Origin of the sequence: Streptomyces sp. DSM 110735, from assembly GCF_016482685.1 — a bacterium.
GTDB lineage: Bacteria > Actinomycetota > Actinomycetes > Streptomycetales > Streptomycetaceae > Streptomyces.
On sequence record NZ_JACYHF010000007.1, the window covers coordinates 1 to 57,362 of the forward strand.

General features: G+C 71.4%; 50 protein-coding genes. 27 read left to right on the forward strand and 23 right to left on the reverse strand.

The features are described from left to right. The first annotated feature begins 505 nt into the window (after nt 1-505). From IF655_RS13240 to IF655_RS13255, 4 genes are all read left to right on the forward strand, one after another. Nucleotides 506-1,174, forward strand: coding sequence for a TetR/AcrR family transcriptional regulator (locus IF655_RS13240; RefSeq protein ID WP_199584922.1), 669 nt, complete (start codon nt 506-508; stop codon nt 1,172-1,174). Next, the gene (locus IF655_RS13245; protein WP_199584923.1) at nt 1,171-1,506 is read left to right on the forward strand and encodes a hypothetical protein; all 336 of its coding nucleotides are present in this window, start codon (nt 1,171-1,173) and stop codon (nt 1,504-1,506) included. Before IF655_RS13240 ends, IF655_RS13245 begins: the two co-directional genes overlap by 4 nt. Nucleotides 1,507-1,617: 111 nt before the next feature. After that, on the forward strand, nt 1,618-2,661 hold the full coding sequence (locus tag IF655_RS13250) for a C40 family peptidase (protein WP_199584924.1): 1,044 nt from the start codon (nt 1,618-1,620) through the stop codon (nt 2,659-2,661). Between the two features lie 276 nt (nt 2,662-2,937). Then, complete coding sequence (locus IF655_RS13255) at nt 2,938-3,180, forward strand: hypothetical protein (RefSeq protein ID WP_199584925.1); 243 nt, start codon at nt 2,938-2,940, stop codon at nt 3,178-3,180. Nucleotides 3,181-3,259: 79 nt separating this feature from the next. Here the strand turns inward: IF655_RS13255 and IF655_RS13260 are convergent, their stop codons facing one another. Genes IF655_RS13260 through IF655_RS13280 form a run of 5 tightly spaced genes read right to left on the reverse strand, consistent with a single transcriptional unit; the run spans nt 3,260 to nt 9,814 of the window. After that, nucleotides 3,260-4,513: a styrene monooxygenase/indole monooxygenase family protein gene (locus tag IF655_RS13260; protein ID WP_199584926.1), complete on the reverse strand. Its 1,254-nt coding sequence runs from the start codon at nt 4,511-4,513 to the stop codon at nt 3,260-3,262. Nucleotides 4,514-4,541: 28 nt separating this feature from the next. After that, nucleotides 4,542-5,207, reverse strand: coding sequence for an ATP/GTP-binding protein (locus tag IF655_RS13265; protein WP_199584927.1), 666 nt, complete (start codon nt 5,205-5,207; stop codon nt 4,542-4,544). Next, entirely contained in the window at nt 5,188-5,628 is a 441-nt protein-coding gene (locus IF655_RS13270) for a DUF742 domain-containing protein (protein ID WP_199584928.1), read from the reverse strand. The genes IF655_RS13265 and IF655_RS13270 overlap by 20 nt, the downstream gene beginning before the upstream one ends. Then, complete coding sequence (locus IF655_RS13275; protein WP_199584929.1) at nt 5,625-6,122, reverse strand: roadblock/LC7 domain-containing protein; 498 nt, start codon at nt 6,120-6,122, stop codon at nt 5,625-5,627. Before IF655_RS13275 ends, IF655_RS13270 begins: the two co-directional genes overlap by 4 nt. Continuing rightward, nucleotides 6,119-9,814, reverse strand: a complete 3,696-nt coding sequence (locus IF655_RS13280; RefSeq protein WP_199584930.1) for a nitrate- and nitrite sensing domain-containing protein — start codon at nt 9,812-9,814, stop codon at nt 6,119-6,121. The genes IF655_RS13275 and IF655_RS13280 overlap by 4 nt, the downstream gene beginning before the upstream one ends. A 384-nt stretch (nt 9,815-10,198) precedes the next feature. Between IF655_RS13280 and IF655_RS13285 the strand changes: the two genes are divergently transcribed. Beyond that, the gene (locus tag IF655_RS13285; RefSeq protein WP_199584931.1) at nt 10,199-10,987 is read left to right on the forward strand and encodes a protein phosphatase 2C domain-containing protein; all 789 of its coding nucleotides are present in this window, start codon (nt 10,199-10,201) and stop codon (nt 10,985-10,987) included. Between the two features lie 6 nt (nt 10,988-10,993). Here IF655_RS13285 and IF655_RS13290 read toward each other — a convergent pair whose 3' ends face one another. Next, complete coding sequence (locus IF655_RS13290) at nt 10,994-11,485, reverse strand: MarR family transcriptional regulator (protein WP_199584932.1); 492 nt, start codon at nt 11,483-11,485, stop codon at nt 10,994-10,996. A gap of 236 nt (nt 11,486-11,721) precedes the next feature. On the opposite strand from IF655_RS13290, the gene IF655_RS13295 reads away from it, so the two are divergent. After that, nucleotides 11,722-12,567 (forward strand): lysozyme, encoded by an 846-nt coding sequence (locus IF655_RS13295; RefSeq protein WP_199584933.1) that lies wholly within the window; start codon nt 11,722-11,724, stop codon nt 12,565-12,567. Between the two features lie 121 nt (nt 12,568-12,688). Here IF655_RS13295 and lon read toward each other — a convergent pair whose 3' ends face one another. Further along, nucleotides 12,689-15,112 (reverse strand): endopeptidase La, encoded by a 2,424-nt coding sequence (lon, locus tag IF655_RS13300; protein ID WP_199584934.1) that lies wholly within the window; start codon nt 15,110-15,112, stop codon nt 12,689-12,691. 196 nt (nt 15,113-15,308) lie between these two features. Here lon and IF655_RS13305 point away from each other — a divergent pair, with 196 nt between their 5' ends. The 7 genes from IF655_RS13305 to IF655_RS13335 all read left to right on the forward strand — a co-directional run bounded on the left by IF655_RS13305 (nt 15,309) and on the right by IF655_RS13335 (nt 25,672). Next, complete coding sequence (locus IF655_RS13305; RefSeq protein WP_199584935.1) at nt 15,309-15,986, forward strand: spermidine synthase; 678 nt, start codon at nt 15,309-15,311, stop codon at nt 15,984-15,986. A 108-nt stretch (nt 15,987-16,094) separates the two neighbouring features. Further along, nucleotides 16,095-16,835 (forward strand): response regulator transcription factor, encoded by a 741-nt coding sequence (locus tag IF655_RS13310; RefSeq protein WP_199584936.1) that lies wholly within the window; start codon nt 16,095-16,097, stop codon nt 16,833-16,835. Beyond that, nucleotides 16,832-17,938, forward strand: a complete 1,107-nt coding sequence (locus IF655_RS13315; RefSeq protein WP_199584937.1) for a cell wall metabolism sensor histidine kinase WalK — start codon at nt 16,832-16,834, stop codon at nt 17,936-17,938. Before IF655_RS13310 ends, IF655_RS13315 begins: the two co-directional genes overlap by 4 nt. Nucleotides 17,939-18,250: 312 nt before the next feature. Beyond that, on the forward strand, nt 18,251-22,030 hold the full coding sequence (locus IF655_RS13320; protein ID WP_199584938.1) for a multifunctional oxoglutarate decarboxylase/oxoglutarate dehydrogenase thiamine pyrophosphate-binding subunit/dihydrolipoyllysine-residue succinyltransferase subunit: 3,780 nt from the start codon (nt 18,251-18,253) through the stop codon (nt 22,028-22,030). Between the two features lie 1,308 nt (nt 22,031-23,338). Continuing rightward, on the forward strand, nt 23,339-23,518 hold the full coding sequence (locus IF655_RS13325; protein WP_018544467.1) for a DUF6104 family protein: 180 nt from the start codon (nt 23,339-23,341) through the stop codon (nt 23,516-23,518). 209 nt (nt 23,519-23,727) lie between these two features. Continuing rightward, nucleotides 23,728-24,609: a DUF4097 family beta strand repeat-containing protein gene (locus tag IF655_RS13330; protein WP_199584939.1), complete on the forward strand. Its 882-nt coding sequence runs from the start codon at nt 23,728-23,730 to the stop codon at nt 24,607-24,609. A 1-nt stretch (nt 24,610) separates the two neighbouring features. Beyond that, nucleotides 24,611-25,672, forward strand: coding sequence for a PadR family transcriptional regulator (locus IF655_RS13335; RefSeq protein ID WP_199584940.1), 1,062 nt, complete (start codon nt 24,611-24,613; stop codon nt 25,670-25,672). Nucleotides 25,673-25,696: 24 nt separating this feature from the next. Here IF655_RS13335 and IF655_RS13340 read toward each other — a convergent pair whose 3' ends face one another. Together IF655_RS13340 and IF655_RS13345 are read right to left on the reverse strand one after the other, a co-directional pair. Then, nucleotides 25,697-26,659 carry a zinc-binding dehydrogenase gene (locus IF655_RS13340; protein ID WP_199584941.1) on the reverse strand — a complete coding sequence of 321 codons (963 nt, stop codon included), beginning with the start codon at nt 26,657-26,659 and terminating at the stop codon, nt 25,697-25,699. 214 nt (nt 26,660-26,873) lie between these two features. Next, nucleotides 26,874-28,097, reverse strand: a complete 1,224-nt coding sequence (locus IF655_RS13345; protein ID WP_199584942.1) for an NADP-dependent malic enzyme — start codon at nt 28,095-28,097, stop codon at nt 26,874-26,876. Between the two features lie 668 nt (nt 28,098-28,765). On the opposite strand from IF655_RS13345, the gene IF655_RS13350 reads away from it, so the two are divergent. The 3 genes from IF655_RS13350 to IF655_RS13360 are packed head-to-tail and all read left to right on the forward strand — an operon-like array spanning nt 28,766 to nt 31,477. Beyond that, nucleotides 28,766-29,722 (forward strand): ABC transporter substrate-binding protein, encoded by a 957-nt coding sequence (locus IF655_RS13350; RefSeq protein ID WP_199584943.1) that lies wholly within the window; start codon nt 28,766-28,768, stop codon nt 29,720-29,722. 28 nt (nt 29,723-29,750) lie between these two features. After that, entirely contained in the window at nt 29,751-30,680 is a 930-nt protein-coding gene (locus tag IF655_RS13355; protein WP_199584944.1) for an amino acid ABC transporter permease, read from the forward strand. Further along, the gene (locus tag IF655_RS13360) at nt 30,677-31,477 is read left to right on the forward strand and encodes an amino acid ABC transporter ATP-binding protein (protein WP_277952679.1); all 801 of its coding nucleotides are present in this window, start codon (nt 30,677-30,679) and stop codon (nt 31,475-31,477) included. The genes IF655_RS13355 and IF655_RS13360 overlap by 4 nt, the downstream gene beginning before the upstream one ends. A gap of 146 nt (nt 31,478-31,623) precedes the next feature. On the opposite strand, the gene IF655_RS13365 is transcribed toward IF655_RS13360, so the two are convergent. After that, complete coding sequence (locus IF655_RS13365; protein WP_199584945.1) at nt 31,624-32,385, reverse strand: trans-aconitate 2-methyltransferase; 762 nt, start codon at nt 32,383-32,385, stop codon at nt 31,624-31,626. A 101-nt stretch (nt 32,386-32,486) separates the two neighbouring features. Between IF655_RS13365 and IF655_RS13370 the strand changes: the two genes are divergently transcribed. Continuing rightward, entirely contained in the window at nt 32,487-33,116 is a 630-nt protein-coding gene (locus tag IF655_RS13370) for an ABATE domain-containing protein (RefSeq protein ID WP_199584946.1), read from the forward strand. Here the strand turns inward: IF655_RS13370 and sodX are convergent. Both sodX and IF655_RS13380 read right to left on the reverse strand, forming a co-directional pair. Continuing rightward, nucleotides 33,020-33,451, reverse strand: coding sequence for a nickel-type superoxide dismutase maturation protease (gene sodX, locus IF655_RS13375; RefSeq protein WP_199585199.1), 432 nt, complete (start codon nt 33,449-33,451; stop codon nt 33,020-33,022). The genes IF655_RS13370 and sodX overlap by 97 nt on opposite strands. A 34-nt stretch (nt 33,452-33,485) precedes the next feature. Further along, nucleotides 33,486-35,129: a transposase gene (locus IF655_RS13380; protein ID WP_199584947.1), complete on the reverse strand. Its 1,644-nt coding sequence runs from the start codon at nt 35,127-35,129 to the stop codon at nt 33,486-33,488. A 275-nt stretch (nt 35,130-35,404) separates the two neighbouring features. On the opposite strand from IF655_RS13380, the gene sodN reads away from it, so the two are divergent. After that, a complete protein-coding gene (gene sodN, locus IF655_RS13385; protein ID WP_199584948.1) occupies nt 35,405-35,800 on the forward strand; it encodes a superoxide dismutase, Ni in 396 nt (131 codons plus the stop codon). Between the two features lie 128 nt (nt 35,801-35,928). Here sodN and IF655_RS13390 read toward each other — a convergent pair whose 3' ends face one another. Together IF655_RS13390 and IF655_RS13395 are read right to left on the reverse strand one after the other, a co-directional pair. Next, a complete protein-coding gene (locus tag IF655_RS13390) occupies nt 35,929-36,462 on the reverse strand; it encodes an SMI1/KNR4 family protein (RefSeq protein ID WP_374100277.1) in 534 nt (177 codons plus the stop codon). A 25-nt stretch (nt 36,463-36,487) separates the two neighbouring features. Continuing rightward, nucleotides 36,488-37,099, reverse strand: a complete 612-nt coding sequence (locus tag IF655_RS13395) for a TetR/AcrR family transcriptional regulator (RefSeq protein ID WP_199584949.1) — start codon at nt 37,097-37,099, stop codon at nt 36,488-36,490. 94 nt (nt 37,100-37,193) lie between these two features. On the opposite strand from IF655_RS13395, the gene IF655_RS13400 reads away from it, so the two are divergent. Then, nucleotides 37,194-38,153, forward strand: a complete 960-nt coding sequence (locus tag IF655_RS13400; RefSeq protein WP_199584950.1) for a beta-ketoacyl-ACP synthase III — start codon at nt 37,194-37,196, stop codon at nt 38,151-38,153. 126 nt (nt 38,154-38,279) lie between these two features. Here IF655_RS13400 and IF655_RS13405 read toward each other — a convergent pair whose 3' ends face one another. Together IF655_RS13405 and IF655_RS13410 are read right to left on the reverse strand one after the other, a co-directional pair. Continuing rightward, entirely contained in the window at nt 38,280-39,524 is a 1,245-nt protein-coding gene (locus IF655_RS13405; RefSeq protein WP_199584951.1) for a family 2 encapsulin nanocompartment cargo protein polyprenyl transferase, read from the reverse strand. 118 nt (nt 39,525-39,642) lie between these two features. Then, nucleotides 39,643-41,049, reverse strand: coding sequence for a family 2B encapsulin nanocompartment shell protein (locus IF655_RS13410; protein WP_199584952.1), 1,407 nt, complete (start codon nt 41,047-41,049; stop codon nt 39,643-39,645). A gap of 328 nt (nt 41,050-41,377) precedes the next feature. On the opposite strand from IF655_RS13410, the gene IF655_RS13415 reads away from it, so the two are divergent. Further along, complete coding sequence (locus tag IF655_RS13415) at nt 41,378-41,971, forward strand: N-acetylmuramoyl-L-alanine amidase (RefSeq protein WP_199584953.1); 594 nt, start codon at nt 41,378-41,380, stop codon at nt 41,969-41,971. Between the two features lie 36 nt (nt 41,972-42,007). Next, a complete protein-coding gene (locus tag IF655_RS13420; protein WP_199584954.1) occupies nt 42,008-42,892 on the forward strand; it encodes a 1-aminocyclopropane-1-carboxylate deaminase/D-cysteine desulfhydrase in 885 nt (294 codons plus the stop codon). Between the two features lie 5 nt (nt 42,893-42,897). Here IF655_RS13420 and IF655_RS13425 read toward each other — a convergent pair whose 3' ends face one another. Next, on the reverse strand, nt 42,898-44,493 hold the full coding sequence (locus tag IF655_RS13425; RefSeq protein ID WP_199584955.1) for a Na+/H+ antiporter: 1,596 nt from the start codon (nt 44,491-44,493) through the stop codon (nt 42,898-42,900). 62 nt (nt 44,494-44,555) lie between these two features. On the opposite strand from IF655_RS13425, the gene IF655_RS13430 reads away from it, so the two are divergent. The 3 genes from IF655_RS13430 to IF655_RS13440 all read left to right on the forward strand — a co-directional run bounded on the left by IF655_RS13430 (nt 44,556) and on the right by IF655_RS13440 (nt 46,745). Beyond that, nucleotides 44,556-44,816, forward strand: a complete 261-nt coding sequence (locus tag IF655_RS13430; RefSeq protein ID WP_161178067.1) for a UBP-type zinc finger domain-containing protein — start codon at nt 44,556-44,558, stop codon at nt 44,814-44,816. A 385-nt stretch (nt 44,817-45,201) separates the two neighbouring features. After that, entirely contained in the window at nt 45,202-45,618 is a 417-nt protein-coding gene (locus IF655_RS13435) for an anti-sigma regulatory factor (protein WP_018544439.1), read from the forward strand. Beyond that, nucleotides 45,615-46,745, forward strand: a complete 1,131-nt coding sequence (locus tag IF655_RS13440; RefSeq protein WP_199584956.1) for an RNA polymerase sigma factor SigF — start codon at nt 45,615-45,617, stop codon at nt 46,743-46,745. The genes IF655_RS13435 and IF655_RS13440 overlap by 4 nt, the downstream gene beginning before the upstream one ends. Nucleotides 46,746-46,817: 72 nt before the next feature. On the opposite strand, the gene IF655_RS13445 is transcribed toward IF655_RS13440, so the two are convergent. After that, a complete protein-coding gene (locus tag IF655_RS13445) occupies nt 46,818-47,270 on the reverse strand; it encodes a hypothetical protein (protein WP_199584957.1) in 453 nt (150 codons plus the stop codon). A 125-nt stretch (nt 47,271-47,395) separates the two neighbouring features. Between IF655_RS13445 and IF655_RS13450 the strand changes: the two genes are divergently transcribed. Together IF655_RS13450 and IF655_RS13455 are read left to right on the forward strand one after the other, a co-directional pair. Continuing rightward, complete coding sequence (locus IF655_RS13450; RefSeq protein WP_199584958.1) at nt 47,396-48,364, forward strand: diacylglycerol kinase family protein; 969 nt, start codon at nt 47,396-47,398, stop codon at nt 48,362-48,364. A gap of 327 nt (nt 48,365-48,691) precedes the next feature. Then, nucleotides 48,692-48,949: a WhiB family transcriptional regulator gene (locus tag IF655_RS13455; protein WP_016639615.1), complete on the forward strand. Its 258-nt coding sequence runs from the start codon at nt 48,692-48,694 to the stop codon at nt 48,947-48,949. A gap of 272 nt (nt 48,950-49,221) precedes the next feature. Here IF655_RS13455 and IF655_RS13460 read toward each other — a convergent pair whose 3' ends face one another. After that, a complete protein-coding gene (locus tag IF655_RS13460; protein ID WP_199584959.1) occupies nt 49,222-50,697 on the reverse strand; it encodes a sensor histidine kinase in 1,476 nt (491 codons plus the stop codon). A 635-nt stretch (nt 50,698-51,332) separates the two neighbouring features. Here IF655_RS13460 and nagB point away from each other — a divergent pair. Further along, the gene (nagB, locus tag IF655_RS13465) at nt 51,333-52,118 is read left to right on the forward strand and encodes a glucosamine-6-phosphate deaminase (RefSeq protein WP_199585201.1); all 786 of its coding nucleotides are present in this window, start codon (nt 51,333-51,335) and stop codon (nt 52,116-52,118) included. A gap of 117 nt (nt 52,119-52,235) precedes the next feature. On the opposite strand, the gene IF655_RS13470 is transcribed toward nagB, so the two are convergent. From IF655_RS13470 to IF655_RS13485, 4 genes are all read right to left on the reverse strand, one after another. Next, a complete protein-coding gene (locus IF655_RS13470; protein WP_199584960.1) occupies nt 52,236-53,720 on the reverse strand; it encodes a glycoside hydrolase family 3 protein in 1,485 nt (494 codons plus the stop codon). A gap of 8 nt (nt 53,721-53,728) precedes the next feature. Further along, entirely contained in the window at nt 53,729-54,577 is an 849-nt protein-coding gene (locus IF655_RS13475; protein ID WP_199584961.1) for a carbohydrate ABC transporter permease, read from the reverse strand. Then, nucleotides 54,574-55,560, reverse strand: coding sequence for a carbohydrate ABC transporter permease (locus IF655_RS13480; RefSeq protein ID WP_199584962.1), 987 nt, complete (start codon nt 55,558-55,560; stop codon nt 54,574-54,576). The genes IF655_RS13475 and IF655_RS13480 overlap by 4 nt, the downstream gene beginning before the upstream one ends. 175 nt (nt 55,561-55,735) lie before the next feature. Continuing rightward, nucleotides 55,736-57,010, reverse strand: coding sequence for an extracellular solute-binding protein (locus tag IF655_RS13485; protein ID WP_199584963.1), 1,275 nt, complete (start codon nt 57,008-57,010; stop codon nt 55,736-55,738). Nucleotides 57,011-57,362 lie beyond the last annotated feature (352 nt).

Below are 57,362 nucleotides of genomic sequence, written 5' to 3' on the forward strand. Positions count from 1 at the left end.
CGGGCACCGGGCACCGGGCACCGGGCACCGGGCACCGGGCACCGGGCACCGGGCACCGGGCACCGGGCACCGGGCACCGGGCACACCATGCCCGAGCGCCCGAGCACGCCGGGCCACCGCGCCCGGGCACGCCCGGAGCGCCGTGACCGGGTCGGCCGGGGTCGCCGCAGCCGTCGTCACCGGACATCACCGGGCACGCCGAGCCACCGCGACAGGGCGCGCCCGGGACGCCTCAGCCGGGCGCACCAGAGCCGCCGCACCCACCGCCACCGGACATCACCCGACACACCGAGCCACCGCGACAGGGCGCGCCAGGGGCGCCTCAGCCGGGCGCACCAAGGCCGCCGCAGCCGTCGTCACCGGGCACGCCAGGGACGCCTCAGCCGGGCGCACCAGAGCCGCCGAGCCGGGCTCGCCGGACTCGGCGGGGGCGGTCGGGGCCGCCCGGCACCGGAACGACCGGGTCCGCCCGGTGGCCGTGAGCGGAGCGATTACGCTGCCGGGCATGAGCCCGCAGGCCCCCTCTCCCGCCTATCGACGCCTGAGCGTGGAGCAGCGTCGCAGTCAGCTTCTCGACGCGGCGCTGTCCCTCTTCGCGCACCGGGCGCCGGAGGACGTCTCGCTGGACGACGTGGCGGAGGCGGCCGGGGTCTCGCGACCGCTGGTGTACCGCTACTTCCCCGGTGGCAAGCAGCAGCTCTACGAGGCCGCGCTCACCTCGGCGGCGGACGCGCTGCGCCAGTGCTTCGACGAGCCGCGCGAGGGTCCGCTGGTACCCCGGCTGGCCCGCGCCCTGGACCGGTACCTCGCCTTCGTGGACCAGCACGACACCGGGTTCAGCGCGCTGCTCCAGGGCGGCAGCGTGGTGGAGACCTCCCGGACGACCGCCATCGTGGACGGGGTGCGCCGGGCCGCCGCCGAGCACGTCTTCCGCCACCTCGGCGTGACCGAGCCGGGTCCCCGGCTGCGGATGACCGTGCGGATGTGGATCGCGGCGGTCGAGGCGTCCTCGCTGATGTGGCTGGACGACGGCAAGCGTCCCCCGACGGACGAGCTGCGCGACTGGCTGGTGGAGCAGTTCACCGCCGTCCTCGCGGTGACCGCGCACCGCGACCCGCAGACGGCGGCGCTCCTCGGTGACCTGGCCGGGGATGACCGAGACTTGGGCGCGTGAAGAGTCAGGACACCCCCTTCGAGGGCGGCCCCATGGACGGCCGGGTGCTGCCCGTGCTGCTCGGTCCCACCGGGCACCCCCCGAAGACGTACCGCATCCCCGTCCCCGACGCGGCCGGCGGACCGCCCACGGTGCTCCACTACCGCCGCGAACCGCTGGGTCACACCAAGCGGCTGGGGCTGGTGCGCGGCTGGAAGTACGTCTACGACCCCGCGGGCGAGCGGAGCGGGGACCGCCCGCGCTGGCCGTGGTCCAAGCCCCTCCCGCGCCCCGCCGACGACACGGCGCCGGGCAACACGCCGGACGGCAAGCCGGACGACCCGACCGGGTGACAAGGTTGCGCCGGACCGCGCACGTCCGGCGCGCGCGTCCCGCGACAGGCACCCGATGCTCGCGGTACGGAGGAGGCGGAAGGTCCGCGGCTCCGCACCGGAGGTGATGGCGTGTCAGGAACGCTTCTGCGTCTGGCCTGTACGGCCGCGGTGGCCGCCCAGGCGGCTCTCGCGCCCGTGCCCGCGGCGGCCGAACCGGCGCCGCCGCGCTCGGCGTCCCAGTTGCTGACGGACCTTCAGCGGCTGTACCGGCAGACCGAGCAGGCCACCGAGACCTACAACGGCACCTCGGAGAAGCTGACCCGGCAGCGCGCCGAGGTACGCCGCCTCGACGACGAACTGGCCCGCGCGCGGCTGGCGTTGAACGGCAGCCGGGGCGACGTCGGGCGGCTGGCCCGCGAGCAGTACCAGAACAGCTCGGGCTTCTCCCCCTACGTCCGGCTGCTCCTCGCCCGCGATCCGCAGCAGGCGCTGGACGAGGGGCACGTCATCGGACGGCTGGCCAGCGCCCGCGCCCGGACCCTGGACCGGCTGACCGGCGCCGAGCAGCGGGCGGACACCGTGGCCAGGGCGGCGCGCAAGGCGCTGGACACCCAGGAGACCCTGGCGGACAAACAGAAACGGGACCGGGACGGTGTGACGGCCCGGCTGCGGGACGTGGAGCGGATGCTCGCCGCCCTCACCCCGGCGCAGCTCACCGAGGTGAACCAACTGGAACAGGACGGCGTGACCGAGGCGCAGAATCGTCTCGCCTCCTCCGGCGCACTGGGTCCGAACCGGCCCGCGTCCACCGCGGGCACCCGCGCGCTCAGCTTCGCGATGGACCAGATCGGCAAGCCGTACGTGTGGGGCGCCGAGGGACCGTCCGCGTACGACTGCTCGGGTCTGACCTCCCGCGCCTGGGCCCGCGCGGGCACCCCCATCCCCCGCACCAGCCAGGAGCAGTGGTCCTCGCTGCAACGCATCCCCCTGACCGCTCTCCGCCCCGGCGACCTGGTGATCTACTTCCCCGAGGCCACCCACGTCGCGATGTACATCGGCAACGGCAAGGTCGTCCAGGCACCCCGCCCCGGCGACCACGTCAAGATCTCCCCCATCGCCGCCAACCCCATCCTGGGCGCGGTCCGCCCGGACGCGCCCCCACGCCGCCTGTGACCACCGGAGCGAACCCCGACGTGACCCGGGGCGAACTCCGCCCGGCCGGATAACGACCCGGCCACATCACGCCCCTGACCGAACGCCAGGTCCCATGATTCCCCCCAGTGATCGACAAGCCCTGGGGAGACCATGCACGCCCGACGAGCCGCCAGCGCGGTCCTGTCAGCCGTTGCCCTCGCCGTCGCGACGACAGGATGCGGCAGCGGCGGGACCAGCGGACCGACACAACCGGAGCAACCGCCCGGTCTCCCGGGTGCGACACCGAACGCGAGCGTGGCGGCGGCCCGCGTGGCCTGCGTCGACGCCTGGGCGGATCTCCTCCTCGCCCACCCCAGGCACTGGAGTCCGAAGAAGGACCCGACACCCGAGGAGTGCGCGGGCATGTCCGGGGACATGGCGATCGAGCTGAATCACCAGGGGTGGATGAAGGCCGAGGAGGAGCGGGCCAGGCGGGCCGCCGAGTCGCCGGTCGACGACGGCGCCTCCCTGACGGCGTCCGGGACGGAGCGGCCGTAGGTCCCGTGGCGCCCGGACCAGGAACGGCGACAGCCCCGGAGAGGAGATCTCCGGGGCTGTCGGCGGGCTGGGAAGCGGATCAGGCTCCGGTGACCGAGCCCAGGTATGCCGCCGTCTTCTCCGGGTCGTAGAAGAAGTTCTCGAAGTCGGCGGGGTTGTCGAAGCCGTTGGCGAAGCGGTCCGCGACCGGCTGGAGCTGTCCGGCGGCGCCGATCAGGTTGAGGATGTGCTCCGGCGGCGGGGCGAGCATCGCGTTGGTCCACTTGGTGACGTGCTGGGCGGTGTCCCAGTAGCGGTCGAAGGTGGCCCGCATCCACTCCTCGTCGAAGGGCTCGTCACCGCGCTCCAGGATGGAGGCGAGGTAGGCGGCTGCGCACTTGGACGCGGAGTTCGAACCCTGGCCGGTGATCGGGTCGTTGGCGACGACCACGTCGGCCACGCCGAGCACCAGACCGCCGCCGGGGAGGTGACCGACGGGGTTGCGCACGGTCGGCGCGTAGCGTCCCGCGAGGGTGCCGCCCGCGTCGGTCAGCTCGACCTTGGTGGCGCGCGCGTACTCCCAGGGCAGGAACTTCTCCATCAGCTCCAGCGTCAGGGAGAGGTGCTCGGTGGGGTCCTTGACGCCGTTGAAGACGTCGAGCGGACCGCCGGGTATGCCCTCCCAGAACAGGATGTCGGCACGACCGGAGGTGGTCAGCGTCGGCATCACGAACATCTCACCGACGCCCGGCACCAGGTTGCAGCGGACCGCCTCGAAGTCCGGGTGCTCCGGACGCGGGCCGAGCCCGTGCACGTACGCCACCGCGAGCGCGCGCTGGGGCTCGGTGTACGGGGAGCGCTCCGGGTCGCGGGCGAACATCGAGACCAGCTCGCCCTTGCCCGCCGAGACCAGTACGAGGTCGTAGGTGCGGGAGAAGTAGTCCAGGTCGCCGACGGCAGCGCCGTGGATGACCAACTGACCACCGCGCTGGGCGAAGGTCTCCATCCAGCCGGCCATCTTGACCCGCTGGTCGACCGACTGCGCGTACCCCTCCAGCTTGCCGACCCAGTCGATGGCCCGCTGGGAGGGACCCGGGTCGAAGGAGCCGGGAGCCGCGACGGACACGCCGAGACCCTCGATCTTCGGAGCCTGGGACTCCCAGAAGTTGAGCTTCAGGTCCCGCTCGTGCCCCAGCGCCGTGTCGAACATGCACTGCGTCGACATGACCCGGCCGGAGCGGATCTCGTCCGCGGTCCGGTTCGACATGAGCGTGACCTCGTAGCCGTGCGACTGGAGGCCGAGGGCGAGCTGGAGTCCGGACTGCCCGGCTCCGACGACGAGTATCTTGCGCATACGGGGGTGTCTCCTACGGGGGCTGGGACTACTCGGGGGTGACGTCCAGCGCGTGGCCCACCAGGGCCAGCAGCGTCTCGATGGCCGAGATCCGGCGCCGGGCGTCCATGATCATGACAGGGATGTGCGCCGGAATGGTCAGCGCCTCCCGCACGTCCTCCGGCTCGAAGCTCTCCGTGCCGTCGAAGTGGTTGACCGCGACCACGTAGGGCAGGCCGCAGCTCTCGAAGTAGTCCAGCGCCGGGAAGCAGTCCTTGAGCCGCCGGGTGTCGGCCAGGACCACGGCGCCTATCGCGCCGCGCACCAGGTCGTCCCACATGAACCAGAACCGCTGCTGGCCCGGCGTACCGAACAGGTAGAGCACCAGGTCGTCGTCGAGCGTGATGCGGCCGAAGTCCATCGCCACGGTGGTGGACGTCTTGCCCGGGGTGGCGGTGAGGTCGTCGGTGTCCTCGCTCGCCTGGGTCATCAGGGCTTCGGTCTGCAGCGGAGTGATCTCCGAGACCGCCGTGACCAGGGTGGTCTTGCCCACGCCGAAGCCGCCCGCCACCACGATCTTGGTGGCGACGGGGGCGCGGCTGCGGTCCTGCTGCCAGGACTGCGGGTTCTCGTCGGGATCGGCGGTCCCGACGAGGGCGGAGACGGTGGAGACGTTCCCGACGGAGGCGGTGGCGTCAGAGACGACGGAGTCCACTCAGCACCCTTTCCAGCAGAGCGCGGTCCGGACGGCCGGTGCCGTGACCGGTTCCGGTGCCGTACACACGGATCTTTCCCTGGTCCGCGAGGTCGCTCAGGAGCACCCGGACCACGCCGAGCGGCATGCTCAGCAGCGCGGCGATCTCGGCCACCGTGCGCATACGGCGGCACAGTTCGACGATGGCCAGCATCTCGGGCATGACCCGGGCGCCGGTGGAGCCATTCGTCAGTTCCTTGCGCTCCTCGGGGGCGTCGATGGCCGCCGTGGTGGCCACGAACGTCTCCACCAGGAGGACGTGGCCGAAGCGGGTGCGCCCGCCGGTGAGCGAGTAGGGGCGCACGCGCGCGGCCTTGCGGTCGCCGCCGCGCACGGGAAGCTGCCCCTTCTTGGCCTTGTTCCTCGTCTCCGTCCTGCTCATCGGCCGCTCCCCGTCGTCTCGGACTCCAGCGATTTCCTCAGCTCGCTGCGGAGTTCGGGCGTGAGCACGTGTCCGGCACGGCCGACGAACAGGGCCATGTGGTACGCCACGACGCTCATGTCGCACTCGGCGGAGCCGTGCACGCCGAGCAGCGAACCGTCGCTGATCGACATGACGAACAGGCTTCCCTCGTCCATCGCGACCATCGTGTGCTTGACCCCGCCGGAGTCCATCAGCTTGGCGGCGCCGACGGTGAGGCTGCCGATGCCGGAGACGATGGTGGCGAGGTCGGCGGCGCTGCCGCGCGGACCCTTGGCAGGGCGTACCTGCCGGGACTCCTCCGCCCGCTCGGGGTCGGACGACAGAAGCAGCAGGCCGTCGGAGGAGACGACCGCCACGGACTGGATGCCGGGTACTTCCTCGACCAGGTTGGTCAGCAGCCAGTGCAGGTTGCGGGCTTCACTGCTCAGTCCGTAGGTACTGGGCGTGGTCAACTGCTTGCCTCCTCGGCTGGGCCCCCCGTGGCTTCTTCGACGTGTTCGCCGGTGGCGGGCCGCTCGTTCCGGTCCGTCTGGTCGGCGATCTCCGCTTCCACATCCCGGTAGCCGGCCTGGGCTCCGCGGCGGAATCCGCCGAGCCTGCGGCGCAGTGCCTCGGCGTCGACGCTTCCGCCGCGCGGAGCCACCGGCGCCTCGGGTGCGGTGATCTTGGGTGTGCGCTTGGGGAGTCCCTTGGCCGTCAGCCGGTCCTCCGCCTCCGTCTCGTCCGCCGCGCGGTCGTGAGCGGTCCCCTCCCCAGGGGCGTCACCTGACCTCGGGGCGGGGATACGCGCCTGCGGCACGGACTCGCTCCGCTCGTGCTCGGCACCGGACGACGCGGCGCCGGCGCCGGGCCAGTCGTCGCCCTGCGCCCGGCGGGTGACGCGCTCGGCGGCGATGCCGGACGACTCGTCCGACGCGCCGGGCCAGTCGTCGCCGTCACCGGACCGGTCGGCACCGGCGCCGGGCCAGTCGTCGTCCCCGCCGGACCGCGAGGCACGCGCGCCGGAGGGCGCAGCGGCGTCGGACCGGTCAGCGTCGGCGCCGGGCCAGTCGTCGTCCTGAGCCCGGCGGGTGGCGCGCTCGGCGGCGGTGCCGGACGGCTCGTCCGACGCGCCGGGCCAGTCATCGTCCCCGCCAGACCGCGCGGCGCGCGCGCCGGAGGGCGCGGCAGCGTCGGACTGGTCAGCGTCGGCGCCGGGCCAGTCATCGTCCCCGTCGGACCGCGCGGCACGCGCCCCGGAAGGCGCGGCGGCGTCGGACCGGTCGGCATCCGTGCCGGGCCAGTCGTCGTCCGGAGCGGACCGGGCCGGCCGCGGCACGGAAGGCGCGGCAGCGGTCTCCGACCGCTCGCCCGACGCACCGGGCCAGTCGTCGCCGTCGCCGGACCGCGCGCCACGCGCGCCAGAAGGCGCGGCAGCGTCGGACCGGTCGGCACCAGTGGGCCAGTCATCGTCCTCGCCGGACCGGGCCGGACGCGGCACGGAAGGCGCGGCAGCGGTCTCCGACCGCTCGTCCGACGCACCGGGCCAGTCATCGTCACCGCCGGACCGCGCGGCGCGCGCGCCGGAGGGCGCAGCGGCGTCGGACCGGTCGGCACCGGCGCCGGGCCAGTCGTCGTCCCCGCCGGAAGGCGTGGCCGCGGGTCCGCCGGGCCAGTCGTCGGGGCGGGCTGCGCGGGCGGCGAGGCGCTGGGCGCGGGCGATGCGGCCGGAGCCCTCGCCCGACGGCCTGGCTTCCTCGACCGGCCGAACGGCGTCCGCGTCGGCGTCCCCGTCCGTGGCTGCGGCATCAGCGGACGCGGCACCGGCAGCCCCGTCCTCGGTGTCCGTCTCCGGGAGCAGCAGCTCCATCGTGGTCTCGGTGACCAGCGGCGGTACGCGTCCGGCGGAGCCGTCCCGCGCCTCGTTCTCCCGTACCGCCTTCTCCGCGAGGGCGACCAGCGGGTCGGCGCCCTTGTCGCGACCGCGCAGGACGTTGGAGTTGGCCTCCGCGTCGGCGCCGGGCAGCGAGAAGGACTGGGTGACGTCGCGCCGGGTGGAGGGGTGCGGGATCGCGGCGACCGGGGTCTCCGCGAGCAGCGCCTCGGGCAGGACGACGACCGCCGCCACTCCCCCCTGCTTCTGCTCGCGCAGCTTCACGCGGATGCCGTGCCGGTGGGCGAGCCGGGCCACCACGTACAGACCGAGACCGAGACCCTCGGCGCCCTCCTGCTCGTACGGCGACTCCGGGTCGAACTCCGCGAGGCGGGCGTTGAGCCGGTCCATGCGCTCGGTGGTCATGCCGATGCCCTCGTCCTGGACGGAGAGCATGACCTCGCCGGACTCCAGCATCCAGCCGGAGACCTCGACGGGCAGGTCGGGCGGGGAGAACGAGCTGGCGTTCTCCATGAGTTCGGCGAGCAGATGGGAGAGGTCGTCGGCGGCGAACCCAGCCACATGGGCGTGCGGGGGCAGCGCGGCGATACGGACACGCTCGTAGCGCTCGATCTCGCTGACGGCCGCGCGGACCACGTCGACCAGCGGGACCGGACCGGGGTGCGGCAGGACGTGCTCGGTGCCGGAGAGGACGAGCAGGTTCTCGCTGTGGCGGCGCATGACCGTGGCGAAGTGGTCCAGCTTGAACAGCGTGGCCAGCCGCTCGGGGTCCTGCTCGCGCTCCTCCAGACCCTCGATGACCGAGAGCTGGCGCTCGACGAGACCGAGGGTGCGCAGCGCGAGGTTGACGAAGGTGCCGCCGATGCTGGTCCGCAGCCGCTCCAACTGGGCGGAGGACTCGGACAGTTCGGTACGGAGCTGCTCGCGCGCGTCGGCCATCTTCTGCCGCTGGCCGACCAGGTGCTTGCGGTCGGTCTCCAGCGTGCCGACCCGCTCGTGCAGCGCGACGGCGTGCGCGTGCAGCGCGTTGACGGAGCGGACGACCTGGGCGAACTCGTCGTTGCGCCCGGTGAAGGCGATCGGCTGCTCGGTCGTCGGGTCCTCGGCGCCGGCCAGCCGGGCCGAGCCGCGGCGCAGCACGGACAGCGGGCGGGTCAGCGTGCGGGCCATGCCGGTGGCGATGCCGACGGTGACCAGCAGCAGCACGCCGAGCGCGGCGACGCGGATCTCCAGCGCGGTGACGTCGTCGTCCCGCATCCGGGCGAGGTCCTTGGTGCGCCGGTCGTAGAGGGACTGCTCGGCGCCGCGCATCAGGTCGACGCGGGCGGAGAGCGTGGCGTCCAGCTTCTTGGGGCTGGTGTTCAGCTCGCTGTCGCCGAGGGTCGGCTGGTCGGTGAGGGTGGCGAGGTACTTCTCGGCGGAGTTGACCTCGCCGCCGGTCACCGTGGAGTCGAAGGAGGTGACCGCCTGCTTGGTGCCGGTGGCGCGGAAGTCCGCGAGGGAGGCGTCGGCGCGCAGCCGGGCCTGCTGGGCGGCGGCGGTGAGCGCGTCGCGCTGCTTGCGGTCGGCGTCAGTGGTGGTGCGGGTGGTGACGGGCAGACCGGTGACCGGGCTGATCACCGTGCGCGGAGTGGAGGGCACGCTGAGCGCGGCCAGCAGCAGACCGCGCGCGGCGGCGGACTGCTGGACGGCGGTGTCCAGTTCGGCGAGCGCGTAGCTGCCGGTCCCGGCGCGCGGGGGCATCTTCTCGGCCAGCTCCATGGCGAGCCGGTGCAGGTCCGCGATGGTGGCGGAGTACGCCTGCTGGGTCTGGAGCGCGTCCGTCTTTCCCGTGAGCGCGGTGCGGCGGACTGCCGCTATCCCGTCGAGGTCGGCTCGCAGCCGGGAGGGGATGCCGGTGTCGGCGCGCAGGTCCTCGACCTGGCGGTCCACCCGGGCGCCGCGCTCCTCGGAGGGTGCCTTGGACTTGGGACGCCCCGCCGCCACGTAGGCGGTGACCTCGTCGCGCTCGTCGGCCAGGGAGTGCGCCAGCGCGAGGGCGTCCTGGGTACGGGCGGACAGGGTCGCCAGCTCCTGGGACTCGCTGAGGTCCTGGGACGCGCCGAGCAGCGCGGGCGCGCCTGCTCCGGCGATGGCCGCGGCCACAACCGCCACCGCGACGATCAGCCGGGTGCGCACATGAGTGGGGCGTCCGGCGCCCACGGGGGTCTGCTCGGCGACCCCCTCGGGGGCCGTCTGCCTGCCTGTGCGCCGAGGCCGCTTCTTCTGCACCGGTGCTCGCAATCCTGAACTCGTCTACCGAAGGGCCCGGGTGGCGCCCCGTCGTCTCGGTGCCAAGTGGTGCGTACACCCGGTTCGTACGGTTCCCGACCCTCCCAGCGCCGGTGGGCAGTGGCCGCGCATCACCTGACCCGCCACCCGAAGGAGTGAACATCGGAGGGGAGTTGGCGGGCAAGTTCCGCCGGGCGGTCCGACACCCCTGCGCGGCGGGCCGGTTGGACGCGCGGGGCAGCCTTTGGCAGTATTCGCCGCCACGTCTTGCCGTAGTACGCCAATTACCCTCAAACCAGGCGCCGATGTGAGCCCGAGGGCTCAAATGCGCCATGGTCGACGAGGTTTGGCGATTTCTGTGGAGGGTTCGTGCAGACTGGGCCGGTGCGCACTGAACTCGTCTCGGAACCCGGTGACCCGGACCGCCCCAACGAGGACTTCGCCGGGGTCGGACTACCCGCCTGCGGTCAGGGCGGTTGCGTGATCTTGCTCGACGGGGTGACACCGCCCCGCGGCGGGACCGGCTGTGCGCACTCGGTTCCCTGGTTCACCGCGCGACTCGGCGGGGCACTGACCGAACTGACCGTTTCCAACCGACATCTGACGCTGCCGGAGATTCTCGCGCACGCGATCGACCGAACCCGTTCCGCCCACTCTCAAACCTGTGACCTTTCTCACCCGCGAACACCGCAGGCCACGGTCGTTCTGGTCCGCTGGTCGGCCGACCTGCTGGAGTACCTGGTCCTGTCCGACTCGGCGCTGCTGCTGCGCTCCCCGGACGGGGCGGTCACCCCGGTCCTGGACGACCGTCTGGCCAGGCTCCCCCGCGAGGCGCTCGCCACCGACGCGCTGATCGACGCGAACCTGCGCAACAAGGAGGGCGGCTTCTTCACCGCCGCCGCCGATCCCTCGGTCGCCGCCCGCGCGGTCACCGGCAGCGTCCCGCGCGCGGAGGTCCGCGCCCTGGTGGCGTTGACGGACGGCGCCACGCGCTGGACGGAGAAGTTCCACGAGGGCGACTGGACGGCCCTGTTCGACCTGATCGCCGAACAGGGCGCCGACGCGCTGGTGGCCCGGGTGCGCGAACTGGAGGAGAAGGACCGCGAGGAGCGGACCTTCCTGCGCCGCAGCAAGACCCACGACGACGCGTCGGTGGTCCACGTCGCCTTCTGAGCCGGGCTACTTCTCCGCGAGTCCGTTCAACTGGTGCAGCAGCCGCGCCAGTTCGGCGACCTCGCGGCGGTCCCAGTGGGCGAGCTGGCTGACGTAACGGGCCCGACGTGCCTCGCGCACCGTGCCGACCCGGCGGCGCCCCTCCTCGGTGAGGGTGACGAGCCAGGCGCGGCCGTCGGCGGGATCGGGCTCGCGGGCGATCAGCCCCAGCTCCTCCAGCGCCCGCAACTGGCGGGACATGGTGGCCTTGCCGACACCGATGTACGCGGCAAGTTCCGTGGCGCGCCGACCACCGCACTCGTCGAGCCGGATGAGCAGGCCGTACGCGGAGGACTCCAGGTCGGGGTGGACCTCGCGGGCCATCTCCCCCTGGCTGGCGCGGGCGCGCCGCAGCAGCACGGTCAGCTCGCGTTCCAGCGCCAGGAACTCCTGGTCCGCGCAGCGCGGCACCTCCTGGCCGCCGGCGCCGTGCGCGCCGCCCATTCCGTCCTCGTGCACGTCAGCACCCCTGAATCGGTTTCGCGTCCTGAAATTTTCTGCCGAACCCCGTCATCACCGCAGCTCCGTCAGTATTTCGCAGGCGTAGACCAACGGCGGCATCGAAGCCCTCTTCCACCCGCTCATCTACGTGCGTAGCGTCAATGACCGGGCCCGACATGACAGACAGGCCCGACAGTTCCTGTGACATGACCACGATCCCCCCACTTCTCCTCGGATCGCCCAGGAGGTACGTCATGCCCGTGCACAGACCCGGCTCCCGCCGCCCCCACTCCCCCGGTTCCCTCGCGGGGCTCGCCCTGGCCCTGCTGACGGCGCTCGCGCTCGCCGCCCTCTGCGCCGTACCCGCCGCCGCCCGCACCGCCGCCGCGCCCGCCCGGGGCTCCGCCTGGCTCGGCATGGGCGTCCTCGCCCACGACGGCCGCTCCGGCACGCCCCCCACCGTCGCCGCCGCCGTCCAGACCGAGGGCGTCGACGTCTCCGGCCACCAGGGCAGCGTCGACTGGGCCACCCTCTGGAACAGCGGGGTCCGCTGGGCCTACACCAAGGCCACCGAGGGCACCTACTACACCAACCCGTCCTTCGCGCAGCAGTACAACGGCTCGTACAACGTCGGCATGATCCGCGGCGCGTACCACTTCGCCACCCCGGACACCACGACCGGCGCCGCGCAGGCCAACTACTTCGTGGACCACGGCGGCGGCTGGTCCCGCGACGGCAAGACCCTGCCGGGCACGCTCGACATCGAGTGGAACCCGTACGGCGACGCCTGCTACGGCAAGACCCCGGCCGCGATGGTCTCCTGGATCGCGGACTTCCTGAACACCTACCGGGCCCGCACCGGCCGGGACGCCGTGATCTACACGGCCACGAGCTGGTGGACCCAGTGCACCGGGAACTCCGCCGCGTTCGCCGCGAACAATCCCCTGTGGATCGCCCGCTACGCCGCCGCCCCGGGCACCCTCCCGGCGGGCTGGGGCGTGCAGACGATGTGGCAGTACACCTCGTCCGGTCCGACCGTGGGCGACCACGACAAGTTCAACGGCGCCCTGGACCGGGTGGTCGCGCTGGCCAACGGCTAGCCGCCGCCGTCCCGACCCGTCCCGTCCCGGGACAGCCCGAAGGCCCGGGTTCCACCAGGGAACCCGGGCCTTCGTACGCCCCTTCGCACAGCCGGTGCGGGCGCCGCCCGGCGCGTGGCCGTCACGCGGCCACGGGCACCTCGGGCGCCACCGCCCCCGCCGGGGCCAGCGCCAGCTCAAGCACCTGGCGTACGTCGGTCACGGCGTGGACGTCGAGCTTCTCCAGCACCTCGGCCGGGACGTCGTCCAGGTCCGCCTCGTTGCGCTTGGGGATGATCACGGTGGTCACCCCGGCGCGGTGCGCGGCGAGCAGCTTCTGCTTCACGCCGCCGATCGGCAGGACCCGTCCGGTCAGCGAGACCTCGCCGGTCATCGCCACGTCCGTGCGGACCAGCCGCCCGGAGAGCAGGGAGGCGAGAGCGGTCGTCATGGTGACACCCGCGCTCGGTCCGTCCTTGGGCACCGCGCCCGCCGGGAAGTGGATGTGCACGCCGCGGTCCTTGAGGTCGGCCACCGGCAGCTCCAGCTCCGCGCCGTGACTGCGCAGGAAGCTCAGCGCGATCTGCGCCGACTCCTTCATCACGTCACCGAGCTGACCGGTGAGGGTGAGCCCCGCCGCGCCCGTCTCGGGGTCCGCGAGGGACGCCTCGACGAAGAGCACGTCGCCGCCCGCCCCGGTGACCGCGAGTCCGGTCGCCACACCGGGCACCGCGGTACGGCGCTCGGCGGGGTCCTGGGCGGACTCGGGCACGTGGTGCGGACGTCCGACCAGACCGCGCAGATCCTCCTCACGGACCGTGAACGGCAGCTCCCGCTCGCCCAGTTCGTGCTGAGCGGCGACCTTGCGCAGCAGCCGCGCGACGGTCCGCTCCAGGGTGCGCACGCCCGCCTCGCGGGTGTACTCACTGGCGAGCTTGCGCAGCGCGCCCTCGTCGATCACGACCTCCTCGCCGGTCAGACCGGCGCGCTCCAGTTGGCGCGGGAGCAGGTGGTCGCGGGCGATGACGACCTTCTCGTCCTCGGTGTAGCCGTCCAGGCGGACGATCTCCATCCGGTCGGCCAGCGCCTCCGGGATCGCCTCCAGGACGTTGGCGGTGGCGAGGAACACCACGTCGGACAGGTCGAGTTCGACCTCCAGGTAGTGGTCCCGGAAGGTGTGGTTCTGCGCCGGGTCGAGCACTTCGAGGAGGGCGGCGGCCGGGTCGCCCCGGAAGTCCGAGCCCACCTTGTCGATCTCGTCCAGGAGCACGACCGGGTTCATCGACCCGGCTTCCTTGATCGCGCGGACGACACGGCCGGGCAGCGCGCCGACGTAGGTGCGCCGGTGCCCCCGGATCTCCGCCTCGTCCCGCACACCGCCGAGCGCGACCCGGACGAACTTCCGCCCCATCGCGTGCGCCACCGATTCACCGAGGCTCGTCTTTCCGACGCCGGGCGGTCCGACCAGCGCGAGCACGGCACCGCCGCGCCGCCCGCCGATCACGCCGAGACCGCGCTCACCGCGCCGCTTGCGCACGGCGAGGTACTCGGTGATGCGCTCCTTCACGTCGTCAAGACCGGCGTGCTCGGCGTCCAGGATCTCCTTGGCGCCCTGGATGTCGTACGCGTCCTCGGTCCGCTCGTTCCACGGCATCTCCAGGACGGTGTCCAGCCAGGTGCGGATCCAGGAGCCCTCGGGCGACTGGTCGGAGGAGCGCTCCAGCTTGTCGACCTCCTTGAGTGCCGCCTCGCGGACCTTCTCCGGGAGGTCGGCCGCCTCGACCCGGGCGCGGTAGTCGTCGGACTCCTCGGCGGAGTCGGCGCTGTCGCCGTTGAGCTGGCGCAGTTCCTTGCGGACCGCCTCCAGTTGGCGCCGCAGCAGGAACTCGCGCTGCTGCTTGTCGACGCCCTCCTGGACGTCCTTGGCGATGGTCTCGGCCACGTCCTGCTCGGCGAGGTGGTCGCGGAGCTGCTGGGTGGCGAGCTTCAGCCGGGCCACCGGGTCGGTGGTCTCCAGGAGCTGGATCTTCTGGTCGGTGGTGAGGAAGGGCGAGTAACCGGAGTTGTCGGCGAGCGCGGAGACGCCGTCGATCGCCTGGACCCGGTCCACGACCTGCCAGGCGCCCCGCTTCTTCAGCCAGGTGCTGGCCAGCGCCTTGTACTCCTTCACCAGCTCGGTCACCTGACCGGGCAGGGGGTCGGGCAGGGTCTCCTCGACCCGGACGCCCTCGACCCACAGCGCGGCACCCGGACCGGTCGTACCGGCACCGATGCGCACGCGGTCGCGGCCCCGGATCAGCGCACCCGGGTCGCCGTCGGCCAGCCGGCCGACCTGCTCGACGGTACCGAGCACACCGGTCTTCGCGTACGTGCCGTCGATGCGCGGCACCAGCAGCACCTTGGGCTTGCCGGACTCCGAGCGGGCGGCGGCCTGCGCGGCCTCCACAGCCGCCCGCACCTCGGCGTCACTCAGGTCCAGCGGTACGACCATCCCCGGCAGCACGACTTCACCGTCGAGCGGCAGCACGGGCAGGACGAGCGTGAACGCCGTGGACTCATCAGCCATGATCTCCCCTTTGACAGTCAACTTGAGTAACACTGACTCAATGCTCGTGAGCCCTGGAATGTTCCCCACCCGTTGTTCACTCTGAGCGAACAACGAGGGGCGATCGCGTCGCCGCAGACGGGACCGGGTTCCGCATCACGCGCGGCTTCCGCAAAACGCGTGGTCCCGTCCCGTCCGGTCCAGCAGGATGACCCGCATGACCACGACGCACGACAGCCCCGTTGTCCTGGACCGGCGCGACGGGCCGTACGGCGAGGTGGTCCTGCGCCGGCACGGCGGTCTCCTCCAGATCATCGCCAACGGGTGCTTCCTGATGGACACCTCGGACGGGCGCTCGGAGCGGCTGCTGGTGGACGCGGCGCGGACCGCGCTCGACGGGCGCCCCTCGCCGGACGTGCTGATCGGCGGGCTGGGGGTCGGCTTCTCGCTGGCCCACGCGGCGGCCGATCCGTACTGGGGGCGGATCGTCGTGGTGGAGCGGGAGCCCGCCGTGATCGGCTGGCACCGGTCCGGACCGCTCGGGGAACTGTCGGCGGACGCCCTCGCGGACCCGCGCACGGCCGTGGTCGAGGACGATCTCGTCTCTTACGTCAATGAGACATCGGACACGTTCGACGCGCTGTGCCTCGACATCGACAACGGTCCCGGCTGGACCGTCACCGAGGACAACGGCGGTCTGTACACGAAGCCCGGACTCGCCGCCTGCGCAAGGGTGTTGAGACCGGGCGGGGTGCTGGCGGTGTGGTCGGCCCAGCCCTCTCCGGAATTTGAAGGAACCTTGCGGAATGCCGGGTTCCGGCAGGTGCGTACCGAAGAGGTGCCCGTTGCCCGTGGCGTTCCCGACGTGGTGCATCTCGCCGTCCGCCCTGGATAGCGACGGCGCGGCGTGTCCCCGTAATGTGCTGCCCTGACGCCGATCATCAGGCGTCGATCGCAGTCATGGGATCACCCCACGGATTCCGGAAAGCAGCAGGGGCGGGCGATGGAGCAGACACAGACCTCCCAGACCGGTGCGGCGAGCGCGACCCAGGGCGCCCAGCGCCGGGTGCTGGTCGTCGAGGACGACCCCACGATCGTCGACGCCATCGCGGCCCGGCTGCGCGCGGAGGGTTTCCTCGTGCAGACCGCGAGCGACGGCCCGGCGGCCGTCGACACCGCCGAGGCATGGCAGCCCGACCTGCTGATCCTCGACATCATGCTCCCCGGCTTCGACGGTCTGGAGGTCTGCCGCCGCGTGCAGGCCGCCCGTCCGGTGCCGGTGCTGATGCTCACCGCGCGCGACGACGAGACCGACATGCTGGTGGGTCTCGGGGTCGGCGCCGACGACTACATGACCAAGCCGTTCTCCATGCGGGAGCTGGCGGCGCGTGTGCACGTCCTGCTGCGCCGCATGGAGCGCGCCGCCATCGCGGCCACCACGCCCCGCTCCGGGATACTGCGCCTCGGCGAGCTGGAGATCGACCACGCCCAGCGCCGGGTGCGGGTGAAGGCGGAGGACGTGCATCTGACGCCCACCGAGTTCGACCTGCTGGTGTGCCTGGCCAACACCCCGCGCGCGGTGCTCTCCCGTGAGCAGCTCCTGGCCGAGGTGTGGGACTGGGCGGACGCCTCCGGCACCCGGACCGTGGACAGCCACATCAAGGCACTGCGGCGGAAGATCGGCGCCGAGCGCATCCGCACGGTGCACGGTGTCGGGTACGCGCTGGAGACGCCGACGCCGTGAGCGGGGGACGGGAAGCCGCACGGAAGGGCCCCGGGGAGGACCAGCCCTGGGGCGGCGTACGCCCGTTCTCGATCAAGACCAAGCTGGGCGCGCTGGTCGTCATCTCGGTGCTGATCACCACCGGTCTGTCGATGATCGCGGTGCACACCAAGACCGAGCTGCGCTTCATCACGGTCTTCTCGATGATCGCCACGCTGCTGATCACCCAGTTCGTGGCGCACTCGCTCACCGCCCCGCTGGACGAGATGAACGCGGTCGCCCGCTCCATCTCGCACGGCGACTACACCCGCCGGGTGAGCGAGGGACGCCGCGACGAACTGGGCGACCTGGCCGTGACGATCAACGTCATGGCCGACGAGCTGGAGGCGCAGGACCGCCAGCGCAAGGAGCTGGTGGCGAATGTCTCGCACGAGCTGCGCACCCCGATCGCGGGACTGCGCGCGGTGCTGGAGAACATCGTCGACGGCGTCACCGAGGCCGACCCCGAGACCATGCGCACGGCTCTCCAGCAGACCGAGCGCCTCGGTCGGCTCGTGGAGACCCTGCTGGACCTCTCCCGGCTCGACAACGGCGTCGTCCCGCTGAAGATGCGCCGCTTCGAGGTGTGGCCGTATCTGTCCGGGGTGCTGAAGGAGGCCAACATGGTCGCCTCCGCGCGCGCGGGCATCGCCTCGGGCTCGGGCACCCACACCCGCACCGACGTGCATCTGCACCTGGACGTCTCCCCGCCGGAGCTGACCGCGCACGCGGACCCCGAGCGCATCCACCAGGTCGTCGCCAACCTGATCGACAACGCCGTCAAGCACAGCCCCGCCTACGGCCGGGTGACGGTGAAGGCGCGGCGCGGGGCGCAGCCGGAGTCGCTGGAGCTGGAGGTCCAGGACGAGGGTCCGGGCATCCCCAGGTCGGAGTGGCACCGGGTGTTCGAGCGGTTCAACCGGGGCGCGGTGACCCGTCCGCACGGTCCGGGCAGCGACGGCGGCACGGGGCTCGGCCTCGCGATCGCCCGCTGGGCGGTGGATCTGCACGGCGGCCGGATCGGGGTGGCCGAATCCGAGCGCGGCTGCCGGATCATCGTCACCCTTCCGGGGCTTTCCTCGTAGCCGAGTTGACGTAGAGTTCACTCCGGAAGACCAAGATCACCGATGATCCGCTCCGCCGGACGCGTGTGATCAGGTCCGGGCCCACGCAGGTCGACGAACGACCGCGTCCAGGGGCCTGGTTCCTCGCACCCTCACCCTCGCTCTCACGTGCGGAACCACGCTTGTTTCCCGCCATTTCCGGCCCCGAAACGCGGTTCCCGGTGTGACTTACACGACGATGAACGGGCCCGACCTGACCTTCCCCCTCCGGGAGGCGTAGCCTTTATTCCCGCTGTCCATCACCTTGTGAAGCGGAAGAGGGCGGTTGCCGCCGTGTCGCCACAGTCCCCCAGTAACTCGAACCTTTCGACCGACGACCAAGCCGGGAAGAACCCCGCCGCGGCGTTCGGCCCGAACGAGTGGCTCGTCGACGAGATCTATCAGCAGTACCTCCAGGACCCGAATTCGGTTGATCGCGCCTGGTGGGACTTCTTCGCCGACTACAAGCCGGGGGCTCCTGCCGCCTCGGCTCCGGTGAGCGCCACGGCCGCGGGGGCCGCGGGGACCACCTCGGCCGCTCCGGCCCAGGCCGCGCCCGCCGCGCAGCCCCCGGCCGCCGCGAAGCCCGCCGCCGCTCCGGCCCAGACCCCGGCTCCGGCCCCGGCGGCAAAGGCCGCCCCGGCCCCCGCCAAGCCCGCGCAGGCCCCGGCCGCCGCTCAGCCGAAGGCAGCCGCTCCGGCCGCCGAGGGCCCCGAGCTGATCACGCTGCGCGGCCCGGCCGCCGCCGTGGTCAAGAACATGAACGCCTCGCTGGAGCTGCCGACCGCCACCTCGGTCCGCGCGGTCCCGGTGAAGCTGCTGTTCGACAACCGCATCGTCATCAACAACCACCTGAAGCGCGCCCGGGGCGGGAAGATCTCCTTCACGCACCTGATCGGCTTCGCCATGGTGCAGGCCATCAAGGCCATGCCGTCCATGAACTGGTCGTTCGGCGAGAAGGACGGGAAGCCCACCCTCGTCAAGCCGCCGCACGTCAACCTCGGTCTCGCCATCGACCTGGTCAAGCCCAACGGCGACCGCCAGCTCGTCGTCGCGGCGATCAAGAAGGCCGAGACGCTGAACTTCTTCGAGTTCTGGCAGGCGTACGAGGACATCGTCCGCCGCGCCCGCGAGGGCAAGCTGACCATGGACGACTTCACCGGGGTCACGGTCTCCCTGACCAACCCCGGCGGTCTCGGCACCGTCCACTCGGTCCCGCGCCTGATGCCCGGCCAGTCGGTCATCATGGGCGTCGGCTCCATGGACTACCCGGCGGAGTTCCAGGGCACCAGCCAGGACACCCTGAACAAGCTCGGCGTCTCGAAGGTCATGACGCTCACGTCGACCTACGACCACCGGACGATCCAGGGCGCCGCCTCCGGCGAGTTCCTGCGCCAGGTCGCGAACCTTCTCCTCGGCGAGAACGGCTTCTACGACGACATCTTCGAGGCGCTGCGCATCCCCTACGAGCCGGTCCGCTGGCTCAAGGACATCGACGCCAGCCACGACGACGACGTCACCAAGGCCGCCCGCGTCTTCGAGCTGATCCACTCCTACCGGGTCCGCGGTCACGTCATGGCCGACACCGACCCGCTGGAGTACCAGCAGCGCAAGCACCCCGACCTCGACATCACCGAGCACGGGCTCACCCTCTGGGACCTGGAGCGCGAGTTCGCCGTCGGCGGTTTCGCCGGCAAGTCCCTGATGAAGCTGCGCGACATCCTCGGCGTGCTGCGCGACTCGTACTGCCGCACCATCGGCATCGAGTTCATGCACATCCAGGACCCCAAGCAGCGCAAGTGGATCCAGGACCGCGTCGAGCGCCCGCACTCCAAGCCGGAGCGCGAGGAGCAGTTGCGCATCCTGCGCCGCCTGAACGCGGCGGAAGCCTTCGAGACCTTCCTGCAGACGAAGTACGTCGGCCAGAAGCGCTTCTCCCTGGAGGGCGGCGAGTCCGTCATCCCGCTGCTCGACGCGGTCATCGACTCCGCCGCCGAGTCGCGCCTGGACGAGGTCGTCATCGGCATGGCCCACCGCGGCCGCCTGAACATCCTCGCCAACATCGTCGGCAAGTCGTACGCGCAGATCTTCCGGGAGTTCGAGGGCAACCTCGACCCGAAGTCGATGCACGGCTCCGGCGACGTGAAGTACCACCTGGGCGCCAAGGGCACCTTCACCGGTCTGGACGGCGAGCAGATCGCGGTCTCCCTGGTCGCCAACCCCTCGCACCTGGAGGCGGTCGACCCGGTCCTGGAGGGCGTCGCCCGCGCCAAGCAGGACATCATCAACAAGGGCGGCACGGACTTCACCGTCCTGCCGGTGGCGATCCACGGCGACGCGGCCTTCGCGGGCCAGGGCGTGGTGGCCGAGACCCTGAACATGTCGCAGTTGCGCGGTTACCGCACCGGCGGCACGGTCCACATCGTCATCAACAACCAGGTCGGCTTCACCGCCGCCCCGGAGTCCTCCCGCTCGTCCATGTACGCCACCGACGTGGCCCGCATGATCGAGGCGCCGATCTTCCACGTGAACGGCGACGACCCGGAGGCCGTGGTCCGCGTCGCGCGGCTCGCCTTCGAGTTCCGCCAGGCGTTCAACAAGGACGTGGTGATCGACCTCATCTGCTACCGCCGCCGCGGTCACAACGAGTCGGACAACCCGGCGTTCACCCAGCCGCTGATGTACGACCTGATCGACAAGAAGCGCTCGGTGCGCAAGCTCTACACCGAGTCCCTCATCGGTCGCGGCGACATCACCCTGGAAGAGGCGGAGCAGGCGCTCCAGGACTACCAGGGCCAGCTCGAGAAGGTCTTCACGGAGGTCCGCGAGGCCACCGCGCAGCCGGTCCAGGGCGAGTCCCAGGCGCCGAGCGACAACTTCCCGGTGGCGGTGCCGACCGCGATCTCCGCGGAGACCGTGAAGCGCATCGTCGAGTCCCAGATCGACATCCCCGACCACATCACCGCCCACCCGCGGCTGCTCCCGCAGCTCCAGCGCCGGGCGTCCATGGTCGAGGACGGCACGATCGACTGGGGCATGGGCGAGACCCTGGCCATCGGTTCGCTGCTCCTGGAGGGCACCCCGGTCCGCCTCGCGGGCCAGGACTCCCAGCGCGGCACCTTCGGCCAGCGCCACGCGGTGCTCATCGACCGGGAGACCGGCGAGGAGTACACCCCGCTGCAGTACCTCTCCGAGGACCAGGCGCGGCTGAACGTCTACAACTCCCTGCTGTCCGAGTACGCGGCGATGGGCTTCGAGTACGGCTACTCGCTGGCCCGCCCCGACGCGCTCGTGATGTGGGAGGCGCAGTTCGGCGACTTCGTCAACGGCGCGCAGACCGTCGTCGACGAGTTCATCTCCTCGGCCGAGCAGAAGTGGAACCAGACCTCCGGTGTGGTCCTGCTCCTCCCGCACGGCTACGAGGGCCAGGGCCCGGACCACTCCTCGGCCCGCCCGGAGCGGTTCCTGCAGCTCTGCGCGCAGAACAACATGACGGTCGCGATGCCCACGCTCCCGTCGAACTACTTCCACCTCCTGCGGTGGCAGGTCCACAACCCGGACCACCGGCCGCTGGTCGTCTTCACCCCGAAGTCGATGCTGCGCCTGAAGGCCGCCGCCTCGAAGGCGGAGGAGTTCACCACGGGCGAGTTCCGCCCGGTCATCGGCGACAGCACGGTCGACCCGGCCGCCGTCCGCAAGGTCGTCTTCTGCGCGGGCAAGGTCTACTACGACCTGGAGGCCGAGCGGGTCAAGCGCGGCATCACGGACACGGCGATCATCCGTCTTGAGCGTCTGTACCCGCTGCCGGGTGCGGAGGTCCAGGCGGAGGTCAACAAGTACCCCAACGCCGAGAAGTACATCTGGGCGCAGGAGGAGCCGGCGAACCAGGGCGCGTGGCCCTTCATCGCCCTCAACCTGATCGACCACCTGGACCTGGCCGTCGGCGCCGACGTCCCGGCGGGCGAGCGCCTGCGCCGCATCTCCCGCCGCCACGGCTCCTCCCCGGCAGTCGGCTCCGCCAAGCGCCACCAGGCGGAGCAGGAGCAGTTGGTACGCGAGGTCTTCGAGGCGTAACCCTGCGCGGGCCGCGTTCAGCGGGGCCCGGCTTCCGGATTCTTCCGGGGGCCGGGCCCTGCGGCGTTGGGCGCTGCGGGCGTGGGGTGGTCGAGGCGATGCCCTGCGCGGACCGCATCCAACGGGACCCGGCTTCCCGATTCGCCCAGGGCCGGGTTCTGCCCCGTTCGGCGCGCCCCGAGCGCGAGGTGTCCGAGACGTCGCCCCGCGCGGACCGCGTCCAGCGGGGCCCGGCTTCCGGAATCGTCCGGGGTCCGGGCCCTGCGGCGTTTCGGCGCGGCGAGTGCGAGGTGGTCGAGACGTTGCCCTGCGCGGGCCACGTTGAGCTGGGCCCGGCTTCCGGAATCGCCCGGAGGTCGGGCCCTGCCGCATTCGGCGCCGCGAACGCGAGGTGTCCGAGACGTCGCCCTGCGCGGGCCGCATCCAGCGGGGCCCGGCTTCCCGATTCGGGGCCGGGTTCTGCCCCGTTCGGCGCGCCTCGAGCGCGAGGTGGCCGAGACATCGCCCCGCGCGGACCGCGTCCAGCGGGGCCCGGTTTCCGGAATCGTCCGGGGCCGGGCCCTGCCGTATTCAGCGCCCCGAGCGCAAGGCCGCCGAGGACATCGGCACCGCGAACGCGAGGTGGTCGAGACATCGCCCTGCGCAGCCCGCGTCCAGCAGGGGGCCAGTTTCCGGACTCGCCCGGGACCGGGCCCTGCCCCGTTCAGCGCCCCGAGCGCCTGGTGGCCGAGGCGTCGCTCTGCGCGGACCATGTCCAACGAGACCCGGCTTCCAGACTCGCCCGAGGCCGGCCCGGCCGCCTTCGGCCCGGCGGCAAGCGCCCGCACCGCGTCTCCCCGTTCGGCCAGGGGCGGTCTGGCCTCCAGCTTCGTCCGGAGGCCAGCTTCCGGATTCCGTCCGGGACCGGGCCCTGCTCCGTCCGGCGCCGCGAACACGAGGTGGTCGATCCGTCGCCGCGCGGGCTGTGTCCAGCGAGGGGTGGCTTCTGGGCTCGTCCGGGTCCGGCCCCCGCTCTGTTCGGCCCGGCGGCAAACGCCCGCACCGCGTCTCCCGCCCGCGCGGGTCCCGTTCGGTCAGGGTCGGTCTGGCCTCCGGCTTCGTCCAGGGGGCCAGCTTCCGGATTCCGTCCGGGGGCAGGGCCCCGCCCCGTTCGGCCCGGCGGTGAGCGCCCGCGCCCGGGCGGGTGCCCGTGCGGCGAGGGGCGGCCCGCCTCCGGCTTCGGCCAGGAGGGCGCCCCTTTCCCGTTCGGTCCTGCGGCTGCCTATCATTTTCCTGTCCCTTCGCCTACCCACCGACGGAGCTCCAGCCATGTACTTCACCGACCGAGGCATCGAGGAACTGGAGAAGCGGCGCGGCGAGGAGGAGGTTTCCTTCGAGTGGCTCGCGGAGCAGCTCCGTACGTTCGTCGACCTGAACCCGGACTTCGAGGTCCCGGTGGAGCGGCTGGCGACGTGGCTGGCGCGGCTGGACGACGAGGACGACGAGTAGCCCCGCAGGGGAAGACCAGACCCTTTCAGCAGGCCCGCGGCGGACGGCACAGGCGTCCGCCGCGGGCCTGCTGTCGTACACCGGCACGAGCAAGCCGCTCGCGAGGCGCTCACGAAAGAGTGTCTTGACTTCCGACAGCCGCGATATATCGTGTCTCTCGTAGACGCGATATGGCGTGACGTGTCGCGTGTCCTTGCCGAGGAGGCCCCATGTCCGAGTGGTCCGTCGCCGAGCCCCAGAAGCTCACCTTCGACGCCCCCGTGAGCGAACTGCACGTGCGCATCGTCAACGGTCTGGTGAACGTGGTGGGCACCGAGGAGAGTTCCGCCCGCCTGGAGGTCTCCGAGATCGAGGGTCCACCCCTGATCGTCACCCAGCAGGGCGGCACGCTGACGGTGGCGTACGAGGACCTGCCCTGGAAGGGCTTCCTCAAGTGGCTCGACCGCAAGGGCTGGCGGCGCAGCGCGGTGGTCTCCCTCGCCGTGCCCGCCGACACCCGCGTGGAGGTGGGCGTGGTCGGCGCCGGGGCGGTCGTCTCGGGCGTGCGCGGCCCCTCCGCGGTCAAGGGCGTCACCGGGGACACCACGCTGGTCGGCCTCTCCGGACCGGTCCGCGCGGACACCGTCTCCGGCAATCTGGAGGCCCAGACCGTCACAGGCGACCTGCGCTTCAACTCGGTGTCGGGCGACCTGACGGTGATGGACGGCTCCGGCCCCTCCGTCCGCGCCGACTCCGTCAGCGGCTCGATGATCGTCGACCTGGACCCGGCCGGTCCCACCGATGTCCGGCTGACCAGCGTCTCCGGCGAGATCGCCATCCGTCTGCCGCACCCCGCGGACACGGAGGTGGAGGCGAACACCGCGAGCGGGCAGATCTCCAACGCGTTCGACGGTCTGCGGGTGCACGGCCAGTGGGGCGCCCACAAGGTCACGGGCCGGCTGGGCACCGGCAGCGGGAGGCTCAAGGCCACCACGGTCTCCGGTTCCATCGCCCTGCTGCGCCGCCCGGCGACCGAGCACACGGACGGGTGGGCAGGTCCCGGGACCGCTCCGGGAGACAATTCCTCGACGACCGACAAGAAGGTGCTCTGACATGCCTCCCGTCTTCGCTCACGGCCGCCTGCGCCTGTATCTGCTGAAGCTGCTCGACGAGGCGCCCCGCCACGGCTACGAGGTGATCCGGCTCCTCGAAGAGCGCTTCCAGGGTCTGTACGCCCCCTCGGCAGGCACGGTCTACCCCCGTCTGGCCAAGCTGGAGGCGGAGGGTCTGGTCACCCACACCACCGAGGGCGGCCGCAAGGTGTACGCGATCACCGACGCCGGCCGCGCCGAACTGGCCGACCGCAGCGGTGAACTGGCCGATCTGGAGCTGGAGATCCGCGACTCGGTCGCGGAGCTGGCCGCCGAGATCAAGGCAGACGTGCGCGGCGCGGCGGGCGACCTGCGCCGCGAGATGCGCGCGGCCGCGACCGAGGCCCGCCAGGGCAACCACACCGGTTCCGCCCAGTCCCACGCCTACGGCGACCAGAGCGGCGACCCGGAGTCGTGGCGGGCCGCCAAGGAGGAGCTGCGCCGGGCGAAGCAGGAGTGGAAGGAGCAGGCACGGCGCGCCAAGGACGAGAGCCGCCGGGCCCGCGAGGAGGCGCAGCGGGCCCGCCGCCAGGCCCAGGAGGCGCAGTCGCGGGCGCGGGCCCAGGCACAGGAGGAGATGCAGCGCGTCGCCCGCCGGGTCCAGGAGCGGGTGCAGGACGCCTTCGGCCGGGGCGACTGGCCGACCGGGGTCCGCGAGGGCATCTCGGAACTGGCCCGGGAGTTCGGCGAGTTCGGCAAGAGCTACGGCGACTACGGCAAGGAGCACGGCAAGACCCCCGGCCCCGGCCGGAACGCGCCCCCTGCCGGCGGCCCCCTCACGGAGCCGGAATTCTCCACCGTCCCGGAGGACTTCCCCGCCGAGTACGCGCCGGAGTGGGCCCACGAGGACCCCACCGGCGACCCGGCGCGCGATCTGGACCGCCTCCTCGACCGCTTCCGGGACGACATCCGCGACGCCGCCCGGGACCACGGCGTCACCGACGACCAGCTCCGGGAGGTCCGCCACCGCCTGGCGACGGCGGCGGCCCAGGTCGGCTCCGTGCTGCGCCGCCCACGGGTCTGACCCGGCGGCACCGGCGCGGCGGGGTCAGGGGGTGAGCACGATCTTCCCGAACTGCCCGCCGGACTCCAGCCGTTCGAAGCCCTCGCGGGCGCGGTCCAGCGGCAGCACCTCGTCGATGACGGGCCGCAGCCCGGTGAGGGCGCAGAAGGACAGCAGGTCCTCCAGCTCGTCCTTGGTGCCCATGGTGGAGCCGACGACCTTCAGCTCCAGGAAGAAGATGCGGGTCAGTTCGGCGTGCGAGGGCCGGTCGCCGCTGGTCGCGCCGGAGATGACCAGCGTGCCGCCGGGCCGCAGGGACTTCACCGAGTGGGACCAGGTGGCCGCGCCCACGGTCTCGATCACGGCGTCCACCCGCTGCGGCAGCCGCGCCCCCGGCTCCACCGCCTCGACGGCGCCCAGCTCCAGGGCCCGCTTGCGCTTCGCCTCGTCCCGGCTCGTGGCGAAGACGCGCAGCCCGGCCGCCTTGCCGAGCATGATCGCGGCGGTGGCGACCCCGCCGCCCGCGCCCTGCACGAGGACCGAGTCGCCGGGCCGTACCCCGGCGTTGGTGAACAGCATCCGGTACGCGGTCAGCCACGCCGTCGGCAGACAGGCCGCCTCGGCGAAGGACATGCCCTGCGGCTTGGGCAGCAGGTTCCAGGTGGGCACGGCGACCTGTTCGGCGAAGGTGCCCGGGTAGCGCTCGGTGAGGATCGAGCGGGGTTCGCGGGGCCCGACTCCGTAGCCGGTCTGCCCGATGACGGCGTGCAGGACGACCTCGTTGCCGTCCGCGTCGACCCCGGCGGCGTCGCAGCCGAGGATCATCGGCAGCCGGTCCTCGGGGAGCCCGACGCCCCGCAGGGACCAGAGGTCGTGGTGGTTGAGGGAGGCGGCGCGGACGTCGACGGTGCTCCAGCCGGGCCGGGCCTCGGGAGCCGGGCGCTCCCCCAACTCGAGGCCGGACAGCGGCTGGTCACGGTCGATCCGGGCGGCGTAGACAGCGAACATGGGCCCGACGATAGGTTCCGCCCGCCCCCGGACGGAACCGGCGGACGGTGTGACACACACCCTCTTGCCTCCGGCACCCGAGCGGCGCAACGCACCGCGCGCACCACGGCGGTGGAACGACGGAACGGTCCCGCCCGGGAAGGGCAGGACCGTTCAGCCGGCACAGGACACGGTCGGCACGGCACGAAGCCGATCGCCGCCGCGTCCGTGGACGTCAGCGCCGGGCCACGCCCTCCGCGCGGGCGGCCGCAGCGACGGCCGCCGTCACGGCGGGGGCGACCCGCTCGTCGAAGGGCGAGGGGATGACGTAGTCGGGGGCGAGGTCGTCGCCGACGACGGCGGCCAGCGCCTCCGCGGCGGCGATCTTCATGCCCTCGGTGATCCGGCTCGCCCGCACCTGGAGCGCCCCGGCGAAGATACCCGGGAAGGCGAGGACGTTGTTGATCTGGTTCGGGAAGTCGGAGCGCCCGGTCGCGACGACGGCCGCGTACTTGTGCGCCACCTCGGGGTGGACCTCCGGGTTCGGGTTGGCCATCGCGAACACGAAGGCGCCCTCGGCCATGGAGGCGACGGCTTCCTCGGGGACCGTACCGCCGGAGACGCCGATGAAGACGTCCGCGCCCACGAGGGCGTCCTCCAGCGAGCCGGTGATGCCCGCCTTGTTGGTGAAGGATGCCACCTCCCGCTTCACGTCCGTCAGGTCGGTGCGCTCCGCCGAGACGACGCCCTTGCGGTCGGCGACCGCCACGTCCCCGATGCCGGCCTCGACCAGCATCCGGGCGATGGCGACCCCGGCCGCTCCGGCGCCGGAGATGACGGCGCGCAACTGTCCGATCTCCCGCCCGCTGAGCCGGGCGGCGTTGCGCAGGGCGGCGAGGGTCACGATGGCCGTGCCGTGCTGGTCGTCGTGGAAGACCGGGATGTCCAGCCGTTCCTGCAGGCGCCGTTCGATCTCGAAGCACCGGGGGGCCGAGATGTCCTCCAGGTTGACCCCGCCGAAGGAGGGGGCGAGCCGGACGACGGTCTCGACGATCTCGTCCACGTCGGTGCAGTCGAGCGCGATCGGCACCGCGTCGACCCCGCCGAACTGCTTGAACAGGATCGCCTTGCCCTCCATCACGGGCAGGGACGCCTCGGGACCGATGTCCCCGAGACCGAGCACGGCGGTGCCGTCGGTGACGACGGCGACGACCGAGGACTTCCAGGTGTAGTCGTTGACGAGATCGGGCTGTTGAGCGATCGCGGTGCACACGCGCGCCACACCGGGCGTGTACGCGAGGGAAAGGTCGTCCTTGTCGCGGATCGGCACGGTGGCCCGCACGGCCATCTTGCCGCCCCGATGCAGCGCGAACGCGGGATCGAAGGTGTCCAGGGGCTCGGCCCCGCCCTCCGGTCCGGTACCGCTGTCGCTGCGAGGATTGACGATCTCCGCTGCCACTTTGTCTTACCCCTTAGGTATGCATGGTTTGAGGGTCGGCCGCTCCGGGTGAGGAGCGGGCGGGCACCGCGTACGGCTCTTGGGCGGTGAAGCGGGAGCACATACGCGACGGGCGCGCCGCACACGCGCCCTGAGCCCCGGATGAGGGGTGTAAAGAACCTTCTTACCGGACGGACGGGCGGACCACGAGTCCATTGGGCGCAAGGTCACATGGCGTGCCCGCGCCAACCGCCTGACGCGCGCCCCCTTCATGCCGAGCCGACGACCCGACGCGGGCCCGCCCCAGACCCGCCCCAGACCCGCCCCGGGCCGCCCCGGACCGCCGCGACGGCACCCGGACACCCGCCCGGGCACCCGCCCGGACCACCCCTTCGCCAGGTGTGCGAATGCCCCGAATGCACGCGCTCCGGCCATCCGAATCGTGAGACATGGCGTCGATTTTCCGGCCTGGGGAGTGAATTTCCGCAAATTATCCGGCGGGGGTGCAGCGGGGTTGTACCGACCTGATGCGGTTCGGGATCACCCGTTATCCGATTTTGACATTGTGACGACCCTGAATGGCCCAGTCCGAATGGCAGGATGCCGTAAACCCATGAGGTCGCGACACACGAAGGTGTGTGTTGTCGTCGTCCCATCGGACCTCTTCCCATCCGCCGGAGGAACCCACGATGACCGCAAGCTCCACCCGTCGCACGACCACGCGCACCCGCATTGCAGCGGGCGGTGCGATCGCGGTCGCGGGCACCCTGCTGCTCACCGGCTGCGGTGACCACACGGACAAGTCCGCCGGCTCCGGCACGACGTCGAACGCGTCCGCCCCGCTCGCCGACAAGCTCCCCGCCGACATCCGCAAGGCGGGTGTCATCAAGGTCGGCTCGGACATCGCGTACCCGCCGGTCGAGTTCATGAAGAACGGCGACGCGACCGGCATCGACCCGGACATCGCGGCCGCCCTCGGCAAGCAGCTCGGCGTCACCTTCGAGTTCCAGAACAACAAGTTCGACAACCTGATCGTGGGCCAGCAGGCCAAGCGCTTCCAGGTGATCATGTCGGCGATGAACGACACCAAGGACCGCCAGACCGGTGTCGACTCCAGCAACGGCAAGAAGGTCGGCAAGGGTGTCGACTTCGTCGACTACTTCACCGCCGGTACCTCGATCCTGGTCCAGAAGGGCAACCCGAAGGGCATCAAGTCGCTGGACGACCTGTGCGGCAAGGTCGTGGCCCTGCAGAAGGGCACCACCTCCGAGGGCATCGCCCGCGAGCAGATCAAGAAGTGCAAGAAGGACGGCAAGAAGCCGATCACCCTGCAGACCTACGACACCGACCCCGAGGCCCTGCTGCGCCTGAAGCAGGGCGCCTCCGTCGCCGACCTCAACGACTTCCCGGTGGCCGCGTACAACGCGAAGACCTCCGGCGGCGGCAAGGACTTCGAGGTCGTCGGCGACCAGATCGAGGCCGGTCCGTACGGCATCGCCGTCGCCAAGGAGAACACCCAGTTGCGCGACGCCCTGCAGGCCGCGCTGGACGCCATCATCAAGAACGGCGACTACGCGAAGATCCTGCAGAAGTGGAACGTCACGGACGGTGCGGTGACCGAGGCGAAGATCAACGGCGGCTCCTGAACCTCGCGCATCACGAAAGGCAGTCGCTGTGACTGACACGGTCGACAAGGCTCCGGCGCCCTCGGTGCCGCCGGAGCAGATCAAGGCCATCCCGGTACGTCACTGGGGACGCTGGGTCTCCGGCGTCGTGGTCGTCGCCATCCTGGCGATGATCGGGATCGCCTTCTCCAACGCGAAGATCAACTACAGCGTCATCCCGGACTACCTCTTCGACCCGGACATCATCTCGGGCGCCTGGACGACGCTGTACATATCCGTGCTGGCCATGGTGCTCGGCGTCGTCCTCGGCGTGGTGCTCGCCGTCATGCGGCTGTCGTCGAACCCGGTCACCAGCACGGTGTCCTGGTTCTACATCTGGCTCTTCCGCGGCACGCCGGTCCTGGTGCAGTTGCTGCTCTGGTACAACATCTCGCTCGTCTTCCCGGTCCTCAACCTGGGGTTCTACAAGAACGAGATGAACGACGTCATGACGCCGGTCCTGACCGCCCTGCTGGGTCTCGGCCTGAACGAGGCCGCGTACATGTCGGAGATCGTCCGCGCCGGCATCCAGTCCGTCGACGAGGGCCAGACCGAGGCGTCGCACGCGCTGGGCATGACCCAGGGCAAGACGCTGCGCCGGGTGATCCTGCCGCAGGCCATGCGGGTCATCGTGCCGCCGACCGGCAACGAGTTCATCAACATGCTGAAGACCTCGTCGCTTGCCTACGCCGTGCAGTTGCCCGAGCTGATCAAGAACGCCCAGGACATCTCCAGCACCTCGCTCGCGGTGGTCGAGATGTACTTCGTCGCCTGCATCTGGTACCTGTTCCTGACCACGATCTTCAGCATCGTGCAGTACTACGTCGAACGGCGCTTCGCCCGCGGTTCGACGCGGAACCTCCCGCCGACGCCGCTGGAGCGGCTGCGGAAGAACCTCCGCCTGTTCACCTCCTTCCGCCGCCCGGAGGTGGCCCGATGAGCAAGCTCACCAAGGACGTCGTGCCCAGCACGAGCGGCGCCCCGATGGTCAGGGCCGAGGGGGTGCACAAGTCCTTCGGACCGGCGCACATCCTCAAGGGCATCGACCTGGAGGTGAACCCGCGCGAGGTGTTCTGCCTGATCGGCCCGTCCGGTTCCGGCAAATCCACCTTCCTGCGGTGCATCAACCACCTGGAGAAGATCACCGCCGGACGGCTGTACGTCGACGGCCAGTTGGTCGGCTACCGCCAGAAGGGCGACAAGCTCTACGAGCTGAAGGAGAGGGAGGTCGCGGCGCAGCGGCGGGAGATCGGCATGGTCTTCCAGCGCTTCAACCTCTTCCCGCACATGACGGCGCTGGAGAACGTCATGGAGGCGCCGCTCCAGGTCAAGCGCGAGGGCAAGGCGGCGGCCCGGGAGCGCGCCGAGCAGCTCCTCGACCGCGTGGGGCTCGGCAGCCGCAAGGGCCACTACCCGGCCCAGCTCTCCGGCGGTCAGCAGCAGCGCGTCGCCATCGCCCGCGCGCTGGCGATGCAGCCCAAGCTGATGCTCTTCGACGAGCCCACCTCGGCGCTCGACCCGGAGCTGGTCGGTGAGGTCCTCGACGTGATGCGCGACCTCGCGGAGGACGGCATGACGATGATCGTCGTCACGCACGAGATGGGCTTCGCCCGCGAAGTCGGCGATTCGCTGGTCTTCATGGACGACGGCGTCGTGGTCGAGGCGGGTCACCCGCGCGAGGTGCTGACGAATCCGCAGCACGACCGGACGAAGTCTTTCCTTTCGAAGGTTCTCTGACGAGATTCCCTGAAAAACGACGGACAGCGGACGGTGTCCCCGAATTTCACGCGATGCGCGCGAAAAGGGGGCACCGTCCGCTGTTTCCGGCACCTCGGTTCGCCGTTTCCGGCACCGCCGAGAATTCACCCGGCAATTAAGTCTGACTATTTCAGCGCGAGGAGCAGCGTGTCCGACGGCGAGCACCACACCGGCCGGGCCTCCGCGAACCCCTTTTCGCGCAGGGCCGCCGCGTGCCAGGCCGCGGACGGGGTCTCGCCGTCGGCGTGCTCGCCGTAGATCTCGAAGCGGCGGGCGGTCGGCTCCGCGAGCACCGGGTCGGCGGCGGCGAGCCGCCACCAGTCGGCCCAGTCCAGGGCGCCCGCCCGCCTTGCCTCCTCCATGCGGGCGTGCCGCTGCTCGCGCTCGGCCGCGTTGACGCGGGGCGTGGTCTCGTCGGGCATGTGGTCGGCGTTCATGAAGACACCGCCGTCACGGGTCAGCTTCGCGAGCCGGCCGTAGAGATCGGTGAGGTCGTCGAGGTGCAGCCAGTGCAGGGCGGTGGCGGTGAGGACGGCGTCGTACGAGTCGTACGGCAGCGCCGCCGTCCACGCCGGGTCCTTGAGGTCCGCCTCCACGAGCGTGACCCGGTCGTCGCCCTCGAAGGTGCCGCGGGCGATGGCGAGCAGGGCCGGGTCGAGGTCGACGCCGGTGCTGGTGGCGCCGGGGAACCGGTCGAGCAGCCGGGCGGTGATGGTGCCGGTGCCGCACGCGAGGTCGAGCACGCGGGGAGTCGGACCCGCGAACGCCTCCACCATGTCGAGCATGATCCGGAACCGCTCCTCGCGGTCCGGCAGGTACCACTCCTGCTGCCGGTCCCAGCTCTCCTGCCAGGCAGCCCAGTCCGTGCCGATGCTGTCGGTGGTCATGAAACCCCGCCCCTCCCGTGTCCGGCGTAATACCCTGGATGGGCGAACGTCTGTTACCCGCCCGCCGACACGACCATAGAGCGCCCGCGTAAGGATTACTAGTGGAACTGGCCTATTACTCGGACTACGCCGTACGCCTCGTCAACAGCGAGGAACCGGCGCGGGGCAAGGACTCCCTGACCTCCGTCGAGGCCGTCCGCGACCTCTTCGGCGCGAACTCCCAGGCGGCCCGGCGCGCCACCGACGCCGACGTGACCCGCTTCCGCTCGGTCCGGGGCAGGCTGCGCGGGGTCTTCGAGGCGGCCGACCAGGACGACGAGACCCTCGCCGTCGACCTACTGAACTCCCTGCTCCTGGAGTTCCCGGTCAGCCCGCAGATCTCCGGTCACGACCACCGCGACGAGGACGGCCGCCCGCTGTGGCACATGCACCTGGCCGACCACCCCTCCAACGCGACGGCGGGTTACGCCGCCATCGCCGCGATGGGTCTCGCCTTCCACCTCACCGAGTACGGCGTGGACCGCCTCGGGCTGTGCCAGGCCGCGCCCTGCCGCAACGCCTACCTGGACACCTCGACCAACCGCTCCCGGCGCTACTGCTCCGACCGCTGCGCGACCCGCGCCAACGTCGCCGCCTACCGCGCCCGCAAGCGCCTGGCGGCCGACCGGTCCGACAGCAGCGGCCTGGCGGCCGAGAACAGCCAGCGGGCCAGCGCGAGCGGCGAGCGCTGACCACCGAGCGGGCGGTAGCGCAGCCACGCCCGCCCGAGGATGAGCTCCTCGGGCACGACGCCGTAGTCGGTGCTGTCGCCGCCCGCGTAGGGGTTGTCGCCGAGCACCCACCAGCCGCCCTCGCGCCGCTCGGCCGCCCGCTTGACGACCAGCAGGTCCTGCTGGAAGGGATGCCGCAGGACGACCACGTCACCGGGCCTGACCTGAGCGCCGTACCGCAGCAGCAGCCGGTCCCCGTGCCGCAGGGTGGGCACCATGGACGGCCCCGTGACCTCCGCCAGCCCGAAGGGCGGCAGCGCCCTGCCCCGCTCGGTCTCCTGCGACAGCTCCGGCATCCCCGGCACCTCCCCGGTCCGTTCCTCCACAGTCTCAGTGTGACCGTTCCTGGAAGCTGAGTGGGAGGGAGTCCTGTAGCCAGGTCTCGTCCTCAGCCATGTGCCCCGAACGGTGTTGGGCACGCTGGTCGCCCGCTTTCGCTCCGCGCCCGGCGCGCACGGATCGTGTCCGTGGTCCGGGAACGCGGGGGCGGGGTTCCTCACGCCCCGGGGCGCCTGGTCCGGCCTGGACGGTCCGATGCCCCTGCCCATCACTCCGGTGGGCAGAGGGCGGTGCCGTCCGTCGCCGGATCGGGTGCCCCAGAGCGCGTCGTCCGATCGCCACCGATGCCGCGTGGTGGCGAGTGGGTGTGCGATGGGCGCTGGTGAGAGGCTTCTGCCAGTGTTGGGCACCCCACCTGCTGGTGTAGGCGGGGTCGACGGCGATCAGGGGGACGTCGTGTTCGGCTGCCATGCCGACGAGCCGGGCCCGCAGCCTGGATGTCGGCATACCGGAGACCAGCCGACGGAACCGCTTCTGGCGCCCGTGCTTCTCGCGGGTGGTCTCGGCGGTGAAGTCGAGATCCTCGACCGCGATCGCCAGACCGTGGCGTTCGGCCCAGTGCACCAGCCGGATCAGGGCGTGACGCATCTGTGCATCACGGTGGGAGGCAGTGCCGGACAGGTCGCAGGCAAAGGTACGCGACTCCCCCACCGGATTGCCGTGGACGTCGAGGCGCCAGGTGGCGAGGTGGTCGGCGTTCATGTCGACGCCGATCAGCCCATGTGCGCGAGCGGCGGTCAGCGGCAGCACCGTCACCGGAGGCAGGGTCCAGGAGGCGGTGAGATACCAGCGACCGCGAACGGTGTCCTCGTGAATGCGGTAGGCGACCGCCCGATTCGCAGTGACACGGTCACGCCACTGCTCGCCCCGGTGCGCGAACGCGACCCGCGCACTCAGGACATACCGGCCGCGCGGAACGTTCGCCAGATGCGCGAGCGGCGCGGGGAGCTTGATGCTGACCTCACCGTCCGGGCTGACCCTGATCGTCTCGTTCCCGTACCGCTTCCCCGACTCCCCATCGGCGGCGAGAAACCGGCGTGCGGCCCGCCACCGCTCCCGCCACTGTTCTTCGGTCAGACCGGCTGCGTCGAGGTGGTGGCGGGAGTTCAACAGCCGCTTGCCGCCCCGCACCACCCGCACCACACCCGCCTCCCAGTCCGCGCGCGCCGACCGCAACCGGTCCTCCAGCACCCGCAGACGACGAGACTTGGCAAACCATTCCCGCCGCGAACGGTAACCACCCGGCGCCCGCTTACCGCCCTTCTGCCCGACCGGCAGGGACAGTCGGTGGACGATCAAACGCACCGCCGCCTCCAGCCCCCGCACATGCGCAAGCTGCGCCCGCCGGGCCAAACCCCACTGATCATGCGTGGCCTTGGTGAGCGACCCCGCCCACCGCGACGACGACTCCACCGTGAGCACGCGCTTGCGCTCCGCCCACTGACCGTTGTCGTGGTCCAACCCGGATTCGCAGCGTGCCTTCAGGTCACGCGAGGCGAGGGTGCCGAGATGGTCACCCACCAGCCTCAGCACCCGCTCGTCCTCCACGCTCGGATGCTTGAGCCGGTCCCGGACCGCGACACCGGAGGGGCCGGGCACCACGAAGGGCACCGAGATCGCCCGCTGACCACCCACCCCACCCCTCCCTCCGGGCGTCAGGCCACCATCAACCCATCCAACGACCTACTCCCCGGAAAGGTCACTCATTCGGCACGCGAACCCCTGTTCCCCGCGCAACCACCCGGCAGACCTCGGCCATCCGTCCCCGCCAGACCGCACTGCACCTTGTTGCACAACAAGCAGCCGGCACCCCGGACTTTTGTCCTAAGCCCTGGGGGGCACTCGGGAAAACCAGTGCCTCAGGGAGTAATGTCCCACCTGAGAAGACGATCACGAGGAAGGAACGCTCCATGCTTTCCCGCCTGTTTGCCCCCACGGTCACGGTGAGCGCTCACTGCGACCTGCCCTGCGGCGTGTACGACCCGGCTCAGGCCCGCATCGAGGCGGAGTCGGTGAAGGCCATCCAGGAGAAGATGGCCGCCAACGACGACCCCCACTTCCAGATCCGCGCGACGGTGATCAAGGAGCAGCGCGCCGAGCTGGCGAAGCACCACCTGGACGTGCTCTGGAGCGACTACTTCAAGCCGCCGCACTTCGACAGCTACCCCGAGCTGCAGAACCTCCTCAACGAGGCCGTGAAGTCCCTGTCCGCCGCCAAGGCTTCCGTCGACCCGGCGACCGGCCAGAAGGCGCTGGACTACATCGACCAGGTCGCCAAGATCTTCTGGGAGACCAAGAAGGCGTGACCCTCGCTGGGCTCTTTGACTCGCGTTCGCACGGGTCGTATCGCCTAGCCGCCCGCACCCGGACCGCGGACCGTCGAGCACGGCGTCCGTGACGGTCCGGGTGCGGCTTTTTCATGGCTGACGGGGCTTCAGCGGCACAGTTCCATGATGGTGTCGTCGAAGGCGGGGAACTCCCGTGCGGCCTGCGCGATGATTTCCGCCACCGATGCCCGGCGGTCCGCGCCGAAGCGCTCCGCGATGGCGGCGAGGTCGTTGTCGAGCCGGGGAGTCCAGTCGGGGTCGGGGGCGTGCGGGGCGACCGCCTCGCAGGGGCCGTACCCGTCGGCCAGCAGCCACAGGAAGGCTGCCAGGTCCTGGGCGACGACGCCCGTCTCTCCTTCGGAGCCCAGGAAGACCACGGGCTGCTCGACCAACTCCCGCCCTGCGCGCGCCAGCCAGAACGCCACGTAGCCCCCGGACCCGTCCTGCCCGAACACCCGGAACTCGTCCCCGGTCACCTCGTCGTTGCCCGTCCACGCCTGGAACCAGTCGGTGGTCTCCTCGGCGGACAGGAACGAGTCGTAGGGCTCGAAGTCGACGTCGTCCTCGCCGATGCGCTTGAGGCGGACCGCCATGGCGGCGGCGAGTGGGGCGGGGAATCGGTGATCTTCGGTGGTGGTCACGTGAGGAGCGTAGCGAGCCGTCTGATCAGGCGTGGGGGCCCAGCAGGCGGTTCAGGGCCCGGCGGGCTCGGGTGCCTGCCGTCGGGTTGGCGAAGAGCTGTATCTCCTGGTTCAGGGCCAGGTAGAGGCCGATCAGTTCGAAGACGAGTTGGTCGGGGTCCGTGTCCGGGGGGAGGTCGCCGGAGGTCACCGCTGTGCGGATCTCCGTGGCGAGGCGACGGCGCCACACCAGGGACAGCCGGGCGACCGTGTTGCGGACGGGGCCGGTACGGCCGTCGAACTCGATGGAGGCCGTGGTGAAGAAGCAGCCGCCGGGGAAGATGTCGTCGGCGGTTTCGAGGTAGGTGACCCAGGCTTCGCAGATCGCGCGCAGGCGGGGCAGACCCGGGGTTTCGGCGGCGGCGGGTTCCCAGACCAGGCGGGAGAACTCGACGGCCGCGCCCTCCAGAGTGGCGAGCTGGAGGGCTTCCTTGGTGCCGAAGTGGCCGAGGACGCCCGCCTTGCTCATCTCCAGGTCGGCGGCGAGGCGGCCGATGGTGAGTCCTTCGAGGCCGTCCACCGAGGCGAGGGCGATGCCGCGCCGGACGATGCGCTGCCGGGTTCGGCGGGCTTCGGCGGCGGACTTGCGAGGGCTCATGGCGTCCATCGTAGCGAGGCTCACTCCTTTAACTTCCGACCGATCGGTTGCTATATTCCGGCGACGTCGAGACGCCGAGCCGAGGAGATCACCTGTGCCCGTCACCGCCGCGCCGGGAAGCCGCGTCACCGCGCTGGGTCACTACCAGCCCGCACGCGTCCTGACCAACGACGACCTGGCCGCCCTGGTCGACACCGACGACGAGTGGATCCGGCGCCGTACCGGTATCGCCACCCGCCGTATCGCCGCCGAGGACGAGTCGGTGACCGACATGGCCACCGCCGCCGCGGGCAAGGCGCTGGCCGCGTCGGGGCTCGCGCCCGCCGACATCGGGATGATCACCGTGGCGACGTGCAGCGCGATCGACCGGTGCCCCTCCATCGCCGCCCAGGTCGCCGGGCGGCTCGGGCTGCCCTCCCCCGTCGCCTTCGACCTCAACAACGGCTGCGCCGGGTTCTGCACCGCCCTCGCCTGCGCCGACCACTCGCTGCGCGCGGGCGCCGCCAGGAACGCCCTGGTCATCGGCGTCGAGAAGATGTCCGACGTCACCGACTGGACCGACCGCCGCACCTGCGTCCTGCTCGGCGACGGCGCGGGCGCCGCCGTGCTGAGCGTCGCCGACGAGGGCGGGATCGGGCCGGTCGTCTGGGGTTCCGACCCCGGTCGGGGCGACGCCGTCCGGCTGGTCGACGACTGGCATCCGCGCTTCGCCCAGGACGGCCAGACCGTCTTCCGCTGGGCCACGACCGAACTGCCCGCCATCGCCCGTGAAGCCTGCGCGCGGGCCGGGCTCGCCCCGTCCGACCTGGCCGGGGTCGTCACCCACCAGGCGAACCTGCGGATCATCGACGTCATCCTGCGCCAACTCGACCTGCCCGACAGCGTGGTGATCGCGCAGGACGTGGTGGAGTCCGGCAACACCTCCGCCGCCTCCGTGCCGCTCGCCCTGTCCAAGCTCACCGAGCGGCGTGAACTGCCGAGCGGCGCCCCGGTTCTGCTGCTCGCGTTCGGCGGCGGGCTCTCCTGGGCGGGGCAGGTCGTCACCTGCCCCTGACGGACCTCCCCAGGCACCCGCGCGGGCACCGGCACGACCGGAGCCCCCGGCGACCGTGCGGGATCAGGGGGCGCACGGGGGCGGGGGCTCCGGGGTAGGGGGCGGTCAGGCAGGGGCGCGGTGGTGTCAGTTGGTGCGGCGGGTGACGAATTCCGCCAGGGCCAGCAGACCGCCCGCCGCCTCCGGGGCGGGTACCGCGCGGGAGAGTTCCTGGACGGCGCGTGCCATACGGTCGGCGGCTTCGGCCTGGGCCCAGTCGCGGCCGCCCGCCTGTTCCACGGCCAGGGCGGTGCGGGCGATCTCGCCGTCGGCGTCCGCGTACGGGCGGGCGTACAGCGCGGCCAGTTCGGCGGACGCCGGGGTGCCGGAGGTGAGCGCGGCGACGACCGGGAGGGACTTCTTGCGGACGACGAGATCCGCGCCGGACGGCTTGCCGGTGCGCCGGGGGTCGCCCCATATGCCGATCACGTCGTCGATCAACTGGAAGGCGAGGCCCGCCTGGCGGCCGAAGCCGTCCAGCGCCGCCACCTCCTCGGGGTCCGCGCCCGCGTACAGCGCGCCGAGGGCGCAGGCGCAGCCGAGGAGGGCGCCGGTCTTCGCCTCGGCCATGGTGAGCACCTCGGCCAACCCGACCTCGGTGGGGGCGCGTTGCTCCAGGGCGGTGTCGGTGTGCTGGCCCGCGCACAGTTCGATGACGCACTGAGCGAGGCGCGCCGCCGCCGGTACGGACGCCGGGTGCGGGTCGTCGGCGAGCAGGCGCAGGGCGAGTGCCTGGAGGGCGTCCCCGGCGAGGATCGCGTCGGCGTCGCCGAAGACGGTCCAGGCGGTGGGGCGGTGGCGACGGGTGGTGTCGCGGTCCATCACGTCGTCGTGCAACAGCGTGAAGTTGTGGACCAGTTCGACCGCCGCTGCGGCCCGCACCGCCGCCACCCGGGCGGACGGACCGCCCAGCGCGGACGCCGCCGCGAGCACGAGCGCGGGCCGGATCGCCTTGCCCGCGTTGCCCGCCGCCGGACTGCCGTCCGCGTGCTGCCAGCCGAAGTGGTAGAGCGCGATACGGCGGAGCGCTCCGGGCAGCGACTCGATCGCGGCGCGCAGCTCCGGGTCCACCAGCTCCCGGGTCCGCTCCAGCAGGACCGTCGCCTCCGCGCCGGCCTCCTCCACCGTGTCGTGTTCGTCGAACCCCCGGGTCTCCCCCGCCCGTTCCGGCCCGTCGAGCGCCCCGGTGTCCTCCAGCGGCTCGCGCTGCCCCGGCGGGCGCGGCGGCGTGACCGCGCTCCCCGCGACCGCGCTCCCCGTGCCCGCGTTGCCCCTACCCGCTCCGCCCGTGCCCGGCGGACGCTGCTCCGCCTGCGTCATGAACTCGGTCATGACTCCCCCTCCCGAAGTGCGAGCGCGTGGCCCCGTCCGGCACGGCGCCGGGCGGGTCCTCCCCCCGAAGGGGTTCCCGCCCGGTGGGGCGGGAACCCGGGTGCGCGGTGGCGCGAGGTCACCGCCACCGGCCGATCTCGACGTTCTCCAGCACGCCGAGCGCGTCCGGTACCAGGACGGCCGCCGAGTAGTACGCGGTGACCAGGTAGTTGATGACGGCCTGCTCGTTGATGCCCATGAAGCGGACGGACAGGCTCGGCTCGATCTCGTCCGGGATGCCGGACTGGCGCAGGCCGATGACACCCTGCTCGGCCTCGCCGGTGCGCAGGGCGATGATCGAGGTCGTACGGGCGTCGCTGACCGGGATCTTGTTGCAGGGGTAGATCGGCACGCCGCGCCAGGTGGGGATGCGGTTGCCGCCGACGTCGATGGTCTCCGGGACCAGTCCGCGCTTGTTCAGCTCGCGCCCGATCGCGGCGATGGCGCGCGGGTGGGCGAGGAGGAACTTGGTGCCCCGGCGGCGGCTGAGCAGCTCGTCCAGGTCGTCCGGGCCGGGGACGCCGTCGTGCGGCTGGATGCGCTGGTCGTACTCGCAGGCGTGCAGGAGACCGAACTCCCGGTTGTTGACCAGCTCGTGCTCCTGGCGCTCCTTCAGCGCCTCGACCGTGAGCCGCAACTGCTGCTCGGTCTGGTTCATCGGCTGGTTGTAGAGGTCGGCGACGCGGGAGTGGATGCGCAGCACGGTCTGGGCGATGCTGAGTTCGTACTCGCGCGGGCGCGCCTCGTAGTCCACGAAGGTGTGCGGGATGTCGGGCTCGCCGGAGTGGCCGGCCGCCAGCTCGACCTCCTTCTCGCCGTACTTGTTGGTCCGCTGGTCCGGGATCGATCGCAACTGCTGGAGATGGCCGCGCAGGGAATCGGCGCGCTCGGCGACCTGCTCGAAGTCCTGGCGGCTGAGGATCAGGACGGTGCAGGCGGTGTCCGCGCGGGCGGTGTACTCCCAGATGGCGTCGGGGTCGAGCAGGGACTGCTCGCCGAAGTAGGCGCCGTCGGCGAGGACGCCGAGCACCGCGTCGTCGCCGTACGGGCCGGTGCCGATCTTCTCGACCCTGCCGTGGGCCAGCAGGTACACCTCGTCGGACTGGCTGCCGAAGGAGGCGATCACCTCGCCGGGCGCGAAGTCCCGCTGGCGGCAGCGGCGGGCCAGCTCGGTCAGCACCTCCTCGTCCTCGTAGTCGCGCAGGGCGGGCAGCTCACCCAGCTCGGCCGGGATGACCTCGACCTGGTCGCCCGTCTTCACGAAGGTGACGCGGCCGTCCCCGACGGTGTATGTCAGCCGCCGGTTGACCCGGTACGCGCCGCCCTTCACGTCGACCCAGGGCAGACTGCGCAGCAGCCAGCGGGAGCTGATCTCCTGCATCTGCGGTGCGGACTTGGTGGTGGTGGCCAGGTTCCGCGCCGCCGCCGTGCCGAGAGACTGCTGCGGCTTGGCCTGCTCGGTGCGGACCTCTTCGCCTACCGACATAAGGAAATGCCCTCCCATGTATGCCCGGTGCCCGATCTCGCGGGGCACCGGTCCCACGACCGAGCTTTCCATCACGCAACGTGCTCGCACCATTACCCGAAAGAAGGGGAATGGATCATCCGACTCATGGGCATTTGGCGCGACTTTGTCCAGGTCGCGGGCGCTCGGTGGCCGCGCCGCGAAGACCGTCCCCCGCCTCCGCCCCAAGTTGTCCGAATCGGCTCGCACACCGTGCGAACGATGTGAGCCCGACCCCCGGGCATCGGTAGAAGCACCGATAGGAACAGGCCGCTTTCCCGCGGTCCCGCACGGCACGAAGGAGGCGGTCATGTCCTCACCCATGTCCGCGAGCGCGTTTCTGACCGCCCTCAAGCAGGAGGGGCTCACGGTCGTCGGCGTCGACGACTGGCGGCACCACAGCCGCAACCACAAGGGGCCCTGGGGTCCGGTCCACGGCGTGGTGATCCACCACACGGCGACCAAGGGCAGCGAGCGCACGGTGGAGCTGTGCCGCACCGGCCACGACGACCTGCCCGGACCGCTCTGCCACGGCGTGATCACCAAGGACGGGAAGGTCCACCTGGTCGGCTACGGCCGCGTCAACCACGCCGGTCTCGGCGACGACGACGTGCTGCGCGCGGTGATCGCGGAGAAGGGGCTGCCGCCGGACAACGAGGCCAACACCGACGGCAACCGGTACTTCTACGGCTTCGAGTGCGAGAACCTCGGCGACGGCGAGGACCCCTGGCCGGACGAGCAACTGGACGCGATCGTGCGAGCCGCGGCGGCCGTCTGCCGCCACCACGGCTGGACGGAACGGTCGGTCATCGGCCACCTGGAGTGGCAGCCGGGCAAGGTGGACCCGCGCGGCTTCACGATGAAGTGGCTGCGGGCGCGGATCAAGGAACAGCTCAAGGGCTGACCCGCCGCGCCGCTCACCCCGGGCGACAATGACCCCATGCCCCTCGGTCCCGCCCTCCCCTCCCCCCTCACAGAGATCCAGGACAACCGTTTCTCCCGGCACGGCGTACGCCTCCTGCTCAAGCGCGACGACCTGATCCACCCGGAGCTGATCGGCAACAAGTGGCGCAAGCTGATGCCGAACGTCGAGGCGGCGGGCGGGCGGGAGCTGGTCACCTTCGGCGGGGCCTACTCCAATCATCTGCGGGCCACCGCGGCGGCGGGCAGGCTGCTCGGCTTCCGTACGACCGGGGTGGTGCGCGGCCAGGAGCTGGCGGACCGCCCGCTGAATCCCTCGCTGGCGCGCTGCGCGGCCGACGGGATGCGGCTGCACTTCGTGGAGAGGGCGGCGTACCGGCGCAAGGACGAGCCGGAGACCCTGGCGGCGATCCTGCGCGCGGCGGGCGCCGAGGGGGCGTACGTCGTCCCGGAGGGCGGCAGCAACGCCGAGGCGGTACGCGGCTGCGAGGCGCTCGGCGCGGAGCTGCGCGGCCGGGCCGAGGTGGTCGCGGTGGCCTGCGGGACGGGCGGCACGCTGGCCGGTCTGGCGGCGGGGCTCGCGCCAGGTCAGCGCGCGCTCGGCATTCCGGTGCTCAGGGGCGGCTTCATGGAGGGTGAGATACGTGCCCTCCAGGAGCGCGCGTTCGGCGCCCGTAGGGGCTCCTGGTCGCTGGACGACCGCTTCCACTGCGGCGGCTACGCGCGGACGACGCCGGAGCTGGAGGCGTTCGCCGAGGAGTTCGAGAAGCTCCATGGACTGCCCGTGGAGCGGCTGTATGTCGCCAAGTTGCTGTTCGCCCTCACCACGCTCGCGCAGGAGGGCGCCTTCCCGCGCGGGACGCGGGTCGCGGCGGTGATCACCGGGCGCCCCTTCGAGACCTAGGCGACCTACCCCGCCTCGCGATACGCCGCCGCCTCCTCCAGGTCCAGCCTGCGCAGCAGTGCGCGCAGCATCTCGTCGTCGATGTAGCGGTGGTCGCGCAGCCGGACGAAGACCTCGCGTTCGGCGCTGATCATCTCGCGGGAGAGTCTGCGGTAGGTGTCGTCCACGGATTCGCCGGTGACCGGGTTGACCTGGCCGAGCCGTTCCCAGACGGCGTTGCGGCGGCGCTCCAGGACGGCGCGGAGCCGGTCGGCGAGGGGTCCGGGCAGGGTGTTGCGCTCGTCGGACAGGAGGGCGTCGAGCCGGGACTCGGCGGCGAGCGACGCCTGTGCCTGGGCGTTGGCCTCGGCCAGGGTCTGCGCCTGCTGGTCGCGCCCGGGGAACTTGAGGAGCCGGATCAGCGGCGGCAGCGACAGCCCCTGGACGACGAGGGTGCCGATGACGGTCGTGAAGGTGAGGAAGAGGATCAGGTTGCGCTGCGGGAAGGGCTCGCCGCCGTGCACGGTGGCCGGGATGGAGAAGGCGATGGCGAGGGAGACCACACCGCGCATCCCGGCCCAGCCGGTGACCAGGACGCCCCGCCAGGTGGGGTTCTCCTCGCGGGTCCGCACGCGCTCCGAGAGGATGCGGGGCACGAAGGCGGCCGGGTAGACCCAGACGAACCGGGTGAGGACGACGACCGCGAAGAGGGCGACGGCGTATCCGGCGGCAGCCCCCGCCTCGTACGCGCCGAGTCCCTTGAGGACGCCGTGCAACTGGAGTCCGATGAGGGCGAAGACGGCGGACTCCAGGATGAAGGCGACCATCTTCCACACCGCCTCCTCCTGGAGGCGGGTGGCGAAGTCGACCTCCCACGCGCGGTGGCCGAGATAGAGCGCGACGACCACGACCGCGAGCACCCCGGAGGCGTGCAGTTGCTCGGCGACGCCGTAGGCGACGAAGGGGATGAGCAGGGAGAGGGTGTTCTGGAGGAGGGGCTCCTTCAGATGGGTGCGCAGCCAGTGCAGCGGGGCCATGAGGACGAGACCGACGCCGACCCCGCCGACGGCGGCGAGCAGGAACTCCTCCACCCCGCCCGACCAGGTGGCGCCCTCCCCGATGGCGGCGGCGAGGGCGACCTTGTAGGCGGTGATGGCGGTGGCGTCGTTCAGCAGGGACTCGCCCTGGAGGATCGTCGTGATCCGGGACGGCAGTCCGACCCGGCGCGCGACGGCGGTGGCCGCGACCGCGTCGGGCGGTGCCACGACCGCGCCGAGCACCAGGGCGGCGGTCAGCGGGAGCCCCGGGACGAGCAGATGCGCGGCCCAGCCGACGGCCACGGTCGCGAAGAGCACGTAGCCGACCGAGAGCAGGGCCACCGGGCGGACCTGGGTGCGCAGGTCGAGGTAGGAGCTGTCGGTCGCGGAGGTGTACAGCAGCGGGGGCAGCAGCAGCGGCAGGACGACCTCGGGTTCGAGGGTGTAGTCGGGGACCCCGGGGATGTACGAGGCGGCCAGGCCGACGGCGACCAGCAGCAGGGGTGCCGGCACGGGGGTGCGCCGCGCCGCCCCGGCGACGGCGGCGCTGCCCGCCACCAGCAACAGCAGCGGCATCACGTCCATGGTCCTCGCCCGCCCTCGTTTTTCCGCGCGGTCACCCGCGCACCCGACGTAATCTGGCAATCATGAAACAGTGCACGCACGTCGACGCGCTGCCGCTCCCGGAACCCGGACCGCTCAGCGAGACGTGCCTGGAGTGCCTGGCGGACGGGACGGACCCGGTGCAGTTGAGGATCTGCCTGAGCTGTGGCCACATCGGCTGCTGCGACTCCTCGCCGAACCGGCACGCGACCAAGCACCACGCGGACTCGGGTCACCCCGTGATGCGGACCTACGAACCGGGCGAGGACTGGCGGTGGTGCTTCGTCGACCATGTACTCGTATGACAACGCGCGCGTGCACCTCCACGACGCGCGCGGACGGCCCCGCACTCGTAGGATCGTGTGCCCGCACGGGCATGTGCTCGCGGCGATGCCCGTGTGACCATGCGTTTCGTGATGTGGACGAGCGGGTGACAGGCACCCCCACCGCGGACGGTTCGACCGCCTGACGCCTGGGTACGTCAACCCGGCGCGCGCTCTTCCCATTTGGACCCGCAAACCCCCTAGACACGGAGCGTATTCAGAGTTTTACTGTGAGTGACGCCAGGGGGTCGGGGTCATGGGGACAGGAACGTTCCGGGCGCGATAGCGTCACCGCGGAACCACCGAACGCGTTACGCCGGGGGGCGACCCTCGGCCCCGTAAAGCTTGTACCACCATGGAGGTGAGGGTGTCCCAGATCGCAGGCGAGCCCACGGCGAACCAGGACTTCGTGGAAGTCCGTCTGCCGGCCGCGGGTGCCTACCTGTCGGTGCTGCGGACGGCCACGGCCGGTCTGGCGGCCCGTTTGGACTTCACCCTGGACGAGATCGAGGACCTGCGCATCGCGGTCGACGAGGCCTGCGCGATCCTCCTCCAGCAGGCCGTGCCGGGGTCCGTGCTGAGCTGTGTCTTCCGGCTCGTCGACGATTCGCTGGAGGTCACGGTGTCCGCACCGACGACCGACGGCCATGCCCCGTCGCGGGACACGTTCGCCTGGACCGTTCTCTCGGCCCTGGCGGGCAAGGTCTCGTCCGCCGTGGACGAGGACCGGACCGTGTCGATCAGCCTGTACAAACAACGCGGCGCGGGCCCCGGCCCGGCGTGAGGAACGGGGACGGTCCGGTGCGGGACGAAGAGCGCGGCACAAGGCGGCTGCCGACCGGGGAGACGGGTGCTCCCCGCTCGGGCGAGGCCGAGAACCCGAGGCAGAGCCCGGCGGACGTACCCCGGCACATGGCCGACGGCGTCGACGGCATTCCCGAGCAGGCCAGACCCCATCCGGAGGACGACTCCGCGCGGGTCGGCGGCGAGGGGACCGTGCGGAGCACGCCCCTGGGGCAGCGCGGCGGTGGTGCCGCCCGCGCCGGGGCGGGGGCTCGGGGAAGGGCGACGGGCGGGACGATGAGCGAGCACGAGCGATACGCCGAGGACGCGGCGCCGGGCACGACGGAGGCCGTACGCGCGGCACCGCACGACCCGCACGACCGCAGCGGCGCCCGCGCGCTGTTCATCGAGCTGCGCGGCCTGCAGGACGGCACCCCGGAGTACGCGGAGCTGCGCAACCGGCTGGTCCGGATGCATCTGCCGCTCGTCGAGCACCTGGCGCGCCGCTTCCGCAACCGCGGCGAGCCGCTGGACGACCTCACCCAGGTCGCCACCATCGGTCTGATCAAGTCCGTGGACCGGTTCGACCCGGAGCGCGGCGTCGAGTTCTCGACGTACGCCACCCCGACGGTCGTCGGCGAGATCAAGCGGCACTTCCGGGACAAGGGCTGGGCGGTGCGGGTGCCGCGCCGCCTCCAGGAGCTGCGGCTGGCGCTGACCACCGCGACGGCGGAGCTGTCGCAGTTGCACGGCCGCTCCCCCACGGTGCACGAGCTGGCCGAGAAGCTGGCCATCTCCGAGGAGGAGGTCCTGGAGGGTCTGGAGTCGGCCAACGCCTACTCCACGCTGTCCCTGGACGTCCCCGACACCGACGACGAGTCCCCGGCGGTCGCCGACACCCTCGGCGCCGAGGACGAGGCGCTGGAGGGCGTGGAGTACCGGGAGTCGCTCAAGCCGCTCCTGGAGGATCTGCCGCCCCGGGAGAAGCGCATCCTGCTGCTCCGCTTCTTCGGGAACATGACCCAGTCGCAGATCGCGCAGGAGGTCGGCATCTCGCAGATGCACGTCTCGCGGCTGCTGGCCCGCACGCTGGCGCAGTTGCGGGAGAAGCTGCTGGTGGAGGAGTAGGCACTGGGGGGCGTCTCCCCTGGCGCCTAGTCCGCCCGTCCCGGAGCGCCCAGTCCGCCCGTCCCGGAGCGCCTAGTCCGCCCGGCCCGGTCCCTTGATGCCGAGGGCCTGGGCCGTGGCCGGGTTGACCAGCAGGACCAGGGAGGCCACGGCCACCGCCGCGAGGGCGATACCGGCCGGGATGGCCACGCTGTCGGCCTTGAGCAGGTTGTAGGCGACCGGCAGGGCCAGGACCTGGGTGATGACGGCGGGACCCCGGCTCCAGCGGCGCATGAGGAACAGTCCGCGCGCTGCCAGCAGCGGCAGCAGCGCGAGCACCACGAGCGTGATCCCGCCGGTGACCGCCTGCTGACGGTCGTCCGGGGCGCCGGTGAGACCGAGCACCAGGATCCACCCGGCGGCGATCACCAGCCCGGCGCCCTGCACGGCGGCCAGCGCGGCCGCCCAGGTCAGCCGACGCGGGCGGGACACGGGGGTCGCCGGGTCGGCGGCGGTGTCCTGGGCGGGAGTCTGCTCACTGCTCACCCGAGAAGGGTAGCCCTGTGCCGGACGGGCGCCGGGCGGTGCGTGGCGAGGCTCACGCCCTCTCCTCTTACCCGATCCTCAACTCGCCCTGGGCCGGATACCCCCCAGTAGGTACGCTGCCAGTCATGCGTGCACTTCTCGTGGTCAATCCGGCGGCAACCACCACCAGCGCACGCAGACGCGATGTGCTGATCCACGCGCTGGCGAGCGAGATGAAGCTGGAGGCGGTCACCACCGAGTACCGCGGCCACGCCCGCGACCTGGCCCGGTCGGCTGCGGAGAGTGACGACGTCGACATGGTCGTGGCCCTCGGCGGCGACGGCACGGTGAACGAGGTGGTCAACGGTCTGCTGCACGCCGGTCCCGACCTGGACCGGCTGCCCGGTCTCGCCGTGGTGCCCGGCGGCTCCACCAATGTCTTCGCCCGCGCGCTCGGGCTGCCCAACGATCCCGTCGAGGCGACCGGCGCCCTCCTGGACGCGCTGCGCGAGGGCCGGGAGCGGGTGGTCGGGCTCGGTCTGACCTCCGGTACGCCGGGCACGGCGGACGAGGCGGTGCCGGACCGCTGGTTCACCTTCAACGCGGGACTCGGCTTCGACGCGGGCGTGGTCGGCCGGGTCGAGCGGGAGCGGGAGCGCGGCAGAAAGTCGACGCACGCCCTCTATGTGCGCCAGGTGGTACGCCAGTTCCTCGGTGAGCCCAACCGCCGGCACGGCACGATCGAATTGGAGCACCCGGGCGCGGACCCGGTGACGGACCTGGTTGTCGCCATAGTCTCGAACACGTCCCCCTGGACCTATCTCGGCAATCGCCCGATGTACACGTCGCCTAAGGCGTCGTTCGATAAAGGTCTCGACGTACTCGGTCTAAGTCGCTTGTCCACGGCCGCCGTTGCCCGGTATGCGACCCAGTTGCTCACTTCGTCCCCCGAGCGGGGACCCCACGGAAGGCATGCGTTTTCGCTGCACGATCTGGACCGCTTCACCTTGCATTCGAAGGTCCCGCTGCCCCTCCAGATGGACGGCGACCACCTAGGGCTGCGGACTAGCGTGACGTTCACAGGCGTTCGCCGTGCACTGCGTGTGATTGTGTGAGTGGAACGGGCGAAAGTCCTTTCACTCGAACGTTTAGGCCAGGGTCCACCCCATGGAAGTACGGCTGTGACCTAGTCGACACCGAGGAATCAAAAAAAATCTTCGGGAAGGGGTTGTATCCGCCGCCGAGGTTTGCGAGTCTCTACGTGGCGGTCGGGACAGCCCGCGACATCGGCGTCCACTGATCACCGATCTCCCTTCAATCACAGGACCACACCGGGACAACTCGGCAGTCGGCCCTTCACTTGTTGGGGGACTCGTGAAAGCGTTCACATTCACAAGCAACTTGCACGTAATACCTGCACGTACCAAGGAGAGGTAGCAGCCATGGACTGGCGTCACAACGCCGTTTGCCGCGAGGAAGACCCCGAGCTCTTCTTCCCCATCGGCAACACCGGTCCTGCGCTGCTGCAGATCGAGGAAGCCAAGGCCGTCTGCCGTCGCTGCCCCGTCATGGAGCAGTGTCTGCAGTGGGCGCTCGAGTCCGGCCAGGACTCCGGCGTCTGGGGTGGTCTCAGCGAGGACGAGCGCCGCGCCATGAAGCGCCGCGCCGCCCGCAACCGGGCTCGTCAGGCTTCCGCCTGACACTCCCACCCCTGCTGACAGCCTGAGCTTGGCGGCGCGCACACCACGTGCGCTTCTCCCGCCCCCGAGCCGCAGCGCGCAGTTCCCCGATGCTCCTCCAGGTCCCGGCTCCGGCCGGGCGGGGGGTGCCCCCACGAGGGGCCGCAGCAACGAGCACCAGCCTCGGACCACCCAGTGGTCCGGGGCTTTTCGCTGTCCCGCGCCAAGTCGAGCCGGGTCGAACCGCTGTGAGCCAGGGCGAGCGGTGCCGGAGCGTCCCGGCACCAACTCCCTTACCGCTGCGGTCGTACCGGGATGTCCAGGATGACCCGCGTCCCGCGCTCAGGACCCGGCACCATGTCGAAGGTGCCGCACAACTCGCCCTCCACCAGCGTCCGTACGATCTGCAGGCCGAGGTTGCCCGCGGTGTGCGGGTCGAAGTCCGCGGGCAGACCGACGCCGTCGTCCTGGACGGTGACGAGGAGGCGGCCCTCCTTGGTGGTGCCGCCGCGCACCGCCGAGACCTCGACGGTTCCGGTGTCGCCCTCGCGGAAGCCGTGTTCCAGGGCGTTCTGCAGGACTTCGGTGAGGACCATCGACAGCGGGGTGGCCACCTCGGCGTCGAGCACACCGAAGCGTCCGCTGCGGCGCCCGGTCACCTTGCCCGGCGAGATCTCCGCGACCATCGCGAGGACGCGGTCGGCGATGTCGTCGAACTCCACGCGCTCGTCCAGGTTCTGGGAGAGCGTCTCGTGCACGATGGCGATCGAGCCGACCCGGCGCACCGCCTCTTCGAGGGCTTCCCGGCCGCGCTCGGACTCGATGCGCCGGGCCTGGAGGCGCAACAGGGCCGCCACGGTCTGGAGGTTGTTCTTCACCCGGTGGTGGATCTCCCGGATGGTGGCGTCCTTGGTGATCAATTCCCGTTCGCGGCGCCGCAGTTCGGTCACGTCGCGGCAGAGCACGAGGGAACCGATGCGGGTGCCCTTGGGCTTGAGGGGGATCGTCCGGAACTGGATGACCCCGTCGTTCGCCTCGATCTCGAACTCGCGGGGCGCCCAGCCGCTGGCCACCTTGGCGAGCGCCTCGTCCACCGGGCCCCGGGTGGGGGCGAGTTCGGCGGTGGTGGTGCCGAGGTGCTGGCCGACCAGGTCGGCGGCGAGCCCGAGGCGGTGGTAGGCGGAGAGCGCGTTCGGGGAGGCGTACTGGACGATGCCGTCCGCGTCGACCCGGATCAGTCCGTCACCGGCGCGCGGCGAGGCGTCCATGTCGACGTGCTGGTCGGGGAAGGGGAAGGTGCCCGCCGCGATCATCTGCGCGAGGTCGGAGGCGCTCTGGAGGTAGGTCAGCTCCAGACGGCTCGGGGTGCGCACGGTCAGCAGGTTGGTGTTGCGGGCGATCACACCGAGGACGCGGCCGTTGCGGCGCACCGGGATGGACTCGACCCGTACCGGGACCTCCTCGCGCCACTCCGGGTCGCCCTCGCGCACGATGCGCCCCTCGTCCAGTGCCGCGTCCAGCATGGGGCGGCGACCGCGCGGCACGAGGTGCCCGACCATGTCGTCCTGGTAGGAGGTGGGACCGGTGTTGGGGCGCATCTGCGCCACCGAGACGTACCGGGTGCCGTCCTCGGTGGGCACCCACAGGACCAGGTCGGCGAAGGAGAGGTCGGAGAGCAGTTGCCACTCCGACACCAGCAGGTGGAGCCACTCGAGGTCGGAGTCGTCGAGGGCGGTGTGCTGGCGGACCAGTTCGTTCATGGAGGGCACGAGTGCGAGCGTACCGGGGCACTCGGAGCGGCCGGAAAACACCCGCGGGCCGCGGCGCCTGGGAAGGACCCTCAACCTTCCCGGCACCGCAGCCCGGAGCATCATCGGCCGTGGGGTGTGCGGTCCCGGTCGGCCGAAGGCCGAGGAGCCGGGGCAGTCAGGGCAGAGAGCACCGGTTCCTCGAATCCGCCTTCCTGTGCGGGGAAGACGGAGGCTTTTTCAGCTATGCGCCCAGCGGTGTTCGTAGCCTGCATTGTGGACTAGACCACGCTGGCATGTCCATGCATGGAGCAGCGCGGATCGCACCGCGACGGCGCGAAACGACGGCATGGACGACGGACGACGGGGCCAGGTGGCACCCGATGCCACGCAGCCTAGCCCGGGGGTGCCCCTCAGGGGAGCGGTCGACCGGAGCGATTTACGCCACGCGGGTGCACGGGGGCGCGCGAGGAGGGCACCCAGTGCCGCCACGCCTCCCCACTGAGCCGGTCCGGGGTCGGTCCGGGAGCCGGTCCGGGAGCGGTTCACGAAGCCGGTCCGGGAAGGACCCCCTCTGCTAGATTGGTCTAAACCACATGGCGACGCGCGGCGCGCGCTCCCCCATCTCCAGCCCTCTTCAGAACGGCAGGCCCAGCGTGGAAGTTGTCATCGTTCCGGACGCCGCGGCGGGCGGCGAGCTGATAGCCGAGGCCATGGCCCAGTTGCTGCGACGCAAGCCCGACGCCCTGCTCGGCGTGGCCACCGGCTCCACCCCGCTGCCCGTCTACCAGGCGCTGACCGCCAAGGCGGACTCCGGCGCCGTCGACACCGCGCGCGCCCGGATCGCCCAGCTCGACGAGTACGTGGGACTGCCCGCCGACCACCCCGAGTCCTACCGCTCGGTGCTGCGCCGCGAGGTACTGGAGCCGCTCGGCATCCCGATGGACGCGTTCCTGGGTCCCGACGGCACGGCCGAGGACCTCCGGGCCGCGTGCGAGGCGTACGACCGCTCGCTCGCCGAGGCGGGCGGGGTGGACCTCCAGTTGCTCGGGATCGGCACGGACGGGCACATCGGGTTCAACGAGCCGTGCTCCTCGCTCGCCTCGCGCACCCGGATCAAGACGCTGACCGAGCAGACCCGCGTCGACAACGCGCGCTTCTTCGACGGCGACATCGAGCAGGTGCCGCACCACGTCATCACCCAGGGCATCGGCACCATCCTGGAGGCGCGGCACCTGGTGCTGCTCGCGACCGGCGAGGGCAAGGCGGACGCGGTGGCAGCGACCGTCGAGGGACCGGTGGCGGCGGTGTGCCCCGCCTCCGCGCTCCAGTTGCACCCGCACGCCACGGTGGTCGCCGACGAGGCGGCCGCGTCCAAGCTCAAGCTGGCCGACTACTTCCGGCACACCTACGCGCACAAGCCCGCGTGGCAGGGCATCTGACCTGATCCGCCGGTGCCGGGGGTCGAAGCGGGTCCCCGGCACCGGCACGGCAACAGGCGCAGGCGCCAACACCGGCACCAACACCGACATCGGCACCGGCACCGGCACCGGCTCCGCTCAGACCGCCCCCGCGACGACCTCCGCCGCCGCCTGTCCGCAGACCCGGGCCGCGCCGTGGGTCGCGAGGTGCAGGGCGCCGCGGGCGGGTGCCTGGGGCACGCCCATCTCCACCACGACCGTGTCGGGGCGCGCCGCGAGCAGGGTGTCCAGGGCGGCCGACATCCAGGGGTGGCGGTGCTCGTCGCGGACCACGGCGACGATCCGGCTCTCCCCCGCCTCCGCCAGCGCCTCCTCGCCCGCCTTCTCCCCGGTGAAGCCGCCGGTGCGGGTGCCCGGCAGCAGCCGGGCCAGGTCGGCGGCCACGCCCCAGGGCGTCTCGTCCCCGACCGCGATGTTGGCGACGGGCGTGAACGCGGCGACGTACGGCGCCCCGGAGAGCGGGGTGAAGCTCTCGCCGCCGGTCACCCGGAGCGCCCGGCGCGCCGCGCGCAGCCCCACCTCGGTGTCGGGCGCGGTGGCGGTCCCCGCCGACGCGGTGGCCCAGTCGGCCAGTTCGCGCACCCGGCGGGCGGCGTCCGCGAGCCGCTCCTCGGCCAGTTCGCCGGAGCGCACCGCCCCGACCAGCGCGTCCCGCAGCCGTCGTACCGTCTCGTCGTCCGCGAGTCCGCCGCCCACGCAGATCGCGTCGGCACCGGCGGCGATGGCGAGGACGCTGCCGCGCTCGATGCCGTAGGTCGCGGAGATGGCGCGCATCTCCATGCCGTCGGTGACGATCAGGCCCTGGTAGCCGAGTTCGCCGCGCAGCAGACCGGTGAGGATCGGGCGGGACAGGGTCGCCGGGCGGTCCGGGTCCAGGGCGGGGACGAGGATGTGGGCGCTCATCACCGCGCGCGTGCCCGCCTCGACGGCTGCCCGGAAGGGGGCGAGGTCGCGGCGGTCCAGCGTGCCCGCGTCCACGTCGATGCGGGGCAGCGCGTGGTGGGAGTCGACGGCGGTGTCGCCGTGCCCGGGGAAGTGCTTGGTGCAGGCGGCGACCCCGGCCGACTGGAGTCCGGTCACATAGGCGGCGGTGTGCCGGGCGACCAGGTCGGTGTCGGCGCCGAAGGAGCGGACGCCGATGACGGGGTTGGCGGGGTTGGAGTTGACGTCGGCGGAGGGCGCCCAGTTGAGGTGGACCCCGCAGTCGGCCAGGCGGCGACCCAGCTCGCGGGCGACCGCGCGGGTCAGTTCCACGTCGTCCACCGCGCCGAGGGCGTGGTTGCCGGGGAAGGAGGAGCCGGAGCGCGCCTCCAGGCGGGTGACGTCGCCGCCCTCCTCGTCGATGGCGACCAGGACGTCGGGGCGTTCGGTGCGCAACTGCGCGGTGAGGGAGGCGAGTTGTTCGGGCGAGGTGATGTTGCGTCCGAACAGACCGACCGAGGCAAGCCCCTCGCCGAGGCGGCGCAGCAGCCAGTCGGGGGCGGTGGTGCCGGTGAAGCCGGGCTGGAGGACGGTCAGCGCGTCACGGGTGAGGGTGTCGCTGCCGCGGGCGAGTGTCGTCATCGGTGGCGTTATCCCTTCACGGCGCCCGCGGTCAGACCCGCGGCCATCTTGCGCTGGATGATGAGGAACAGGACGACGATCGGCACGGCCATCATGGTGGCGCCGGCCATCATCGGGGCGTATTCGGTGCCGTTCTTGGTGGTGAAGTTGCCGAGCCACACGGTGGCCGTCTGGTGCTCCTGGCTGAGCAGCATCAGGGCGTAGAGGTACTCGTTCCACGCCTGGATGAAGCCGTAGACCGAGGTGGCGACCATGCCGGGGGCCAGCAGCGGGAAGACGACGCGCAGGAAGGCACCGGTGCGCGAGCAGCCGTCCACCATGGCCGCCTCCTCCAGTTCGCGCGGGATGTTGACGATGAAGCCGCGCAGCGTCCACACCGTGAACGGGAGGATGAAGGTCAGGTACGTGATGATCAGACCGGGGAGCTTGTCGTACTGACCCAGGTCGTTGAGCAGCAGGAACACCGGGATGATCATGGCGACCAGCGGGACCATCTGCACCGCGAGGATGCCGACGATGACGACCTTGCGACCGCGGAAGGCGAACCGGGAGATGGCGAGCGCGGCGAGCGTGCCGACGACGAGACCGATCAGCACGACGGACACGGACACCACGAGGCTGCGCCCGACCGGTCCCCAGAAGTCCGCGATGGCCAGCGCACGGCGGAAGTTGGCGAGGGTGAACCCCGTGGGCAGCAGGCTGGGGTCGGGGTCGATGGCGTCCTTGGCCGGTTTGACGGCCGTGTCGAGCATCCAGTAGACGGGGAAGCCCGCGGTCGCGAAGACGAGGAGACCGAGGACGTTCCAGCCGAACCGGGACGTGCGGCGGCGGGGGGTGGGGGAAGCCGTTGCGCTCATTCGACCTCTCCGATCTTCAGCATCTGGCGCATGTAGACGGCGACCACGGCGAGCATCAGCAGGATGGTGACGACGGCGATGGCCGAGCCCTGCGCGTAGTCGTTGACCACGAAGGCGCGGTCGAAGGAGTAGGTGGTCAGCAGTTGGAACTCGGGCTCGGGGTGACCGCCGCGCATCACGAAGACCTGCGGGAAGACGCCCATGTCCCAGATGACCGACAGGGTCGTGAGCATCACGAGGACCGGCTTGAGGATCGGCAGGGTGACATGGCGGAAGACGCCCCAGGCGCCCGCGCCGTCGAGCCGCGCCGCCTCCTCCAGTTCCTTGGGGACCTGGGTGAGTCCGGCGCTGAGCGTGATGGTCACGAAGGGCACCGCGCCCCAGACGACCAGGAGCATGATGACGGCGAGTCCCTGCGGTCCGCTGGCGAACCAGTTGTGGCCGACCATCTCGACGCCGGGGAGCTTGCTGAGCAGGGCGTTGAGGATGCCGTAGTCGGAGTCGAAGAGCCACTTGAAGACGGTGGTGGCGACGATGACGGGCATGCCCCAGCTCGCCACCAGGGCGATGTTGACCAGGGTGCGGACCCACCCGGAGACGCGCTGGAGCAGCAGGGCGATCAGCATGCCGAGCACCATGGTGAGGATCACCGAGCCGCCCGCGAAGATCAGCGTGCGCAGTACGACCTGCCAGAACTCGCCGTCCCCGAGCACGGAGGAGAAGTTGGCGAAGCCCACCGACTCGGCGGGCTGGAAGCCCCACAACTGGGACTGCCCGAACTTCTGGAACGACAGGGTGACCAGGCGGACCAGCGGGTAGCCCATGACGAGGGCGAGGATCAGCAGACAGGGCGCGAGCAGCAGCCAGGGCGTGGTCGCGCCGCCCTTGGCGCCGGACCGTGGCGCCGCGCCGGGTGCGGCGGGGGGCGGTGCCTGGCGCGGTGGCGGCACCTTGGCCGGGGTGGTCGTGTCTGCGGCACTCATCGCGCGCTCCTCAGCGGTCCCTGTGCTCGTACGCGGGCGGCGGCCGCGCGGTGGGTCTGGTCGTACGCGGGCGGGCGCGCGGCACCCGGGCGGGCGGCGGCCGGTCCCCGCGCGGGGGTGCGTGCGCGGGCACCGGCCCCGGTGCGGTCCGGGGCCGGTGTGCTCCGCGCTCGGGTCACTTGGTGTTGATGACCTTGTCGATCGCGGCGTCGGCCTGCTTCGCGGCGGCCGCGGGCGTCTGCTTGCCGGTGCCGATGTTCTGCAGCATGGTCTGCAGGATCTGCGCCTTCTCGACCTGACCCCAGCCGGGTGCCATCGGCACGAACCAGCTCGACTCGGCCGCGGTGGCCGGGACGGCGGTCGCCGGGTCGTTCTTCAGGGTGGCGAGGTCGGACTTGTTGTTGGGCAGGTTGCCCTTGCCCATCAGACCCTTCTGCCCCGAGGGTCCGGTGAAGGCGTTGATCCACTCGGCGGCGAGCCCCTGCGCCTTGGACTTGACCGGGACGGCCAGGTCGGAACCGCCGAGGAAGACCGGCATGTTCTTGCCGGACGGACCGGGCATCACGAAGTTCTCGAGCTTGTCCTTGAGCCCTCCGACCTTGTCGTTCTTCGGGTCGGCGGCGGTGGCGCCCTCCCAGGCGGCACCGAAGATCATGGCGGACTTGCCCTGGCCGAAGACGATGGGACGGTCGGACTCGTCCTTGGTCTTGTCGCCGTGCATGTACGTGTCGAGCACGGTCTTGTACTCGGTCAGACCCTTGAGCGACTCGGGCGAGGACAGGCTCGCCTTCCACTGTCCGCCGCTCTCCTTGGCGATGGCGCCGCCCGCGTCGTAGACGAAGGACATCGCGGCGTACCAGTCGCGGGAGGGCTGGTACCAGGCGCTGAACTTGCCGCCCTTCTTCTTCTGGATCTTGTTCAGGTCGGCGGTCAGCTCGTCGTAGGTCTTCGGCACCGCCTTGACCCCTGCCGAGGCGGCCACGTCCTTGCGCCAGCTCGCGACCCGGCCGCCCGCGTAGTACGGCACGCCGTAGGTCTTGCCCTGGTACGTCACCGACGCCTTGAGCCCGTCGAGCCAGTCGGCGGACTTGGCGAACTTGGTCGCGTCCAGCGGGGCGAAGGCGCCCTTGACCATGTAGCCGAGCATCTCGGTGTTGCCCATCTCGACCACGTCGGGGGCCTTGTCGGTGGCGAGGACGGCGTCGAGCTTGGTGTTCTTGTCCGGCCAGCCGTAGTACTCGTGCTTGATCTTCAGGCCGGGGTGCTTCTTGACGACCGCCGCGTCGGCGGACTTCACCAGCTCGGGCCAGTTGTTCTGCGCGTCGACGGTGAGCCAGACGGTCAGCTCCTTGGCGTCCGCCGCCCCCTTGCCGTCGTTGTCGCTCCCGCACGCCGCGACCGAGACGATCATGCCCGCGATGCCGATCGCGGCTGTCAGTCTGCGCTTCACGCCACCCTCCTCAAGGGACGCCACCCACCCCCCTGCCACCCCCTCGATGCACGGCTGCGCGCCGAACCATCCGTGGGACCGGGAACTGGACCAATGGTGTAGACCAGCACCGGGAGCCTGACCCACGCCAATGAGCATGTCAAGGGTGTTCCTGCGGGCCACGGGCGTCCGTGATGCGACCGAGATATGCAGGGACCTTTCATTGCTCAAGCGACAGATCGGACGGACCAGTTCCGGTGGACCACTGGCAGGAAATGGGGTGTGGACTAGACCAGCAGAAGTAGCGGCGGTATACAGGGAGGTCACGGAGCGTGGGGGCCGGAACCGGTCGCGCGCGGCCGTGCCACGATGT

Coding starts and splice junctions, on each gene's coding strand:
- IF655_RS13330 (WP_199584939.1), top strand. CDS start 23,728: ATGTCCGAGTGGTCCGTCGCCGAGCCCCAGAAGCTCACCTTCGACGCC.
- IF655_RS13260 (WP_199584926.1), bottom strand. CDS start 4,513: ATGCGCAAGATACTCGTCGTCGGAGCCGGGCAGTCCGGACTCCAGCTC.
- IF655_RS13405 (WP_199584951.1), bottom strand. CDS start 39,524: ATGACCGAGTTCATGACGCAGGCGGAGCAGCGTCCGCCGGGCACGGGC.
- IF655_RS13480 (WP_199584962.1), bottom strand. CDS start 55,560: ATGAGTGCCGCAGACACGACCACCCCGGCCAAGGTGCCGCCACCGCGC.
- IF655_RS13415 (WP_199584953.1), top strand. CDS start 41,378: ATGTCCTCACCCATGTCCGCGAGCGCGTTTCTGACCGCCCTCAAGCAG.
- IF655_RS13240 (WP_199584922.1), top strand. CDS start 506: ATGAGCCCGCAGGCCCCCTCTCCCGCCTATCGACGCCTGAGCGTGGAG.
- IF655_RS13425 (WP_199584955.1), bottom strand. CDS start 44,493: ATGGACGTGATGCCGCTGCTGTTGCTGGTGGCGGGCAGCGCCGCCGTC.
- IF655_RS13295 (WP_199584933.1), top strand. CDS start 11,722: ATGCCCGTGCACAGACCCGGCTCCCGCCGCCCCCACTCCCCCGGTTCC.
- sodX (WP_199585199.1), bottom strand. CDS start 33,451: ATGCCGGAGCTGTCGCAGGAGACCGAGCGGGGCAGGGCGCTGCCGCCC.
- sodN (WP_199584948.1), top strand. CDS start 35,405: ATGCTTTCCCGCCTGTTTGCCCCCACGGTCACGGTGAGCGCTCACTGC.
- IF655_RS13270 (WP_199584928.1), bottom strand. CDS start 5,628: ATGAGCAGGACGGAGACGAGGAACAAGGCCAAGAAGGGGCAGCTTCCC.
- IF655_RS13430 (WP_161178067.1), top strand. CDS start 44,556: ATGAAACAGTGCACGCACGTCGACGCGCTGCCGCTCCCGGAACCCGGA.
- IF655_RS13410 (WP_199584952.1), bottom strand. CDS start 41,049: ATGTCGGTAGGCGAAGAGGTCCGCACCGAGCAGGCCAAGCCGCAGCAG.
- IF655_RS13455 (WP_016639615.1), top strand. CDS start 48,692: ATGGACTGGCGTCACAACGCCGTTTGCCGCGAGGAAGACCCCGAGCTC.
- IF655_RS13360 (WP_277952679.1), top strand. CDS start 30,677: ATGAGCAAGCTCACCAAGGACGTCGTGCCCAGCACGAGCGGCGCCCCG.
- IF655_RS13450 (WP_199584958.1), top strand. CDS start 47,396: ATGCGTGCACTTCTCGTGGTCAATCCGGCGGCAACCACCACCAGCGCA.
- IF655_RS13325 (WP_018544467.1), top strand. CDS start 23,339: ATGTACTTCACCGACCGAGGCATCGAGGAACTGGAGAAGCGGCGCGGC.
- IF655_RS13470 (WP_199584960.1), bottom strand. CDS start 53,720: ATGACGACACTCGCCCGCGGCAGCGACACCCTCACCCGTGACGCGCTG.
- IF655_RS13340 (WP_199584941.1), bottom strand. CDS start 26,659: ATGTTCGCTGTCTACGCCGCCCGGATCGACCGTGACCAGCCGCTGTCC.
- IF655_RS13350 (WP_199584943.1), top strand. CDS start 28,766: ATGACCGCAAGCTCCACCCGTCGCACGACCACGCGCACCCGCATTGCA.
- IF655_RS13395 (WP_199584949.1), bottom strand. CDS start 37,099: ATGAGCCCTCGCAAGTCCGCCGCCGAAGCCCGCCGAACCCGGCAGCGC.
- IF655_RS13310 (WP_199584936.1), top strand. CDS start 16,095: ATGGAGCAGACACAGACCTCCCAGACCGGTGCGGCGAGCGCGACCCAG.
- lon (WP_199584934.1), bottom strand. CDS start 15,112: ATGGCTGATGAGTCCACGGCGTTCACGCTCGTCCTGCCCGTGCTGCCG.
- IF655_RS13365 (WP_199584945.1), bottom strand. CDS start 32,385: ATGACCACCGACAGCATCGGCACGGACTGGGCTGCCTGGCAGGAGAGC.
- IF655_RS13420 (WP_199584954.1), top strand. CDS start 42,008: ATGCCCCTCGGTCCCGCCCTCCCCTCCCCCCTCACAGAGATCCAGGAC.
- IF655_RS13475 (WP_199584961.1), bottom strand. CDS start 54,577: ATGAGCGCAACGGCTTCCCCCACCCCCCGCCGCCGCACGTCCCGGTTC.
- IF655_RS13305 (WP_199584935.1), top strand. CDS start 15,309: ATGACCACGACGCACGACAGCCCCGTTGTCCTGGACCGGCGCGACGGG.
- IF655_RS13335 (WP_199584940.1), top strand. CDS start 24,611: ATGCCTCCCGTCTTCGCTCACGGCCGCCTGCGCCTGTATCTGCTGAAG.